Annotated in this window: 41 protein-coding genes (1 of these 41 running past the window's edge); 8 read left to right on the top strand and 33 right to left on the bottom strand. The window is 61.5% G+C overall.

The window, feature by feature from the left end; all coding sequences use genetic code 11:
• The 23 genes from PLL20_05165 to PLL20_05055 form a co-directional block, all read right to left on the bottom strand.
• On the bottom strand, positions 1-259 hold the 5' end (the start) of the coding sequence (locus tag PLL20_05165; GenBank protein ID HPD29362.1) for a prepilin-type N-terminal cleavage/methylation domain-containing protein. Its footprint begins 764 nt before the window's first position; only the first 259 of its 1,023 coding nucleotides appear in the window; it begins with the start codon at positions 257-259; the stop codon falls past the left edge of the window.
• A gap of 196 nt (positions 260-455) precedes the next feature.
• Positions 456-1,214: an MBL fold metallo-hydrolase gene (locus PLL20_05160; protein HPD29361.1), complete on the bottom strand. Its 759-nt coding sequence runs from the start codon at positions 1,212-1,214 to the stop codon at positions 456-458.
• Between the two features lie 24 nt (positions 1,215-1,238).
• Entirely contained in the window at positions 1,239-2,114 is an 876-nt protein-coding gene (locus tag PLL20_05155; protein HPD29360.1) for an alpha/beta fold hydrolase, read from the bottom strand.
• A gap of 110 nt (positions 2,115-2,224) precedes the next feature.
• On the bottom strand, positions 2,225-3,361 hold the full coding sequence (gene mraY / locus PLL20_05150) for a phospho-N-acetylmuramoyl-pentapeptide-transferase (GenBank protein ID HPD29359.1): 1,137 nt from the start codon (positions 3,359-3,361) through the stop codon (positions 2,225-2,227).
• 78 nt (positions 3,362-3,439) lie between these two features.
• Positions 3,440-4,978, bottom strand: coding sequence for a UDP-N-acetylmuramoyl-tripeptide--D-alanyl-D-alanine ligase (gene murF / locus PLL20_05145; GenBank protein ID HPD29358.1), 1,539 nt, complete (start codon positions 4,976-4,978; stop codon positions 3,440-3,442).
• Between the two features lie 86 nt (positions 4,979-5,064).
• The gene (locus tag PLL20_05140; protein HPD29357.1) at positions 5,065-6,633 is read right to left on the bottom strand and encodes a UDP-N-acetylmuramoyl-L-alanyl-D-glutamate--2,6-diaminopimelate ligase; all 1,569 of its coding nucleotides are present in this window, start codon (positions 6,631-6,633) and stop codon (positions 5,065-5,067) included.
• A gap of 384 nt (positions 6,634-7,017) precedes the next feature.
• Positions 7,018-8,778: a penicillin-binding protein 2 gene (locus PLL20_05135; protein ID HPD29356.1), complete on the bottom strand. Its 1,761-nt coding sequence runs from the start codon at positions 8,776-8,778 to the stop codon at positions 7,018-7,020.
• 21 nt (positions 8,779-8,799) lie between these two features.
• Positions 8,800-9,087 carry a hypothetical protein gene (locus PLL20_05130; protein HPD29355.1) on the bottom strand — a complete coding sequence of 96 codons (288 nt, stop codon included), beginning with the start codon at positions 9,085-9,087 and terminating at the stop codon, positions 8,800-8,802.
• Positions 9,084-10,559 (bottom strand): LysM domain-containing protein, encoded by a 1,476-nt coding sequence (locus tag PLL20_05125; GenBank protein HPD29354.1) that lies wholly within the window; start codon positions 10,557-10,559, stop codon positions 9,084-9,086. The genes PLL20_05130 and PLL20_05125 overlap by 4 nt, the downstream gene beginning before the upstream one ends.
• Before the next feature lie 24 nt (positions 10,560-10,583).
• Positions 10,584-11,525 (bottom strand): 16S rRNA (cytosine(1402)-N(4))-methyltransferase RsmH, encoded by a 942-nt coding sequence (gene rsmH, locus PLL20_05120; GenBank protein ID HPD29353.1) that lies wholly within the window; start codon positions 11,523-11,525, stop codon positions 10,584-10,586.
• Between the two features lie 585 nt (positions 11,526-12,110).
• Positions 12,111-12,614 (bottom strand): hypothetical protein, encoded by a 504-nt coding sequence (locus PLL20_05115; protein ID HPD29352.1) that lies wholly within the window; start codon positions 12,612-12,614, stop codon positions 12,111-12,113.
• Positions 12,615-13,424: 810 nt separating this feature from the next.
• Positions 13,425-13,859, bottom strand: coding sequence for a hypothetical protein (locus PLL20_05110; GenBank protein ID HPD29351.1), 435 nt, complete (start codon positions 13,857-13,859; stop codon positions 13,425-13,427).
• A 47-nt stretch (positions 13,860-13,906) separates the two neighbouring features.
• On the bottom strand, positions 13,907-14,875 hold the full coding sequence (locus PLL20_05105) for a cation diffusion facilitator family transporter (protein ID HPD29350.1): 969 nt from the start codon (positions 14,873-14,875) through the stop codon (positions 13,907-13,909).
• Between the two features lie 431 nt (positions 14,876-15,306).
• Positions 15,307-16,851 (bottom strand): alkaline phosphatase, encoded by a 1,545-nt coding sequence (locus PLL20_05100; GenBank protein ID HPD29349.1) that lies wholly within the window; start codon positions 16,849-16,851, stop codon positions 15,307-15,309.
• 411 nt (positions 16,852-17,262) lie between these two features.
• On the bottom strand, positions 17,263-17,925 hold the full coding sequence (locus PLL20_05095) for a class I SAM-dependent methyltransferase (protein HPD29348.1): 663 nt from the start codon (positions 17,923-17,925) through the stop codon (positions 17,263-17,265).
• A 113-nt stretch (positions 17,926-18,038) separates the two neighbouring features.
• Positions 18,039-19,550: a protoporphyrinogen oxidase gene (hemG, locus tag PLL20_05090; GenBank protein ID HPD29347.1), complete on the bottom strand. Its 1,512-nt coding sequence runs from the start codon at positions 19,548-19,550 to the stop codon at positions 18,039-18,041.
• Positions 19,551-19,697: 147 nt separating this feature from the next.
• The gene (locus PLL20_05085) at positions 19,698-21,173 is read right to left on the bottom strand and encodes a VanZ family protein (protein ID HPD29346.1); all 1,476 of its coding nucleotides are present in this window, start codon (positions 21,171-21,173) and stop codon (positions 19,698-19,700) included.
• A 263-nt stretch (positions 21,174-21,436) separates the two neighbouring features.
• A complete protein-coding gene (locus PLL20_05080) occupies positions 21,437-23,029 on the bottom strand; it encodes a DoxX family membrane protein (GenBank protein HPD29345.1) in 1,593 nt (530 codons plus the stop codon).
• Positions 23,030-23,323: 294 nt separating this feature from the next.
• Positions 23,324-25,222, bottom strand: a complete 1,899-nt coding sequence (argS, locus tag PLL20_05075; GenBank protein HPD29344.1) for an arginine--tRNA ligase — start codon at positions 25,220-25,222, stop codon at positions 23,324-23,326.
• A gap of 464 nt (positions 25,223-25,686) precedes the next feature.
• Entirely contained in the window at positions 25,687-26,223 is a 537-nt protein-coding gene (folK, locus tag PLL20_05070) for a 2-amino-4-hydroxy-6-hydroxymethyldihydropteridine diphosphokinase (GenBank protein HPD29343.1), read from the bottom strand.
• The gene (gene folB, locus PLL20_05065; GenBank protein HPD29342.1) at positions 26,216-26,599 is read right to left on the bottom strand and encodes a dihydroneopterin aldolase; all 384 of its coding nucleotides are present in this window, start codon (positions 26,597-26,599) and stop codon (positions 26,216-26,218) included. The genes folK and folB overlap by 8 nt, the downstream gene beginning before the upstream one ends.
• Positions 26,589-27,329, bottom strand: a complete 741-nt coding sequence (locus PLL20_05060; protein HPD29341.1) for an SDR family oxidoreductase — start codon at positions 27,327-27,329, stop codon at positions 26,589-26,591. The genes folB and PLL20_05060 overlap by 11 nt, the downstream gene beginning before the upstream one ends.
• 103 nt (positions 27,330-27,432) lie before the next feature.
• Entirely contained in the window at positions 27,433-28,305 is an 873-nt protein-coding gene (locus tag PLL20_05055) for a B12-binding domain-containing protein (GenBank protein HPD29340.1), read from the bottom strand.
• A gap of 240 nt (positions 28,306-28,545) precedes the next feature.
• Here PLL20_05055 and folE point away from each other — a divergent pair, with 240 nt between their 5' ends.
• Positions 28,546-29,184, top strand: a complete 639-nt coding sequence (gene folE, locus PLL20_05050) for a GTP cyclohydrolase I FolE (protein ID HPD29339.1) — start codon at positions 28,546-28,548, stop codon at positions 29,182-29,184.
• Positions 29,185-29,370: 186 nt separating this feature from the next.
• Entirely contained in the window at positions 29,371-30,402 is a 1,032-nt protein-coding gene (locus PLL20_05045; GenBank protein ID HPD29338.1) for an alpha/beta hydrolase, read from the top strand.
• Between the two features lie 300 nt (positions 30,403-30,702).
• Here PLL20_05045 and PLL20_05040 read toward each other — a convergent pair whose 3' ends face one another.
• The 5 genes from PLL20_05040 to PLL20_05020 all read right to left on the bottom strand — a co-directional run bounded on the left by PLL20_05040 (position 30,703) and on the right by PLL20_05020 (position 41,125).
• Positions 30,703-33,042, bottom strand: a complete 2,340-nt coding sequence (locus tag PLL20_05040) for a hypothetical protein (protein HPD29337.1) — start codon at positions 33,040-33,042, stop codon at positions 30,703-30,705.
• Between the two features lie 213 nt (positions 33,043-33,255).
• A complete protein-coding gene (locus PLL20_05035; protein ID HPD29336.1) occupies positions 33,256-34,188 on the bottom strand; it encodes a prepilin-type N-terminal cleavage/methylation domain-containing protein in 933 nt (310 codons plus the stop codon).
• 399 nt (positions 34,189-34,587) lie between these two features.
• Positions 34,588-36,681, bottom strand: coding sequence for a DUF362 domain-containing protein (locus PLL20_05030; protein ID HPD29335.1), 2,094 nt, complete (start codon positions 36,679-36,681; stop codon positions 34,588-34,590).
• A gap of 259 nt (positions 36,682-36,940) precedes the next feature.
• Entirely contained in the window at positions 36,941-38,329 is a 1,389-nt protein-coding gene (locus PLL20_05025) for an SMP-30/gluconolactonase/LRE family protein (protein ID HPD29334.1), read from the bottom strand.
• Positions 38,330-38,629: 300 nt separating this feature from the next.
• Entirely contained in the window at positions 38,630-41,125 is a 2,496-nt protein-coding gene (locus PLL20_05020) for an Ig domain-containing protein (protein HPD29333.1), read from the bottom strand.
• Positions 41,126-42,002: 877 nt separating this feature from the next.
• On the opposite strand from PLL20_05020, the gene PLL20_05015 reads away from it, so the two are divergent.
• The 6 genes from PLL20_05015 to PLL20_04990 all read left to right on the top strand — a co-directional run bounded on the left by PLL20_05015 (position 42,003) and on the right by PLL20_04990 (position 50,083).
• Positions 42,003-43,658, top strand: coding sequence for a hypothetical protein (locus tag PLL20_05015; protein HPD29332.1), 1,656 nt, complete (start codon positions 42,003-42,005; stop codon positions 43,656-43,658).
• 315 nt (positions 43,659-43,973) lie between these two features.
• The gene (locus tag PLL20_05010) at positions 43,974-45,878 is read left to right on the top strand and encodes a hypothetical protein (protein ID HPD29331.1); all 1,905 of its coding nucleotides are present in this window, start codon (positions 43,974-43,976) and stop codon (positions 45,876-45,878) included.
• Positions 45,879-46,015: 137 nt separating this feature from the next.
• Positions 46,016-46,327: a type II toxin-antitoxin system HigB family toxin gene (locus PLL20_05005; GenBank protein ID HPD29330.1), complete on the top strand. Its 312-nt coding sequence runs from the start codon at positions 46,016-46,018 to the stop codon at positions 46,325-46,327.
• A gap of 20 nt (positions 46,328-46,347) precedes the next feature.
• Positions 46,348-46,773, top strand: a complete 426-nt coding sequence (locus PLL20_05000) for a transcriptional regulator (GenBank protein ID HPD29329.1) — start codon at positions 46,348-46,350, stop codon at positions 46,771-46,773.
• 377 nt (positions 46,774-47,150) lie between these two features.
• The gene (locus PLL20_04995) at positions 47,151-48,539 is read left to right on the top strand and encodes a sulfatase (GenBank protein HPD29328.1); all 1,389 of its coding nucleotides are present in this window, start codon (positions 47,151-47,153) and stop codon (positions 48,537-48,539) included.
• Between the two features lie 326 nt (positions 48,540-48,865).
• Positions 48,866-50,083: a lactonase family protein gene (locus PLL20_04990; GenBank protein ID HPD29327.1), complete on the top strand. Its 1,218-nt coding sequence runs from the start codon at positions 48,866-48,868 to the stop codon at positions 50,081-50,083.
• A gap of 15 nt (positions 50,084-50,098) precedes the next feature.
• Here PLL20_04990 and rpoN read toward each other — a convergent pair whose 3' ends face one another.
• The 5 genes from rpoN to PLL20_04965 form a co-directional block, all read right to left on the bottom strand.
• On the bottom strand, positions 50,099-51,574 hold the full coding sequence (gene rpoN / locus PLL20_04985; GenBank protein ID HPD29326.1) for an RNA polymerase factor sigma-54: 1,476 nt from the start codon (positions 51,572-51,574) through the stop codon (positions 50,099-50,101).
• A 349-nt stretch (positions 51,575-51,923) separates the two neighbouring features.
• Positions 51,924-53,207 carry a DUF1343 domain-containing protein gene (locus PLL20_04980; GenBank protein ID HPD29325.1) on the bottom strand — a complete coding sequence of 428 codons (1,284 nt, stop codon included), beginning with the start codon at positions 53,205-53,207 and terminating at the stop codon, positions 51,924-51,926.
• Between the two features lie 56 nt (positions 53,208-53,263).
• Positions 53,264-54,358 (bottom strand): uroporphyrinogen decarboxylase family protein, encoded by a 1,095-nt coding sequence (locus tag PLL20_04975; protein ID HPD29324.1) that lies wholly within the window; start codon positions 54,356-54,358, stop codon positions 53,264-53,266.
• Entirely contained in the window at positions 54,358-55,362 is a 1,005-nt protein-coding gene (locus PLL20_04970) for an N-acetylmuramoyl-L-alanine amidase (GenBank protein ID HPD29323.1), read from the bottom strand. The genes PLL20_04975 and PLL20_04970 overlap by 1 nt, the downstream gene beginning before the upstream one ends.
• A gap of 29 nt (positions 55,363-55,391) precedes the next feature.
• Positions 55,392-56,906, bottom strand: coding sequence for a transglutaminase domain-containing protein (locus PLL20_04965; protein ID HPD29322.1), 1,515 nt, complete (start codon positions 56,904-56,906; stop codon positions 55,392-55,394).
• Between the last annotated feature and the right edge of the window lie 765 nt (positions 56,907-57,671).

The raw sequence follows: 57,671 nt of genomic DNA, 5'->3' as shown, positions 1-57,671 counted from the left end.
AATACCGGTAGACAATCGCAGCCCACCCGTAGTTCGTGCTGATGCGTTCGGTCTCCCTGCGCGCGGTTATCTCCGCAAGGTTAATCTGGAGGGCCGTTAAGCACTGTTTCAGATTGTTGCCGCAAACACTGGCGCGGGCGGCGTCCTGAGCTGCCCGGATCGAGGGCATCAGGATGGCGATCAGCAGCGCGATGATCGCCACCACCACCAGTACTTCAATCAGTGTGAATGCGGCAACGGGTGCCTTGGCCCGCCGCATGCCACCTCGTGTTCGCTTTCTTCGCGGCATTTTGACGTCCTCGCTCGATGTGCCCCATGTCCAAGGGATCGTCCCCGCCCTCACATATCATTATGCCACGGAATCATGCGTCGGCTCAAGAGCCTTCCGTTTGCCTCATCCCAAACGGCCAGTCATTTGCGATTTCCAAGCGGCCAGATGAAGTGTAGCTTCACCTTCATAGACTCATCAACGGCCCGAGGTCGTAGCGGGAAGCAACATAGAGCGGAAACCGCGGCCCGACCTCGCGACGATGAGCCTCCAGGGCCAGCTCCGGCCGGTTGTTCTGCTCGCTCAGGTGGGAAAGAACCACCCATCGCAGACGCTTGGCCGACTCGCGGACAAGTGCCGCAGCCTCCTGGTTGGAGAGGTGTCCTCCGCTGCCTCGGATTCGAGCCTGCAGGGAGAGCGGGTACGGCCCCGTTGCCAGCAGATGCGGATCGTAGTTGCTTTCGAGGTACGCGGCATCCAGCGTCGGCAGCAGCCTGCGAAGGGCCGCGAAAGAGTGCCCGAGATCCGTGAGAATGCCAAGCCGGCGCCCGGCATGCTCAACCACAAACACTGCACCGTCGGCGGCATCGTGGGGGGTGGGGACGGTATAGACAACGACGCCGTTGAAACGAAGCGGCTGTCCGACTTCAAAGTACCGTACATCCTTCAGGTGGCCCAGATTCTCGCGATAGGCCCGATGCGTCCGCGCACTCATGTAGATCGGCAGGCCGAACTTTCGCTGGTAGATGCCCGCGCAACGCATGTGATCGGCATGGTCGTGCGAAATGATCAAGGCGGTCGCATCGCGTATCTCATGCCCGCGGACGCGCATTCGGCCCTCGGCCGTCTTGCCCGATACGCCCGCGTCAAACAACAAGCGAACGTCTCCCGCCTCGACATAGATGGCGTTGCCGTTCGAACCGCTTTGCAGTGAATACGTGATCACAGAACTCTTCCTCCGACGGCGCCATCAGGGGCCCGCCGCGAGAACTTCTCCACTCTTCACATCGGCTTGCGAGGACATCCAGGCAACCAGATCGTCAAGAAACGGGCGAGGATCAGGCTCGAACTCGATGGTGTGGTGAGCCTCGGGATACTCGACGACGCCCCTGGTTGGCCACGGGAGAGACCGGACGAATGCTTTCGTCTTCTCGTTGTCGATGATGCGGTCCCTGCCGGCCAGGAATACCTTCAGCGGGCACCCCGGCGAGTGCCTGGCCAGCCGCGCCACCCGGGCGTCCAGACGACGCGATGCAAGCATGAACGCCACGGTCGCCCGGGACAGCTTCAGCTTGTCAGACCTGATGAATGCCTGACGGGCGGGATTGGCGGTAAAGAGCTCCGGCTCATCCAGGGGAATGTCGACCAGTTTTCTCCTCGCGACGACAGACGCCAAGCCGATCCGAATCTTTTGCGTCAGGGGCACGTCCACTCGGGGAAACAATCCGGGGGCGACCAGCGTCAGGGTTGCGACCCGAGCCGGAGCATGATTCCAAAAGGCGGCGGCCAGTTTGCCACCCCAACTCACGCCCAACAGGTGAAATCGCGGCAACCCGGTCCGCACGTGCAGTTCGTCCAGCCCGTCAGCGACATCGCGGAGCAACAACCGGGCCGACGAGGCGTGCCCGCGTTCGACCTCGTTGCGGCCGCTGCCTCGACGATCGGGCAGCAGCACGGCAAACCCCGCCTCGGCCAGGTGCGCCGCGGAAGCCTCAAACCAAAGTCCGTGCGACTGGATACCATGCAGGTACAAGACTGCCCCGCGCGGCGATCGAGGCAGCCACAATCTCGCGAACGCCTCATAGTGGTCCGAATGCCGGATCCGAAGCATCTCACAGGGCAACATGATGATTCATGGTATGCGCGAGACGCGCCGGGTCAAAGGGAGACGTCAGGCTGCCCCCGGTCCCTCGGCCGATACCCTCGGTCGCCGGGCGCGACTCCAGAGTTCGCCCCCTACCGTATTTTCACTGTTGCCAGGGCGATTCCGGCAAAGACGATCGCCAGGAGCCAGAAACGCGTGACCGTCTGCGTCTCGGTCCAACCGCCGAGGTGGAAGTGGTGATGAATCGGGGCGACCCGGAAGATGCGTTTCCCGCCGCTCATCTTGAAATAACCCACCTGCATAATGACCGACACGGCCTCGATCACGAACACGCCTCCGACGATGAACAGCATCAGCTCCTGCCGGGTGCAGATTGCCACATAACCGATCATCCCGCCCAGCGGCAATGATCCGGTGTCTCCCATGAAGACCTTGGCGGGATAACAGTTGTGCCAGAGAAAACCCATGCATGCGCCCATCATCGCACCGCACAGCACCGCCAACTCCGCCGTGTGCGGGATGTGGGGGAAAAGGAGGCTGTTGGCCAGTTCGCGATCGCCGCCAATGTAGGCCAGAATCATGAACACGAAACTACAAAGCACCATGCATCCGGAAGCCAGGCCATCCATGCCATCGGTCAGGTTCACCGCATTGGACGTGCCCGTGACCACCAGGATGGTGATGATGAAGAACGCGACCTGGTTCAGCTCCCAGCCGGTCTTATAGAAAGGGACGTTCAGAATGCGAAATGTCTGGATCTGATCGCCGCTGATCGTGGTGGCGTTGTATTCGCCATGCCGGTAAATGTAAAAGCCCAGCAGCACAGCCAAGGCGATCTGAAACAGGAGCTTCTCGTGCATCTTCAGCCCGTCGCGGGTCCCCGTGCGACGCTTGATGGTCAGCTTGAGCCAGTCATCCACAGACCCCAAAGCCGTCAACCAGACCATGCAGAACAACCCCATGGTGATGTAGTAGTTGTTCAGATCGGCCAGCAACAGCACGTTACACAGGATCACCGCCATGATCAGCAGGCCGCCCATGGTCGGCGTGTTCCGCTTATCGGCGTTGTCAAGGTTAAGCTGGGCGTGGTCGAACTCCGCCTGGTCGCCAATGCTGTAGCGTCTGAGTTGCCGGATGAACCATGGCCCCAAGAACCAGACCAGAAAGAAGCCCAACAATAACGCACATGTTCCCCGAAAGAGCGGGTCCTTGTAGGCGTAAGGCCCGGCGGGGTGACCATATAGTGCGTCGAACAAATGGTAAAGCACGTCCAGACCCGTTTCATGCAGGCCCGGCCGGACCGGCCCCTTCGGGAGCCGACGACCGGGGCAGACCGTCTCTTGTTCTCACAATGCAGCCGACGAGCGCAGCTTCTTCCTGCTCCCTGCCCCGACGGGCGTCTTCCCCTCAGGCAAAACCGCCCATTCCCTGATCACCGGAACAAGCTTCTCCAGCGCCAGCAGCCTCGAGCCCTTCATCAGGATGGTGTCATTTTTGTTAAGATACGACACGAGCCGCCGCTTGGCCGAAACTGCTGACGAGTAAGCGTGCGTCTCCACTGCTCCGCCGGAGACCGCCTCGATGGTTCGACTGACCAGCCGGGATTTCTCTCCAATGGAAATGACCATGTTCACGCCGCTGCCGGCGATTTTCTCGGCCGCCTGACGGTGCAGTTCATCCGATGCCTGACCCAACTCCCGCATGTCACCGACAATCAGGACTTTTCGCCCCTCGGTGGGCAGGCTGACCAGAACATCCACGGCCGCTGCCAGTGAGGCGGGGTTCGCGTTATAGGCGTCGTTGATCAGGGTCAAGTCTCCGACGCGCTGATACTCGAGCCTCATGGGAGGCAACGAAAACGTCGCCAAGCGGGCGGCGATCTCCTCGTGATCGACGCCCAGACGTCGAGCCACGCCGATGGCGGCAAGAGCGTTCAGAACATTGTGCCGACCGGGAACCTGAAGCTCGTACTTGAACCGGTCATTCACCGTGAACTCCAGATGGACCGGCGGAAGCGTCTGACTCACCCTCCGGTCAGCTTTCTTGGCCATACTAACCTGAAGGCTGGTCATGCGGATGTCGGCGCCCTTCCACTCGCCGAACGTCACGCACTTGAGCCCCGCCAGTCGCCGATCCCGCTCCAAGGTCTTGCGAAGCACCTCGCAGTCGGCATTGACGACGGCCAAGCCTTCCGGCCGCAGGTAGTGCAGCAACGAAAGCTTCTCCTCTGCGATTTGACCGAGACTTCCCAAGCCTTCGAGGTGGGCCTCCGAAACACCTGTGACGACGGCGATTTCGGGCTCGACCAGCTTGGCCAACGCGGCGATCTCGCCCGGTGCATTCGTCCCGACCTCACAGACGACGAAGGCATCGGACGGCTCAACCGACAGCAGCGTCAGCGGGACTCCGATGGAATTGTTAAAGCTCTTGACGGAGGCCCGGCCCTGCCAGCGTCCGGAAAGCACATGGGCGATCATCGTCTTGGTCGTGGTCTTGCCGTTGCTGCCGGTGACTGCGATCACGTTCAGCGATCCGCCGACCACCGAGCGGCGATAATAACGGCCCAGGCGCCCAAGGGCCTTTACCGTATCGTCCACGCGGATCAGGAGAGCTTCCGGCTTCGGGTCGGTCACCCGGCTGGGGCCCACTCGTGAAGAGGGGAGCTTGAAATCGTTCCGAACGACCGCCGCCGTCGCCCCGCCGGCTATCGCCTGCTCCACGAAATCATGCCCGTCGAAGCGTTCTCCGGGAATCGCGATGAAAAGATCGCCGGGTTGGACCTCCCGCGAGTCGATGCAGACGCGCGAGAAGCTACCGGCTGATACCGGCCGATCGCAGGTTCCTTCCAGTGCTTCAATCCCCTCGGCAAACGTCAAAGGTCTCATGCCCTGATGCCCTTCTCTGGGTTCGGATCGCTCTCGCCCCCAGCCCCCGATTGATCGTTTCCACCCTCCCGGTGTTCATCGGCTGTTCACCTCAACCCCGACAGGACTTCTGCCGCAACGGCCGAGTCATCGAAAGGAAAACGCTCCCGGCCGATTTCCTGGTAAGTCTCGTGTCCCTTGCCGGCCAGCAGAACAATATCCCCCCTGTCCGCGAAGCCAATCGCCGCTTCGATAGCCTTCCGTCGATCGGCTTCCACGCAAACTCGGGAAACGTCGGACGGATCGAAACCCGTCATGATTTCCTCAATGATGCTCATCGGTTCCTCGGTCCGCGGATTGTCGCTGGTCACCACGATGCGGTCTGCCCACTCGGCAGCCACTCGTGCCATTCTCGGGCGCTTCGTGCGGTCGCGGTCGCCCCCGCATCCAAACATCACGATCAGCCTGCCACCACTGCGCTGCACCAGAGGCTTGAGGGCTGATAGCACGTTCTTCAGGGCATCATCGGTATGGGCGTAGTCGACCAACACGGTGAAACCCCGGTCTCCGCGAGCCCTTCCGGCGGGCGTTTCCACGCGCTGCAACCGACCCGGGATGCACTTGGCCGCCTCCAGCCCGGCGACCACGGTCACCAGCGGCACCCCCAGCGCGATCGCCGAACCCGCCGCCGCGAGGCTGTTCTGAACATTGTGATTGCCGATCAGCGGTGAGCACAATTCGCAGGATTCCTCGCGTCCCGAGGCGGTGACCGTCCCGCGGAGTACGAGAACAAACCTTGTCCCCGAGGCACTGATCTCTTTGATGATGGCACAAACATCCGGCACCCGGCCGTCAGGGCGACTGGCGTTCAACTGCACACCGTAACGGATCACGCGCCCGCGGCAATCCGCTGCGACGGCGTCGCCGTGAGGATCATCCATGTTGACCACCGCAGCCGCGCTGGAATCCAAACCGTCAAACAGTTTCTTCTTGGCCCGCAGGTATGACTCCATATCCCTGTGGTAATCCAAGTGGTCACCGGTCAGGTTGCTGAACGCCCCGACGGAAAACCGAATCCCCGCACACCGATCCTGGTCCAACGCGTGGCTTGACGCTTCCATGACCGCATGGGTCGCACCGGCCTCAAAAGCCTCCGCCAGGTAACTCATGATTGCCGTTGCCGGCGGGGTGGTCATCGAGGCCGTCACCTTGCGAGCCAGCAAATCGTATTCGATGGTACCCAATAGCGCGGTCGGGCATTGAGCCACCTGAAGAATGGACCGCATCATGAAACAGAAAGTGCTCTTACCGTTGGTGCCGGTGATCCCAATGACCCGGAGCCGGCCGTCCCGTTGAGCCTTGTCCAAACCATAGAGCGTCGCAGCCAGGCGGCCGGCCACTCCGCGGCTGCTGCCTACCACCAGACCCGCCACCCCAGGCGGTAAAGCGACTGGTCTCTCGCTGACCACCGCCACGGCGCCCTTTTCGACCGCCGCCTCCACAAACGCGTGACCATCGGCGCGCAGGCCGGTGGCCGCGACAAAACAGGCTCCAGGCGTCACCTGTCGGGAGTCTTCCAGGACCGACGTGACCACAGGGTCGCATGGACCGTCCCATCTTTCGATCAGGCCGGTCTCACCGATCAGTTGGCTCCATCTCAATCCATGATTGGGCATCTTCTTCCGTCAGTTCCTCGTTCCAGTATGTCCTAAGGCGGACCGCCTTTTTGCAGGCCGCAACCCAAGCGCTCTGCGATCCAGAAACATGCGCGCAAGCCGCACAGATGTCTGGCCGTAAGGTTCTATTCCAGTTGACGGACAGCCTCCGTGCAAAGGACGGATCCCTTACTCGCCGAACGTGACCCGCGCGGCAGGCATGCGAACCGGGGGCAACCGCCGGCGATCGCGAAACCAGGGCCAAATAAACCTTGGCACCGACGGGAATGGGCTCTGACCGTACCGCGCAAATCGTCTTATCCCTTGCCCGCTGTATGAGGCGGCCGTGGTCTGTACCCCGGACAACGCGCTTCACGAGTCCGGACAAACGCCTGACATCACAAATCAATTGTATTTCGTTTGGGAATCCCTCGCCAGATTAGCGTGTTTCTGGGGCTCCTCCTTGTCAGGCGGGACGTTTAAATAGGGCAAAACACCCTCCATGATCGTCTTGACCGCCGGCAACGCCACCGTCGCGCCGTAGTAGCCTATGCTCCTCTTGGGCTTGCGGATCATGACCAGGACCGCAACCCTTGGGTCGCTGGCCGGGGCCGCCGCGACGAAGGAACCGAGATAGGCATCCGGTTCGTAATGGCCGCCTCCGATTTTCGGTATCTGTGCCGTCCCGGTCTTACCCAGCAACTGCCATTTGGGGATATTGGCCGGTTTCCCGGTCCCCTCGGTGACGACTCCGATCAACAGCTTGCGTATGGTCTCGGCGGCCGTCGGGTTGATTCTCTGACCCTTGTCGATTACACGGCTGTTGTCCCGCACCAGCTTTCCGTCGCGGTCGATCACAGCCAGAACCACGCGCGGCTGAATCAGACGGCCTCCGTTGACCAAGGCGCAGAATGCCGTCAAGATCTGCATGGGTGTCACCGCGATTTCCTGCCCCATGGGAACCGAGGTCGTCGTGAACTTGTCCCATTTCCGCAAGGGCATGAGCAGGCCGGGGTCCTCACCCGGCAGGTCGATACCCGTCGGGTGGCCGAAGCCCAGCGCATAGAGCGCCTCGTACATCCTTTGGTTGCCCAGACGTTCCCCCAGTTTCGCCATGCCGATGTTGCTGGACTTGGCCAGAACCTCTGCCGTGGTCAGAAAGCCGTAAGGATGATGGTCGTGCAAGCGGCGAGCCCCGACGGCATACAAGCCGTTTTCACAGAAGATGGACTCGGTTGGCGTCGTCACGCCTTCGGCCAGAGCGGTCACCATCACGAAGGGCTTGAAGATACTACCCGGCTCCACCGGATCGGTGAGTACGCGGTTTCTTCGCCGTTCCGGCGGGACCTCCGAACCTTCGGAAGGCGCATAGGTCGGCTGGTTGGTCATAGCGAGCACCTCGCCGGTCTTTGGATCCATGACCACGCCCAGGCCGCACTCGGCCTGAAAACGTGCGACCTGCTCCGCAACCGCCTTCTCAACCATTTCCTGAATAGCGACGTCGATGGAGAGCACGACGTTGTCACCGTCCCGCGGGGCAACGGAAGAATCAGGCACGGGAAGCACCGCCCGCCGTCGCACGTCGCGGTAGACGTCCCGCTTGCCGGGCGTCGCGTGGAGATAGGCCTCAAAATACTTCTCGACGCCCTCCAGCCCATTGCCGTCCTTTCCGACAAAGCCGACGACGTGAGAAGCCAGCGAACCCATGGGGTAGGTGCGAAAAGGCTCATTGTGGACGCCGATGCCGACGATCTTGGCTTTTTTGATCTCCTCCACCACCCTGGCATCCACCGACCGCTTGAGAACGACGTAGCCGGGTGCAGTGGGCTCGTCCAGAAGTGCCCGAATCTCACGGGCCGGCATGTTCAGGATACCGCTGAGGGCTTGAGCCGCCTCCCCTCTGTCCTCCATGGGTCGTGGATCGGCAAAGACCGTTGGAAGCTCCTGGCTTCCGGCCAGCACGCGAAATCGCCGGTCGAAAACGAAACCCCGTCGGGCAGGCATGGGAATGGTGCTGATCTGCCGTTCCTGAGCATATCGCTGCCAGAAAGGCGCTTCCTTGGCCCGCAGATGAACCAGACGCCCGACCAGCAGCGCCAATGCCCCGCAGATCAGATAGATGATCCACTGTGCGACCCGCATTCGTTGTGCGGCTGCCGATCCCACGGAGCAACCTCCTACGTTCCGTCAGCGTCGGCCCGGTGTTCCCGGCATCATGCCGGAGTTTTTCTGTCCGCTCTTCTGAGCTTCTTCGAGCAAACCAAGTTCTGCCGCCCGCTGGCGGATCATCTCGGGCGATTTCAGCCTGGCCAGATCCATTTCCTGCTGAGAAATACGTTCGTTGACCCGGGCCTGCTCGATTTGCAGCTCCTGAAGACGTCGATCGTGCCGGGCTCGCTCGACCCGTGCACTCACCACCGCCAGACCGATCATGGTCAGGCCGATCAGAAGACCGATCATCCGGGGAATGGTCATGTCGACGACCGTTTCGACGAATCCGAGGTCGGCTTGCGCTCAGGCAGGCGAATCCTGTCGCCGACTTTCAGCTTCGCCGGATTGATGTTCTTGTTGAGTTTGACGATTTCTTCCCAGTTTGCCGATCCGCCCAGTTCCTTGCTGGCAATCAGGGCCAGGGTATCTCTCGGCCGAATGGTGTACCAGCGATAACTGCGATCATCCGACTTCTCCGAGGAAATCGACCGTTTCTCCCCCGAGGAGGCTTTGGGCTCGTTGCCCTGCTCGGATTTGGCCTTGTTGCCCGTTGCAGATGCCAGAGAATCGTGGTCACCGGTGTTGCGAGCGTCCTTCGGCTTGTCCACGGCATCCGGCACCGTGCGTGCCTTCGCCATCACCTCCGCGTTGCCCTTCCTCTGGTAGGCGTCAAGCAGCTTCTCCGGCGGGGGAACAACCCGTTCGGCGTGAAGCAGCCGAAGCCCCGTGCTGCCCTCCGAATCGGGTGATGATGAGCCCGGGTCCTCAGGGCGAACCGGACTGCGACCGACCGTTACATCGCTGTCCATGGAGCCGTTCCTGAGGTTCACGGGTAGCACGGGAATCAGGAGGGTTTGGCCTGTCTGCACGACGTGCCGGTCGCGGATCCTGTCGCGGTTCGATTTCAAAAGAAAGTCCACAACCTCGGTGGACTGGCTGTTGTAGTGCTTCCTGGCAATCCTCATGAGGTTGTCGCCCTTTTGTACCACGTAGGTGGCAGGCACGGTCAACTCACTCGTGACAGGCAAACGGTCAACCGGAAGCGAAGGCGATGTTTGAGATCGTTGCACCTCGGGAGGCGTTTTGGGCGGGTCCGGCTCGGGCGATGGTTTCGGCCCGTCCGGTCGGGACAAAGGTGTCACGTCATTCGTCGGAGCGACGCGAACCGGCGCGACCGTCGGGGCATCCGGCCCGACCCGCGGTTGGGGCATTAGAGCCTCGGTCAGCTCAGAGCTGCCGGGCCCCAGCTCACGATAGTCCGGCTTGGCGTTAAAGACCGCGGGGTTCGGCAGCCCCCTATTCCACGGTTCCGTTGCCCGAGTCAGTGACTCCGCAACATGCTCCCCCGTAGACACAGCCGGGCTCGTGGCCGTGCTTCGCGGAATGATCGGTTCGGGCAGCCGAGCAAGCGTCTCAGGCCGACTGGCGGCCGAGTTGCCGTGCCGCGACAACATCATCTGGAGATCGCCGCTCGGTGGATGATTGCCGGTCTGCAACAGCAACACCGCAAAGACCACGATGAAGCCCAGACCCATCAGCAGCCCGATTTTCGTCTCGCGAGTCATCGAAACCTCCGTGTCAAACGTGAAGAACCCGTCCTTGAACAACGGATTGCGAGGCGCCGGCAACGGTCGCAAACCGCTCACGCTTCGTCGTTGCGGCACGGCCAACGCATGCAGGCCGGCCACGATACAGACAGCGATATCCCAGGCGTCATTCCCCCACGCCGACCTCAAGCCGCCCGCGCCGGCGACGTTCAGTCAGGCCACGTTCTGCACATCTGCGGTACGCACGGCGACGCGAAGTTTCGCGCTGCGCGACCGGGGGTTGAAGTTTACCTCTTCGTCCGAAGGACGGATCGGCTTCTTCGTTCTTACTTCATACACGCCAAGTCGCTGCCGTGCAAGAAAGTCTCTCTTGACCAGCCGGTCTTCGCCGCTGTGAAAACTGATCACGGCGATTCTTCCGCCGGGCGACAGCCGCGTCGGCGCCAGCTTCAACAAGGTTGTGAGATTCTCGGTCTCCCGATTCACCGCCATCCGTAACGCCATGAAGGTTCGCGTTGCCGGGTGCAGCCTTCCGGGGCGCGAGTGCACCGACACGCCCAGCGCCGAGCAGACGATTCTCACAAGCTCGGCGGTGGTCCGAATCGGTCCGTCGCGACGCGCCTGACAGATTCGCCTTGCTATTCGTCGGCTACGACGTTCCTGGCTGTGACTATAGATTAGATCGGCCAATTCGCGCTCGCTCAACGAGTTAATCAGGTCGGCTGCGGTGATGGTCAGCCGATCATCCAGCCGCATGTCCAACGGTTCCGACTCCGCGAAGGTCAGGCCGCGCCCCCCGCCGAGCAGTTGATCAGTACTGACACCGAGGTCGACAACGATGACATCCACTCTATCGACGCCAAGCCGATCCAGCACATCACCCAGGTTTGCGAAGTTGTCGCGGATCAGATCGATATGGGGGCCGCCCCCGGCCAAACCCGCGCGTTCGAGCCTGGCCTTGGCCCTGCCCAAGTTGTAGGCGTCAACGTCCAGTGCGATCAGCCGGCCGGCCGGACCGATCGCCCGCGCCAGCAGGCAAGCATGGCCGCCATGGCCCACGGTGGCGTCCACAACGATCTCGCCGGGTCTGGGGGCCGTCCATGCCATCAGGGGCCCACATAACACGGGTTCATGCTCGATCTGATCGCGATTCACGACCAGCCCGCACCCCGACGCCGGATATGGGTTGATTCCTCCCAATCTTGCATCAAGAGGGCACGGTCACACCTCCCTGGCGACCCGTACCCGTACTCCCTGATCGCTGACGGTATTGGCCGCGTCTTCCGAGGGTTGCGCGAGCACAGGTTTCTCGCATCTCTGGGCCACCGCCGACCCGTCCGCGTCCTCGGGTCCGGTCTTGGATGGCCCCGCGAAAAACAATGCCCGCCCCCTGACGCTAGCCGCAACTGCCAGTGGAAACCGATCCGACAATCAGGGAGTGTGCTCAGCCCGGCGACTCCGTTCGCTTCCGCTGCTGAATCCCTCAGGCTCAAGCGCGACCCACATCTCACACGACGACTGATCGCGCCCCCACTAACCATCCAGCCGCTTGTTCCACTCGCTGCGACTCCCACAGAGACCTCGTTCAGGAAATCCCGACGTCCCCGTCTTTAATGATTATGGGCTGGTCGGGAAGAGGATCCGATCCGCGCCTGTCGAACCCCCTTCCCTGACCGTTCCCTCGCTCTCGCCAATGACCCGGCCTTCATTCGACCGGCCTACTTTCAAGGTTCGCAATCCTCAACGCGCACCGTTGAGCTTGCTTACCTCTGTTTTCAGTCTTGCCTGTCGCAGCAGATCGGGGTAGCGACTCCAGTTCTCTTCAATAAAGCGTCCAAACTGCTCCCGATTCCAGATCACCAAGTGATCCCGCTGACCGGCCAGCGTGACTTTCCTCCCAAGGCCCGTGTATTCCAGAGCCCTTTGGGGCAAGACCACCCGACCTTGCCTGTCGATGTCTAGCAGGGTGGCCATTGCGTAGAAGACCTGCTCGAAATCCTCCTTCTCATCGTTGGCCGTCAATGAAGCGTGGTAGGTCTCGGCATACTGCTCAAAGTAGCGATCAGCGTATAAGGCCAACGTTCCTCGGCGACTGCCAGGCACCAGATAGAAACGCGTTCCGTCCTTCTCGGGGTCCATTTGGGATCGAATACTGGCAGGGATCGACAGACGGTTTTTCGGATCAACCACAAGCTCGTAGGTCCCGGTGAAAATCATGAAACCCGCGATGTACTCGTCACCCACATCAATCCATTTCGATGCTCAATGATGGGAATACATAACACATGGACCCACTCGATTGCAAGTCCTTTTTGGAGAATAATCGCGCGTTTTTTTTCTTTTTTTCTTTCGGGATTTGTTCGCCCCACAGATGGGGCTCGGCGATCTTGGTCAGCAAATGAATCGTGCCTGCAGAAACCCCATGCGCAAAAAGTGCGCCGTGTTCAGGCTCAGCCGCATTGGTTCAAATGCCATGAACACAATGCCATGAACGCGCCCGCGACCGGAGATGGCGATCAGAGAGCGGTTGTGCGCGGCCTGGGGTGATCGAGACGTCGGGAGTAAACCCCTGAACGTGGTAGAAAGTGGGGGCGCGCGCGGGAACAATCTGCCACGCCCGCGAATGGGTGGAAACCCGGATGTCGTCTCACGGAGCGATTTGATCTTCGGCTGGATCGGCCGAGATCGCGACTTCTTCCGCGCCCAACACGTCGCGGAGTCGGTCGCATTGGACTCGGGCTTGAGCTGTCCAAGTCTGGCCTGCGGAGACTATTGAGCCATCAAACCGAAAGGCAGGTTCCCAGCGTCTGTACAAAAACCGAACTTGCTTGAGTGCCAAGGCGACGCATTACCGTCTTGGGGAGTTCTTTGCGCCCTGGCATTTGCATCAGCCCGTTGCAGCATCGAATGCCTCTAAGTTTTGTTCAAAACGGATGATGCGCCTACCACCGTCGACGGTTTAATCCACGGATCCGCCTACGAATCGATCGCCGAAACGGATGGCGGACTCCGCAAGTTGACCTGATTTCGCTCGGCGCAATGAGGCACGCATGGTCAGATTGGCGGCTCGGAAGGGGGCGGTCCTCCCTGCAACACCAACAGCCGCCGTTCCATCAGCAGTTCGTTGTTGGCAAAGAGCTGAAAGCGATAGGCGCCGGGCTGGGGAAACGTCACGTTGCTCAACTGGAAATTCAGCTCGGCCACCACCCGCGGGTCGGCAAAGTGAATCACGCCTTCGCCGGCGAACAACGGCGGATGGGTCTCGTTGTCCCCCACCAGGGCGAGCTTGATCCGCACATTGCCTCGACCGTCGGTCAGGACGACATGCACGGCCAACTGGGGATGTACCACCGGAAAGCGGCGAGCCGTAATGGTCGAGAAAGTGCCGAGCAACGTGCACTTCTTGGTCGCAGGATCCTGATAAATAGCATCACAGACAATCATGGCCAGCGCTACCGGCGCCGGCGCGCCAAGCTTTTCCTCAGGCATTGCCGCGTCCTCCACAGCCGACATGCTACGGTCCGGCGGGGAGTCTGTCACTCCCCATCCTGCAACGGACGAATCGTCCCGGGCAAGGGTTCTTTTTCGTCGTTTTCGTCGGTCGGCCTGGGCTCGGGGTGTACGGTCACATCGGCACCGGGAACGACTTCACCAATTCGTTTCTCGATTGCCTCGGTGAGGTCATGAGCACTGGCCAACGTCGTGCTGCCGTCCACATAGACGTGGATGTCGACAAAGAGACCGGGACCGGATGGTCGCACGCGAACGCGGTGACAGCCGCTGGCTCCGGGAACGCCGTCCACCGCCGTGCGTATCTGCTCCGACAGACCGGCCGGGGCCGTGTCGAGCAGGGCCTGCAGGGTACGTTTGCCGAGTCGAAGGCTGACCCAAATGACAATCAGCGACACCCCAAGGGCCGCAACCGAGTCCGCCCTTGAAAGCCAGGCGCCGTGCCGGGGATAAACGTCTCCAAGTCGAACTCCAATCAGGCCGAGGATCACCACCGAAGAGCTCCAGACATCCGTGCTGAAATGCAGGGCGTCGGCTTCAAGAGCCTGACTTCCGTATTTGCGAGCGGTCCTGTGCAGGACCCTGCTCCGCGACACGTCCACCAAGATGGAAACGGCCATGACGCCGAATGCCCAGATCGAGGCATCCACGTGCACGTGCTTGGCGATCAGTCGATGCACGGCTTCGTAGGCAATCCATCCGCAGGTCAGCAGCAACAGAATGGTCTCGAAGAGAGCAGATACGTTCTCGATCTTCCCGTGGCCGTAGAGATGCTCTTGATCGGCCGGCTTGTCGGAAGCCCGAACGGCGAACAGCGTCACCAGGGCGGTGACCAGATCGAGCGCCGAGTGAGCCGCCTCGGCCAGAATGCCCAGACTGCCGGTCATCAGGCCTACGACAACTTTAAGTAGGGTAAGCGCAATCGCAGCCAGGACAGAACTGCCGGCCGCCCATTGCTTCTCTCGCTGCGCGGTCGTGTTGTCCAGAGCAGGCACGCCTTAGCTCTCCTCAGCCTCGCGATACTCATTTCGCCAGACCGATCATCAGGCCTTCAAAAGTCAACGCGGCTTCGGCTTCCTCGTCGGACCGGACGCAACGATTGGGGCCGCTCTTATCGAGCGGCCCGCTCACCGATCAGTCTACTATCTCAGCGTCCGATGGTTCGGTCAAGCACGCTTTCCGGGCCGGCCTTGTCGAGGGCTTGTGGCTCTCTGGACGGCTCTTTCAGAACCTCCGAGCGCACAATGGGCCGGACCGCAACGCGGGCACACGACAATCGGGGTGCTCACCTGCGGTCGCGGTTGTAAAAGAACCTCTCAACACCATCGCAGCGTTTGTCCGGCGAGTTTCTTAAGATGCCAAACCGGCAGTCCGGCCGACAAAGGATTCGGAGCCGGTCGGGTGACAGAACGGTAAGCGGGCGCATTCAGTCTGCGCAATAGGGGTCCGGCTGGACGTCGGGTCCGCTCAGGCAGGCTCGGAAGACGACAATATCCGATGCGTCGACACGACCGTCTGAGGTGAGATCCGCGTTCCGGCACTCGGGCGGGAGGGAAGCGCCGACGGGCGTCAAACATCCCTGAAGATAGCCGAAGTCCTCCTGATCAACATCGTTGTCCCTGTTGAAATCGCCTGGTGCCGGCCGGACGGTCAGGGTGACCGTGAGTATCTGGGGTGCGTTGATTGCCTCATCACTTCGGATCTCCAGGTGGGCGACATAGTCACCGGGCAGCAGCAAACCGACATCGTAGACCAGCCAGATGGTGTCCGTCTCGGTCGAGCAGTCTCCGGATGCAGGATCGGCCCAGACCCAGCTCGCGTCGCTGGTTATCGTGTAGTTGTAGGTTCCCAGGCGGGCGTTGCTCAGCGTAAACGAATCGGTCTGGGGCGGCGGGTTGTGAGCCCAGGCGACGCTTCTCGAAATATCCTTCGGCGAGAGCAACATAACCGGTTCGGGACCCGCGATGATCTCAAAGAACGCGGTGTTGTTCAGCGTGCCGGTAACGTACTGGGCATTCACGCCCCAGGCCCACGCCCCAACCTGAGCGGCGGTATGACCTGTCGAGGACCAGGAAACGGTGGGGAGGTTGCCCTGACCATTGTTCTGCGTGACGGTCAGCCCGCCGGTTTCGTGGTCGGCGGTGACGAGAATCAGCGTATCAGTCCGGCCCGCGGCCCAGTTGAGAGCAATCTGGACGGTGTTGTGGAACTCAACGACCTCGTATACGACGCGTGCGATATGGTTCGCGTGCGCAGCATGGTCTATGTTTCCCCCTTCGACCATGAGCAAGAAGCCATTCGGCTCATTGTCGAGGATATCCAAGGCCGTGACGATCATCTGGGAAAGGTGCGGCAGGTTGCCGAGACCGTCGTACTCGTACGGCATGTACTCAGCGGTGCCAAACTGGCCCGAGAGGAAGCTGATGAGATTGGTGTCAACAGCCTGCATGCCGGCGCGATCCGTTACGACGGTGTAACCGGCCGCGGAGGCCGCCGAGGTCGTGATGCCGTTGCCACCTCCGCCGAGCAAGACGTTGGGCCGGGTCTGGTTAAGGTAATCACCGGCAATCTGTGCTCTGTTGTCCCGGTTGTACTCGTGGGCCCCGAAAGCGGCGGGTGTTGCACCGGTCATCGCATCCGAGGTAACCAAACCGGTGCGTGTTCCACGGGCCTTGTAGAGTTCGAGGAGCGTCTGCAGCTCTCTTCCATCACCCGGGTAGGCCATGGAAACCACGCCATTGTTGACCTTGTGGCCGGTGGCCATGGCGGTGCCGGCTGCGGCGGAGTCCGTAACTGAGTTGTCGGCCGAGTAGGTCGTAACCTGGGCCCGATAAGGCAGCGACTCGAAGCAAAGAGTTCCGGGCTGGCCATTGAGATACATGCCGCCGGCCTTCACATGCTCGAAACCCATCCCGTCACCGATCATGAAAATGACGTTCTTCGGGGAAGCCGCCCCGGCAGGGCTGATCATGCAAACAAGCACAAGACCGGTCAGGATTCGACTCAGAGCGTGTGCGAGGAGAGTAGGGCATGGCCGGAGCCGCCGACGGCGGCGGTGACCTTCCGCTCGGCCTGGGGCCGGCAGATACGGCAGGTCTCGGTCGCCGTGGCGATCTCGACGCTGCCCTACCGCCCGGCCGGCCCCGCTGCTTCTGACACGCGCTCTCAGGCTATGTCTGGACATGCGTCACCGCCCGGAATCTTTTTGGAGTCGCTGCCTCGTCGCGGTTCCTCCCCAGAGACCACGCCGACGACGGATAGGACGACGAGGCTCATTTTAGTCAGACAGCCGCCACAGAAAAAGCCTGAATCTCAAAGAATCTGTCGCCTGAGCGGGTCTGGCATCCGCCCAGCCGGACAGGCAACGTCGTCATTGCCGGTCTTACAGTTCCCCTGACTTAGGCGCCGGCTTGGTGAGCGCCAGGCAGCACAAGGCTCCGACAAACCGCACCTGTTCGGTCCTGAACGGCGTGGCCTCGGCCAGTGACGCCAGATCACCGACAGTGTGAAACGGCTCTTCAAGGGAGTGAAGTTGAAGAAGGCGCACGCGGAACCGACCATGGGCTTTTGTCAGTCCTTGGAGGATTTTTGGCGGCGTGTCTTTCACGAGATCATACATGAGCGCCCAACCGCCTGTTCGTAAGACCCGGTACACTTCGTTGAGTCCGGCCGTCGCATTCTTCCAGTGATGAAGCGCGCCGCTGCTGACGACGACATCAAATGATTGATCGGCGAACGGCAAACGCTGCGCCGGCGCGGCAAGAATCTGAATCACATTGGACAGTCCTGCACGGCGCACGTTCTCCTGCGCCTGGCGCGCCATTGCCGTGCTCACGTCGACTCCTATTAAGCGGCGGTCCGGACGGAGTTCGTGAAGACTCAACAGCAACCGGCCTGGGCCGGTACCGATGTCCAGTATGCTTCCTTGCCGGCAATGGGCGGCGATATCCTCGGCCAACAGACGATAGTGCTCCTGGAAGATGCGGCTGCGACTCAATGCGTCGTATAACACTGTCCCGGGCCAGGGAATGCCTTCCGGATGCATTCGCTTGAGAAGGTCGCTCCACATTACGCACATCCTTTTGCGGACTCGCTTGCGCCTCTGTCGGGAGTCAAAGACAGCGGGGTTTTCGGTCCGGTTGCCTCTGGGCGCGGCCGTCAGGACGCTGCCGACTTGCCGGGCCATGCGGCCGAATTCGAATCCGGCACACCCGCCACGTGCGTTACGACGGCCTCGGCGGCCGTTTCTCCCGAGTGGACGCAGTCGGGAATGCCCACGCCGCCGAAGGCACTTCCGCCGATAGCCAGGCCGGGCCACGACGCCAGCTTTCTGTGAATCGCTGCCACCGCGTGAAGATGTCCCACCGGGTACTGCGGCATCGACCTGGGCCAGCGGTACAGCTCGACGAACCGCGGAGGGGCTTCGATACCGAGAAGATCCCGGAGGTCTCGCAGGACGGCGTCGCGCAGTCTCGCATCGTCCATCTCATAGACTTCAGGCTGCATTGCCCCGCCAAGAAACGCCCGCATCAGCACCCAGCCATCGGGAGCACGGCCGGCGAACTTCACGCTGTTGAAGGTCACCGCGATCAAAGTTCTATTCTCCACGAAGGGCACGACGAACCCGAAACCATCAAGCGGGCCGGGCACGTCTTCACGTCGATACGCCAGCGACATGGTCGCCGACGAGGCATAATCAATTGAGGCGAGATCATCGGCCAGACTCGTATCGAGAGTCCGGACCAGTTCCGCCGAATGATAGGCCGCGCATGTAAGGATCACGCCATCGGCGATCTCGCCGGTGCCGTCGGCGAGTGAAACCTGCCACCGATTCCGGACCGGTGCGATGCGGGTCACGGGTGCGTTCGTCCGGATCGCATCGGCAGGCAGACGCGATCGCAGCACTTCGATCAGCCGCGACATACCGGAAGCCAGGGAAACGAACATGCTATATCGTGCACCGCTGTCGACGCTTTGGGCGGTGTTGCGTTGTTTGGACGCCCGGGCCATGGCCTTGGCCGCGCGCCGCATGCCGAGTATCAGACTTCGATGCTCGGCCTCCATTTCAAGAAAGCGGGGCATCGTGGCTCGCAGGCCGAGCATCTCGGGATCAGCGGTATAGATGCCCCCGACGAGCGGCTGGGCGACGCGTTCCAGGGCTTCGCGGCCGAAACGACGGCGGACGAATGAGGCCAGGCTTTCATCGCCGTCGTGGCCGTGGTCTTTTGCGGGTAAGATCAGATCTAGGCCCATGCGGAGCTTGCCCGGCCACGAGAACAGCCGGCTGGTCACAAAGGGCATGATCCGCGACGGTGCCAGGAGCAGAAAGCCTTCGGGGATCGGATGCAGGCGGCCCTTACGGACAACGAAGGTCCGTCGGAAGGCTGGATTGGTAGGGATGATCTCGTCGGTGAGTCCGAGCCGCTTGCACAGTGCCAGGGCCCAGGGTTTCTGGGTGATGAACGAGTCGGGGCCGGCCTCGACGAGGAAGCCGTCGTGCCGGTTGGTCACCAGCGAGCCGCCGAGCTGATCTCTGGCCTCCAGGACGCGGACGTCGATCGGCGTGCCCCTTGCGGCGGCCAGCTCAGCCACCCGGTAAGCGGCCGCCATGCCCGATACGCCCCCACCGACAACGATGATTCGTTTGTGATCCGATCGCGTATCCGCCATCACAGAACCCAGGCAACCACCATGGCTCTGGACCCCTGAGCGCGCAGGTGATCCCTCTGGTCATCATAGTGACGTCGGAGAAGAATGACAGGGGGCAAACGGCCGACCCCGCGCACCGTCGGCGCTGCCTGGAGGTTTCAGGGCAGGTCAGGATCGACGCGATTCCGGAGAAGGGAGAGCAGCAGTATCCGGCACAAGCGGAGTTGTCGGCGTGATGTCACCGGCCGAGTTCGAGCTGAGCACCCTCTGCCTGCCGAAGATGGCCCGGTCGAAGCGGACGGCAATGATGCCGCCGACGACCCCCAGGATCAGTTGGGCGGTGTCGATGTTGTAGCCTCGAAATGCGGTCACGCTTATGGAGGTAACCGCGATGATCCAGGTGGAGGTCACCACAAGGGCCATGCTGGGACGATGTCGGGTTGCCCGGCTCCACAGCACGATCAGCCCGGCCACCAGAATGTATTGCAGCAGGCCGCTGGTGTAGTCGCCGAGCAAACTGCTCCACGAGCGGTTGAAATTGCCGACTGCAGGCCACCAGGTCGTGTGCATCGGGGCCTGTGCCGGGGTGCTCAGTATGATGGAGCCGACGGCCCAGGCCAGCACCACGCCGCTGATCACCGCGACCAGGCCGCGAAGCAAGGTCATCGGCGACTGGTGAATATCCGGAGAAGTGCCCACGACGGTCCAGCCGACGACACAGCCCAGCAGGCAACAGAGCCACGCCGTGAACAGGTCGCGAGGATCGGCCACGTGCGAGATGGTGAACAACTGGATGGCTTCGACCACCACGGCCAGCGCCAGGGAACGGGTGAGGGCGTACCAGACGGAGCGCATCCTGGAGCGTCCGGCCTCCCTCGCCGAAAGTAGCAGCACAAAAGCCAGCAGGCCGTAGGCACCGGCCGATATCACCTTGTCCATGACCGCCATCGGGCTGAGCGATGCATCACCCGGCAGCCACAGCCATTGCTGCGGCAACGCCCGCAGATGTGCAATACCCTTGGCCAGATGCGTCGGCGTGGGCTTTACGTCCATCGGGGCCAGGGCGTAAGTACACACGCAAATCATGACCGTCATCGCGGCCATAGCCATCGGGTGTACTCGCAGCTCGCGATAGAGCCACGCGTGGGCGTTACGCAGGATGCGCTGAAGGGATGGGGCGAAGGCAATGCCGATCGCCGTTCCGGTGAAATTGCAGATGGTATCGATCCAGCTTGGAACCCGGGCCACCACGACGGTCTGGGCCACCTCGGTCAGGTAGCTGATCGCGCCGGCGATGATCAGACTCACGCCCCACTCGATCACGCGGGGCGAACCGCGGCGGCGCAGCATCAGCCGCAGGAAGGCGCCGATCGGAATGTAGATGAGCACGTTGGCGACCGCATCACCCGGCATCGACATGGTCCACTGCAGGTTCCATGAGATCGCTTTGGAGTGGTCGATCTGGAAGGGCATCAGCGTGCCGTAGAGGATGGCCGCAATTCCCAGCACAGCAATCAGGCAGGTTGTTCGGCGGCGAAGTATGGGCGGCTTGCCGGAAGGCAGGTTCAGACCGAGACCCGGGCCGGCGCGGTCGTCGCCGCGACGAGCATCGTCGAACAGCACTCTGAGGAAGCTGCCCAGCATGGAAGCCCTTTCCCGTCACCTGGGGCGGGTACGTAATCCCGGATACAAACGTAGAATTCAGCGGGGCGGGAAGCAAGCGGAGCAACGGAAAGAGAGGCGCCGTCCCATAATAGCGGGATTGAGCACTCACGGCAGGTTTCCGCCCTGCCTGGTCCATGGTACTTCGCAGGGCTTCGACCGTGGCATAGCTTGGGGAGTAACACCTTTTCCTGCCCACAATCTGCGGCGGGGGCTTTCGTCGACATGGCCTTGTTCCGGGGCGCTCATGCCCGCCATGGCCGGGTGCGTCTGCTCATATCGGCCAGGACATCGAGGGAGATGTTCACATCGTCGACGATCTGGAAGTCAAACATGCCCACGCAGATGAAATCGGCACCGTTTTCGAACGCGAACCTGAAGCCGTCCTCAGGCGGGATGGCGCCGCCGGCCAGTACCTTGAACGCGACAAACGGCTTGTCGACGCCGGCCATGAACTCGGCCGTCTGCTCTGGGAACAGGTCGAAGATGTTGTCGTGGAACATATCGTGATCGAGATGCCGCTCGCGATCGACCGAGAACTCCTGCCGCCGTTCGCGCGGGATGGCCGACCAGTAGCGGTCGTGGTGGAACGTCTTGACGTAGTAGTCTGATTCGATGCCCGCCTCCTCGCACGCGATGGGCACGCGTATGGAGTGGGCACCGATGCCGACGAGATAGCCCTGTCGCCGGCCGTATGCAACCGCGTCGGCGAGTTCCTCGAGCCGCTTTTCCTCCACGCACTTATCTCCCACCGCCCCCTGGATGTACATGGTGGTGGCGCCGGCATCGATGGCCATGTCGATTTCGGTCTTCATGTCGCCTTGCACGGTCCGGATCTGGCACATGGTCTGCATGGCGCCGCCGGTTTGGCGGCGGTACTTGTCGATGAGAGCCAGTTGCGGATTGACGCAGTTGATCATGTTGATGCCCGCCTTCTCTGCCAGGGCGAGGGTGTGCATGATCCTCCACTCGGTGTTGTAGGCTTTGAACAGCGAGGACACGTAGATCAGATCGCGTGAGTGGGCCCACCCGCCGATCAGGTTGCTGCCGAGCATCAACCGGCTGATCTTCAAGCTGCCGATTTGCCCCATCGGCGGCTTGCCCTTGAGCTTGCTCAGGTCGGCGGTGGGGACCTTGATGGTCGCGCCGGTGATTGCCTGTACCACGGCGCGGTCCCGGCGGCGTCTTTGATAGAGCCCCGCGCAGAACAAGCCTACCAGCGGAAGCGAAGCCAAGCTCCCGAGGATTTCCCTTCGATGCAAAGAAGACCTGGACTGCGACTCGACGGTTTCATCGCCGGAAGGCCCCATGCCGCCGGAGCCGACCCTTCCTGGGTGTCGAGGCCGAATGAACCCGGCCACCAGCCGATCGAGTCGAAACATTGAACCGGACGGCATCGCGGCCAGCGTCAGGAGCGCGATGGCCTCGATCAAGACCTTGCTGACGCCAAAATAGTCGGACTCGGCGCCAAACACGCCCGGCCCGTACAGCGGCGAGATGGCCGCATAGTACAACAGCAGCAACACCGCTCCGCCCAGACTCGCCAGCCGTGGCATTACGCCGAGCAGCAGCGCCAGGCCGATGAGGATAAGGCCCCAGATGTTCAGGGCGTCGATCACGCGCAGTCGACCCGGGTCGGCAGCCATCCAGCGGAAGAGGGGAGCGAGGATCCAATTCGAGTGCGACAAGTAACCCTCGGCCGACCAGCCGGGGGCCATGAGTTTGCCGGCTCCTTCGTACAGCAGATGCCATCCCACGGCCAAGCGGAGAAGGATGAGCATGGACATTTGCAGTGAGGACAACCGGGCCGGGCTTTGGGCCTTTAAGTGTTCGCTCATGATTCAGACACTCCTCGCACGGGGATGAATGAACGGCGACCAGCATACCATAGAGTAAGGCCGTGTAGCGAGCGGCGTCCGGCACGCGCGGCGGGTCTGAGTCCTGCTCCGACCGTGCCGTGCCTTTGGGCCACCTCCGTTCTCATTCGCGGGCAGCACCCATGGCAGGTCTCGCCGCGTTTGGCGGCTTCGACCGTGCCGTGCCTTGTGGTGGCAATCGTTACACCCGCTCCGGCGCGCAGACGCCGGACAACCTGGTGCAGCGACGGGGGCGTCGGCCCCACTTGGGAGCCGTCACATTCGTTCGACGACGCGGATGCCGAGCAGGTCGAGGCCGATGCGGAGGGCCCGGGCGGTGAGGTCGCAGAGCCTCAGGCGCGAGGCGCGAAGGGCGTCGGAGCCGGCCTTGAGGACCGGGCAGGCCTCGTAGAAGCTCATGAAGGCTCCTGCCAGATTATACAGGTATTCGGTGATGATGTTGAGCCGCAGGCCGACGGCGGCGCCTTCGAGGGTTTCCGGCAGGCGGAGCACCTGGCGGGCAAGGACCCGCTCGGCCGGTTCGACAAGCTGAACACGGCCGGCCGCTAGATCACGGCTCTCTTCGGCGCCCTTGCGATAGATCGAGCGGATGCGGGCGTAGGCGTACATCATGTACGGGGCGGTGTTGCCCTCCATGGCCAGCATTTTGTCCCAACTGAACACGTAATCGCTCTGGCGGTTCTGCGAGAGGTCGGCGTACTTGACCGCCCCGATGCCGACGGCCTCGGCGATGTCGCGGATTTCGTCCTGGGTGAAGCCGCGGCGTTTGGCAGGGTCGGCTTCGTTGGAGCGGATCAGTTTCTCGGCCCGGTTGACGGCCTCGTCAAGCAGATCGGCGAGTCTGACGTTCTCGCCGCTGCGGGTTTTGAGCGGCTTGCGGTCGTCACCGAGGATCGATCCGAAGGTCACGTGGTCGAGTTGCACGGGCGTCGTGCGGCCGCCGTGGAGCGTCCAAGCGGCGGCCCGGGCGGTGGCGAAGACCATCTCGAAGTGCTGGGCCTGACGGGCGTCGGTGACGTAGACGATGCGGTCGGCGCCCAGTTCGCGAATGCGGAATTGCACGGCTGCCAGGTCCGTAGTGGCGTAGAGGTAGGCGCCGTCGGACTTGCGAATGATCATCGGCACGGGCTTGCCGTCGGGGTTTTTGAACATCGGCTCGCCGGACGGGGTTTCGTGAAAGACGCAGAGGGCGCCGTCGGAGACTTCAACGCGAATACGTGGAAGATCGGACCGCGGGGATGAACCCCGCGGCTCGTCAAGAGGCCGGGATGGAGCACCTTGGCCGAAGTCGCGTTCGAGTTCGGCGACGACGCCGGCAAGTCTGTCGGCGTAGAAGCTTTCGCCGCGTTCGTCTTCCTGACGCAGGCTGACACCCAGCCGCCGGTAGATGGGCATGTAGTGGTTGCGCGACTCGTTCACGATGTACCGCCAGGCCTTCAGGGTACTCTGGTCGCGGTTGTGCAGAGCAACGACCTCGGCCCGAGCCCGCTCGTGAAAAGCGGCATCTTCCTGATCAAGGGCGTTGGCCTGTTTATAGAAGCTCTCCAGGTCAGCGAGGTGAACGTCCGCCGGGTTGCTCAGGGCGTCCGGCATCTTCTCTTTGAGATAGGCGCAGAGCATGCCGAATTGCGTCCCCCAATCGCCGATGTGGTTCTGGCGGATGACCTTGTGACCTTCGAACTCGAGGATACGGGCGATGGAGTCGCCGATGATGGTGCTGCGGAGGTGGCCGACGTGCATTTGCTTGGCGATGTTCGGGCTGGAGTAGTCGACGACGACAGTTTGTGGGTTCTCGGCCGTGTCGATGCCGAGGCGGTCGCGGTCGCCGGCGGCGGGGACGGCATTGAGAACGTCGGCCATCCACTCAGGCCGCAGGTGAATGTTGATAAAGCCCGGCCCGGCGATCTCGAAGGGCTCGCACATGGCGGTAGCCTGCGGTTCAGCGGCCAAGGCGTCCACGATTCTCTGGGCCACCTCGCGGGGCTTGGACCCGAGCCGCTTGGCCAGACCCATGGCCACGTTGCTCTGGTAGTCTCCGAACCTTTCATCGGCGGCGGGGCGAATCATCGGATCGGCCCTGCGGCCGGGGTCGCCGAAGGCCCGTTCGATGGCCTTGGAGAACAGCGAATTCAGTTGTCCGGCGATCGACCTCATGACGTTCTCCATGCTGTTGCGGCGTCGCAAAGGGCGGGATTCTAGCACAACCGGGCATCGAATCGAACCTGGTCAGGCCCCAGGCAGGCGCCCTCCGCAACGGGCTGTTTTTCACATAAAGTCTTTTATAGTAAAGACTTAGGTGGAAACGGCGTTGGGTTCGTTTGGCGCGGCGAGCTTTTTGGTGCTGCCGGACAAACGCCCTTTCGGCCAGGCGACAGCCGTCTGTTCGTGGGCAGAGTATCTCCCTGCCGCTTGCCTCACGAGGATAACACACGGGGTGCTCCGGAAGGAAAGCGAATAGGCGATTTTGGGGTGTCTGGGCCGGGCAAAACGGGATCGCGCCGCCAAGCCGTTGGCCATAGACAGGCACCGGCGAGCGAGGTTACCAGACAATCGTTGTTTCGGGTTGAGGTAGCCGCAGGGCTGGGGGCCAGTTCGAAGGCTGAGTGCGTCGGGTACCGTTATGCGTGCCGGGTTCTGATCGCTTGCCGGAGGCGCTTGGTCACCGCCTCGGCGGGTTCAAGATGCATGGCTGTCTGCCGGTCGGCCAACGCTGCGATGGGTTCGCCCGTGTCCGGCATGGTCAGGTCGGGGGCCAGCTCCAGGAGCGGCACCGCTATGAAAGGGCGCCGACGAATATCGGGGTCGGGGATCAACAGGTCGGGCTCGTTCAGCATGAGTCGGCCGTAAAGAACGATGTCAAGATCGATTGGCCTTGGGGCGTACTTGTCCTTGGTGCGGGCACGGCCCAGTTTTGACTCGATGCCACGGAGGACGTCGAACTTCAGCGATCGGGGTAAGAGGCTTGTCCGGATGCGCCAGACGCCGTTGAGAAAACGGGGCTGATCGGTCCGGTCCAGGGGGGACGTCCAGTAGAACGTGGATGAGGCCAAGACGCGAACCTGCTGCTGGAGCAGCTCGAGGGCGTCGGTCACGTTTTGCTGCGGCCTGATGTTCGAGCCTACGGCGATGAAGGCATCCACGGGTTGGTCAGACACGGCTTTCTCGATCGCGGGTAATCTCCACGGCCACGCTGCGGGCGAAACGCAGCGCCGCCGGCTTGTCGACGCAGACCGTGACGCGCACCACGCGCGGCTCCGCCAAGCAGGTCTGGGCGACGCCCTCGGCCAGGTGCTCGATCAGTCGGCAGGATGACTGCTCGACCAAGGCGATGATCTTCTTCTTAAGCACCTTGTAATCGATGGTATCCGCGACATCGTCGGTTCGGCACGGCTTGTGCAGATCAGCATAAAGCGTGATGTTGATGATGACGTCCTGCTTTTCCCGCCGTTCTTCCTCGTAGATGCCGATGACGCAGCGCAGGGCCAGGTCGCGGATGTGGATGTGATCGAGACGGTCACCATCAGAGGCCATACACGCTTCCCTTCATGTGAAAACCGCCGTCGACAAAGATCACCTGGCCGGTGATGAAATCGCTTCGCAGCAGAAAGAGGACGGCTGCGGTGATTTCCTCGACGCTGCCCATTCGCCGGAGGGGAACGCCGGCGGCCATCTTCTGGAGATAGGACTCGTCTTCGCCCGGGGGCGGGAGAATGAGTCCGGGAGCCACGGCGTTGACCCGGATCGACGGAGCGAACTCCAGGGCCATCATTCGAGTGAGCGTCAGCAGCATCCGTTTGCTCAGGTGATAGGCGGCATGGACGCGGTCGTAATGGACGACTCGGGTGTCGAGGAGATTGATGATCGCGCCGGGGCGTCCCTGGGCGGCGAGCGACCGAGAAAGGAGAAAGGGCGCCATCGCGTTGACTTGGACGTTTTCCGCGACGTCCGGCACCGTCATATCGAGCAGGGTGTTCCGCGGGAAGATCGATGCGTTGTTGACGAGGATGTCGATCGATCCGGCCTGTTTCCCGGCCCGGTCGAACAGCTTTTCGCAGACCGCCGTGTCGCCCAGGTCGGCGTGAATGGTCCAAGCGTTGACACCGAGGCGTCGGGCAGCGTCGGCGCACTGTTCGGCGGCCTGGGTGGAAGTCTGATAGTGCACGACCACGGATACTCCCTGGGATGCGAGGGCGAGCGCCGTCGCCCGCCCGAGCCGCTTACCGCCGCCGGTAATCAGTGCCGTCTTGCCGGAGAGATCCATGGCTGAACGTGCCTCCAGAAAACCTGCGATACACCTTATGGTGTCAGGCAGGCTTTGGCAAACGGAACGATGGTCAGCCGGGCCAGGTTAACCAAGTATTGCATCAACCGCCTCCTCTCGGTCGCAAGGCCATGGCAAGACCCCACAAGTGAGCGAGGGTGTCGCAGAACGCCGAGTAGCCGATCTGGCATCTGATCTCGGGGACCAGTGCTCGACCGCCGATGACAAAAGCACTTCCGCAGCTCAGGGCCGTCTCATACAACAAGCGACACTCTTGAATGAAAACGGGGATCTCTCGGATAACGGACGCACTCAGCCAGAACAAGCTCGGCCGCACATCCTCGATGGCCGCCGCCAAGGTAGCCGCCGGATGACCACAGCCATAGGACCTCGCCGCCCAACCCGCTTCCAGCAAGGTTACCTCGACCATGCTCGTCGCGAGCCCGTAAGGATCGCCCTGCAATGTGGCGCCGATCGCGGTCATTGCCGCCTCGGGAGGCGGGGGAAGAATCAGCCGCAGTTCGTGAAGCAGTCGCGACACGATCTCGACGCCACGGCGTTCCTGGTAGATCTCGATCTCGCCATGCTGCCACCGGTCGCCGATTTCGTGGAAGGAAGGGGCGATGATGGAATCGCAGATCTCATGAGCCTTGCGCCCGTTGACGAACATGCTCATCACGATTCGTCGAGCCTGATCCTCATCGCCAGACTCGAGGGCATCTCTGAACAGGGTCTTGAGGCTCTCGATGGCGGCGGCGGTTTGCCGGGTGATCGGCGGGAGGCCGAGGATTTCGGGCCGAGCCACGTGCTGACCCGTCTGCCGGATGAAATGGATGACGCCGTTGATCGGCAATCGCCGGTGGCCGCCTGCGGTCCGGATCGCGGGTATCAATCCTTTATCGCACCAGCGTTTCAAAGACGCTTCGCTTACGCCCAGTGCCAGCGCGACCTGCTTTGGACTGACCAGCTCTTTCATGGCATCACCCCTGATGAACGTTTTGAACGATTCTAGGCCATTTTCGAGATTTGGGTAGTTACTCGGCTACCACGAACTGACTGAGTTGATCGGCGATTGCGATCTAAGTTATTTTATGAAAATGGTTTAATAAGCGCACAACCCAAATGAACGATTTGAACGATTTTCTGCTGGTCATCCGTGATTTGGTAGCCTATTCTCTGGCGTTGGCCGCAAGGTAGCGGCCTGGGAGGATGTCAGATGATCGCTCAGAAGAACGTGGTTGAATCGCTGGTCAGGTTTCCGAGCCTCTCTGCAAGGCACGGTTCTACTCAGCGGCACTCGGACCGGAAGGTGGAGAAAGCAGTGCGTCAACTGCTAGAGGCTCTTGGTGAAGATCCGGATCGCGAAGGTCTGGCCGATACGCCCCGGCGGGTGGCGCGGATGTACGGGGAGTTGTTCGCGGGTTTGCGAACGGATCCGGCCGTGCACCTGCAGCGTGTGTTCAACGAGAATTACGACGAGATTGTGCTACTGCGCAACATCAACTTTTTCAGCCTCTGCGAGCACCATCTTCTGCCCTTTCATGGTGTGGCCCATGTGGCGTATCTGCCGAACGGCAAGGTGGTCGGCCTTTCGAAGCTGGCAAGGACGGTTGACGCGTTCGCCCGTCGGCCACAGGTACAGGAACGTATGACGGCGCAGATCGCCGACGCGCTGATGGAGCATCTTGCCCCCAAGGGGGCGGTGGTGGTTGTTGAGGCCGAACACTTATGCATGAAAATGCGGGGGGTTCAGAAACCGAACGGGACAATGGTCACCTCGGCGGTGCGGGGGACGTTCCGGGACCATGCGGCCGCCCGTGCCGAGGTGATGGGGTTAATCAACGGGGGTCCTTGAGTTTCGTTTGCTTGCTCAACGTTACGTTTGAGGAGTCAGGGGGGAATATGACGGCCTGCAACGGCGGGCGATTCTGTGAAGTATCTCCATTGGGGCCCGAGTCAGCCGCCAATAGGAGCAACGCGCTGCGCCATTGTCTCATCATGAGACTTGACGTCCGCGATCGAAGCAACTACAGATGGCGGCATGTTTCAACGGTCAGGACCAGCTCTGGTTCTGCTGGCTGCGCTGGTCGCGTCGTCAGCAGGTTGTGCTTTGCCGATGGTTCTTCCGGTGGCCGTGCCCCGCGGCGAAATCGAAACCAAGACGGGCATCACCTTCGCCGAAGCGGGCGGCGAGACATTGAAGCTTGATGTGGCGCGGCCGACAACCGGTAAAGGTCCGTGGCCGGCGGTGGTATGTATCCACGGCGGAGGATGGGTTTCCGGCTGCCGCATGAGCATGCGGCCGTGGATCGAGTATCTCGCGGTCTACGGCTACGTCGCCGTCGCTCCCACATACCGTCTGGCACCGAGACACCCTTTCCCGGCGGCCGTGGCCGACGTTCGCAACTGTGTCCGATGGCTGCGGCGGCATGCAAAGGAGTACAACATCGACCCCGACCATATCGGGGCCATGGGTCTGAGCGCCGGCGGGCACTTGTCGTTGATGCTCGGTCTGGCGTCCGACGACGACCGGTTCGGCCCGGAGGACGAGGCCGAAACCGGCGAATCGGCACGGGTGCAGGCGGTCGTCAACTACTTCGGACCGGGAAACCTGGTACCAAGAAGCTGGTCTGAGTTTGCCGTCCGGCAATACCTCGTACCGTTTCTTGGGCCTGATGCGAAACAGCGGGAAGAGAAAGCTCGGCGAGCCTCTCCTTTGAGTTACATCAGCAACGATGATCCTCCTGTACTCACATTTCACGGGGATGCTGATTCATTAGTTCCGCCGCCCCAGGCTTACGAGCTTCACAGTCGGCTGAGTCAAGCCGGGCTGAGCAACGAGCTGCAGATCTTGCACCGCCAGGATCACGGCTGGGGCGAACCTCATCTGAGCCGCACCCGCCTGGACATGATTCGCTTCTTCGATCGTCACCTGAAAGGGCCTAAGGCGGGCCGCCTTTTGCGGGCCGCAACCCAAGCGCACTGCGATCCAGAAACATGCGCGCAAGCCGCACCGATATCCGGCCGCAAGGTTCTCATCACCTGTCCGGCCACGGCGACCGCTCCTGAATAGGAGACAGCCCAGGATCATTCTCCATTTTTCGTGCTGTTCTCGCGGACGACGAGAAGGTTGCGTTGTCGATTCTGGGACCCAACCCTTCGGGAATGGGTACCTGCGCCTCGCGTTGTCGATTTGGCCGCCCAGCCGTTCGGGCCAGGCGACTCGGCCCATTGGAGTGGGGCACCGGCCACCGGCGCGAGCAACAAAAACGGGCAAGGCCCATCCTCCGCTGAGGGACGGGCCTTGCCGACTCACATCGACGTCCGGACGCCCCGTGCGCCGGACGCAGGGTCATGGCACACCTGCCGGCCATTACGGCGGCGACAGCGCGTTGTCGCAATTGACGTTGGCGAGGACACCCGGGCCGGAGGCACACGCCTCAAAGGCGGCGACGTCCTCGGCGTCAATGTCCGAATCGCCGTCCGAATTCACGCAGCGGCAGGCCTCGGCATTGAAGATTTCATCCGGGTCATCAGCGCCCGTGTAACACGCCTGCAGGACGGCGAAGTCGGCCTGGTCGACATCTCCATCGTCGTCCGCATCGAAACGAACCGGGTTACAGGGCAGGATGAATGACAATTTCACGTTGTCCCACGCCGCAACCTCGGGAGCATAACCCTCCAAGGAGTCTTTGCCCGCATACTTCTGACGAGTCAGAAGTCGGACATCGATGTTGCCGGTTGTGGTTGTGAACGGCCGCTCAATGACCTTTCGCCACCATATGCCGTTCCACGGCTGCTCGGGTTCCGGGGTCCCATCGCTATCATTGTCCCCAGGCCAGCGGGCAACCTGGAATTGAGCGTTGTAAAAGATGTCAGGGTTATTCTGGTCGTACAAGTCGTCGGTAAAGACGTAGACCTTGTTGCCGAGCCACCAGGGATCCTGCCAGTCATGCGAATCGTTGGGCCGAACCATCTGTGTCCAGCCGGCAAGGCCGCTCTCGAAATCGTCGGAATACGTCCAAACGACGGCGTTACCCTGGTTCGGGTCGGTTACAGTGATGCTCAAGTTATCCCAAGCGACGGTCTGGGCTCCGCCTTCCTTGTCGTCGGCCAGGAGGCGAATCTCCAGATTTCCCGAGGCGGTGGCAAAGGCGGTGGCCCCGGTCCTGGAGATGACGACGTGGGCCCACTGCCCGTTCACGACCGTCTGGCCGGGAGCCTTGTTCCAATAGCTGACGCGGAAGCTGCCGCCGCTGTTCGCCGGCATGCTTCCGTCCGGATTCCAGGTCGGGTTGTTGTAGGCCGTATCGGTCAGCAAATAGAGGCGGTTGCCATGGGCGTAATCCCCGGTCTTGATGGAGTAGACGTAGAGGTCCATTTCCCAGGTCACGTCGTAGGTGCCCGCGGGAAGTGCTGACGGGAATTGCTTCTGAATCCAGGCGTACCGGATACCGTCCCTAATGAGGTTCGAGGCGTAGCCGACGGACACCGAGCCCGGGTAACCGGTATTCGGGCCGTAGATACCGGCGCCGTCGGGCGCAGGAAAGACCGTCGGGCTGTCATTGTCCACCCCATCGTTCTGCAGCCTGCGATAGACATACCAATCGAATTCGAGTCGCATGGTCCCGGAAGTGCCGGGGGGCAGGGCGTTGGGGAACAACCGCTTCATCCAAGCGTGCCCGGTCTTGTCTTTGAAATACTCGGCGGACGAATATCCTGCCGACTGTGATCCCGGATTATCGATGTTCTTGTAGAGCAGCGGATCGTTCGCGGCAAAGAGCTTGGGTTCATCGTTATTGGAGACCGGCTCGCGACAACTGATCACCTGGGTCCAGTCGGCGAGCGGATCGGGGCCATCGAAGTTGTCGTGGAACTCGAACACCACCTGCTCGCTTGCGTCCCTGATCACAAGGTCAACGTCGTCCCAGGCGACGGTCTCGAGGCCGCTGCACTTTTCGTGCTTGAGGAGACGCAGTTCGAGGTTTCCAGTGGTGGTGGTCACCGTGGCCTCCCAGGTCACGCGGCGCCACTTGCCGTTGTAGATCCAGGCGGTGGGCGTGGCCCCGGCATTCTGGCAGTCGGTGGTGACGGTGCAAGGCTGCTCGCCGCTTCCGCTGGCCGGGCCGACGCATCGGAGCTCGCCGCCCACGTCCTGACAGGTGGCGTAGTTCTCATAGCCGGGCCAGTAGTCGACTTTGAACCCGGGCGCCTCGAGGTTCTCGTGATTGTCGAAGTTGAAGCAGGGGTAGTCGAAGTCTTCGTCCGTCAGCAGATAGACTCGATTGCCCACTTCCCAGCGACCGCCGCAGAGGGTTGCGGGGTCCGCGTACACATAGAAGTCATACTCCAATGTCACGCTGTACGTTCCCGGGGCTAAGGCTCCCGGCCACTGCTTCTGGATCCAGTGGTCCGAGGTTCCGTCCCATGTCTTGCTGGACTGACCCACGCACTGGCTGTTGCCCCAGACGCCCCAGTCGTCTGACATGGGGCCGAACATGTTCTGGTCCCTTGGATCGCTCGAAATAACCGCGCCGCTTCCGTCGAACACGTTCATTCGATCGGGGTAATCGTCGACATACGGGGTCCTTCCCGTCGTCCACGCATCCAGTCCGCTCTCGAAGTCCTCCGAGAGCACCTCGATCACTTCACCCGCTTGCGCGACCGCAGGGATCGCCAGCAGAGCCATTAACACAGGAAGCATTCTTCTCATTGGTCCAACCTCCTCTACCAAAATGTTGACAATCTGTCCGGCTCGGAGCCTGTCCCCGACGCGAAGACCGAGCCTCCCAAGCCTGTTTCTGTTCGGAACGTCCTTTACGCGATAGCAGCGCCTCATACGCAGGCAATGCGGTTTTTCGCACCGTTTTGTCCGGCTGTTATCCTCCTTCCCGCACTGTCACGAACTGCGCGAGGTCCGAAGGCCTCACTGCAAATCCGGGTCGAGCGCGGCGATCGTCGCCGCATTCTTCACGCCCAAGAGCCTGAGCCAATAGGCGTACTGTGCTATATGATCCGGCTGGCCCGTAGGCAGCGAGCGTTGGGCCAGCGGCACCCCCGCGGCGTGCCCGTCCATGAACACCGCGTTGGTGAACCGACCCAGATGCATGTTTCTGGCTGCCCGCCGCGGGCCCGGCGCGTCGGAAGTGTTGATGTTATTCTTGCCCTGCGGCACATGAAGTCCCCGCCATACATCCATCACACCCATCCACCACTCGGTGGCCTGGTTGGTACGATAATTCTGATGAGCCTGGGCGAGTGAGATCGCGCCCACGGACGCCGTGTTGCGATCCTCCCGCTCGGCATCCAACAGATACACGACCTCGCCCGGGCTGCGGTAGGTATTAGTCCGGCAGCGAGGTGCCGTTGATGCCTGGAAATGATATACTTGGTACCACTCTCCGGTTGGGTTGGGTGTGCCGGTTTCGCCTCCTGCTCGGGGGCCGTCGGGGTCCATGGAGCTGACGACGTAATCCAGGAACGGGTAATCCATCGACAACATCCGCTCCGGGCAATGCAGCAACTCGATTTCCGCGACCCTGAGCTGATTGACGGTAAAGCCTGCGGGAATTCGCTTGATAGCTCCGATTGACCTGGCCGCGACCACGGCCCAGTTGGTCGGATCGAAATCATTGCATGCCCGCGGGACGATGTCGGCGTTCTGGACGGCATACTGCTGCACGGCCATACCGATCTGTCTGAGGTTGTTCAGGCAGGCAACGCTGCGGGCCTGTGCTCTCGCCCGGCTCAGGGACGGTAACAGTATTGCCACCAACAAAGCAATGATCGCGACGACGACGAGGACTTCGATCAGGGTGAAGCCACAAACTGGCGGCGTTTTTTTGCATGTCCGTTGCATTGCGCACTTCCTCCACCACGATGGGCGACGGTCGCTCTTACAGGTGCATTGCGCCTACTCCGACAGGCTCTCACACATATCTCAATGTATCACAGCCCTAGTGATGAATCAAGGCCGACATAGAAAAAATCGCATGAGTTGTCAGAGTCCCGCTCATGCGGACATGGGTGAACAGCAGAGGTTGGTTAAGAGGAGGGCGAAGACCCGATGCGGAATAGGTCGGGTTTATGTTTCTGAAAAATCGCTGGAACACGCCCAGGCTGAGTGGTCAACGAGGCGGCGCTCCACGATCGGTTACCTGTTTCCCCAGGCAGCCGATTGTTCTTATGGCAGACACAACCCGGGGAAGGAGCAAGCGGTTGTCTTTGCTCTGGATCTGCCGGGAGCGACCGATGTGTCTTAATCGGCACAATCCCGCTCGGCCGGCACGTCAGCTCCGCTCAGACAGCCGCGGAAGATCTCGATGTCAACGGCATCGACATCGCCGTCGTGGTCCAGATCCGCACGGACGCAGATGCCGGAGACATTCGTTCCATTTCCACTGAGACAACCCTGTTCGGTGCCGAAGTCCGCCTGGTCGACGTCGTAGTCGGCGTCGAAGTCGCCCGGTTGGTACTCAACGGAGATCCGGAGGCTGCTGGTCTCGCGCTCGCCGTCGTTATCGATGACCGTCAACGACGCGAGATGGTCGCCAACGCTGGTGTATGTATGAGTGGCACTCGGTCCGGTTGCATCGACGGTTCCGTCAGTCTCGAAATCCCAATGATACTCGACGATGAAACCCGCCGGGTCGGTGTCATAGGATGCGGAGCCGTCGAAGTTCACGGTGAGCGGTGCTTTTCCGGACGTGGGATCGGCAGCGATCACCGCGACGGGGCAGCCGCCTTTGACCAGTTCGATGCCGTTGCCGGTGCCCAGGTTCCGGCTGTATTGGCGGTCCCGAGGGTTGTTCCAATGCTCATGGACGCCGAGACTGGCCATTCGCACGGTGGGGGTGGGATGATCGGGGTCGTAGAAGGTGCCTGAAAGTGGATTGTCGGCCAAGGCTCCTTCATGCAGGTAATCATCGGCCCCGGACATATGGGGGTAGTCGGTCCACTCGGCCCAAAGGAAGTCAAAGCAAACCGAATCGATGGCGATGGGATCCTGGGAGATGAACAGGCTGGAGGTCCAATCACCGTTGAAGGGATCGGTGTACCATTTGCGCGGGGCAACCTCGATCGGGTGCACACCCGCATAGAGGCCGTCGATGAGGTAGAGAAGGGCCTTGCCGCCGGTATGGGCGTGGCCCATGAGGTCGACCATGCATCTGTAGCGTCCCATGCCTGTGACATACTCGGGCAAGCTATCGTGCAAGTTGTAATAACCGCCTTCGGTCGGCAGTCGCAGGAAGCCGTAGTAGTTTTTTCCGCACAGTGTGACCCCTGCGGAAGTATGGCTTTTCAAGTTCGCCAAGTTGATGAAGTAGGCAGCCTCGGCATAAGGGGCCAGAATCTTGTCCTGCGTCACCCCGCTCGGGCGAGAGCTGAAATAGAAATTGACGGTCGACGCCTGCGGCTTGGTTCGGCCAAACTTGCCCAGATGATCGAGATACCGCACATTGGGGAACTCGTCGTGCAAGAGGTTGTAGTATTCGTTCGCGAACAGGCAGACCGGATCTCCTATCGAGATGTCCGCCTGGTTGACGCCGACGACATTCACGAGTTGGCGGAGCAGTGCCAGCATCATCTGCGGAGACGTGTTCATGTAATCCTGTTTGCTGACGAGATTGTAGGTATTGGGATCGACGCCGCCCCATCCGCCCATGTCGATAAAGCCGACAAAATTGACCTTGATGGCCACTTTCTCGCCCGGGGTGTATCCGACGTTGCCGCGACCGTGGGTCACGTTGAAATGACGGATCAGGGCGTCCCAAGCGGCCGTGTCGGAGGTCTGGCCGGTCAGGGAACGAATGGCTCGCGACATCATGGCGTCAACGACGGTCTGATTGGTGTGAGCTGGTTCCCACCAGTGGCCATAGCCCGGCCCCACCCAATCGGTCGCATCAGGATCATGGACCCAGACGACCCGACCGGGGAAGATGCCTTTGGCTTCGCCGATGGGAGCATTGGGCTCTGGATTGGCCGCCTCCGCAAACCGATCCGGCGTGTAATAAACCGCAATGACGCCTGCGACCGCAGCCACCGCGAAACAAGCGAGCGCGAGCTTAAGTTGTGCTCGCCCGAGCAGTGCGCGGGCCTTGCGATAAGCAAGTGCCGAGGTAATGGCGCCGACGATCCACAGAACGAAGCCCCCCGCCATCGGTGCGGCGATGCGCTGGCACGGATAGGTCGCCCGTAACGGCTTGGGCACGACGCGAGCGAGGAACCAGATCAAGGAGAGCAAGCCGGCGACCGGGAACAACCACTGCCAGCGAAGGTGTCTGGGACCTGCGGGCCGATGCGCGTTTGGGGGACAGGGAGATGCGGGCGGGCAGGCTCTCGGATCAGTCATGTGTCATTCCCTCGTGAGCTGGGTGTCGGTCCAAGCGTTCTGTGCGATCCGCGACGAATGAGCAAAGTATAGTAGAGTATTCTACCATGATTGCAGCCGGCCGCACTAGTGGGGTCGTACTTGCGTCATTTCGTCCGGCGCCTTGCGTCTCGAAGACCATGTGCCGCCTGCCGCGCGTGCCGTCCTGAAAAGCGGCACTTGATTTTGCACGGCGCCCCGACTCCGAGGCACTGTGGGAAGCGTCGAGACCGGTCTCAGATCATCCGGCGCAGTGGGGGTCTGAGTAGGCACCTGGTCCGCTGATGCAGCGTTGGAGGAGGCCGAAATCGGTCTGATCAACGTCCTGATCGGCGTCGATGTCGGCCAACTCGCAAGCTGTTATCGGCGGGCCGTTACCGCTGCCGGTCACGCACTCACGGAACAAGGCAACATCGTCCTGGTCGACACTCGTGTCGTCGTCAAGATCCCCGACCCGCAGTACTCTGACCGTAACCTGGTCAATAGCGGATCGGATCCCGTCGTAGGCCATCAACTGCAACACATATGTGCCGACGGTCGAGAACGTCGCCAGAGTGCGGGCTGCCGTGGGGGCCGACCAATCCACATCCCCCGGGCCGCTGACTTTCGACCATGCCACCGTGAGTGCTCCGGGGGGGTCGGGCAATCCATCATCGGTGACGCTGCCGTCGAGCCATGCGGTGGGGAATCGCGAGGTGGTTCGCAAATCGGGTCCCGCGTTGACGGCAGGCGGCTGATTATCTTCGGGCACGTTGTGCCAGCGTCCGCCGCGGACCTCCATGGCCAGACTGTACAGCTTGCCGTCGCAGGTGATATACAACGTGCGGCCGTCGGTGCCGCCGAAAGTCAGGTTGGTGACGAACTCGGGCACAGCGACCATATCGAGCTGCTGACCGTCGGGCGAGACGATCCAGAAACCGCCCCGGCCGGCAAAGTAGAGGTTGCCGAACTCGTCAATGGTCATACCGTCGGGGTCGTTCTGGTTGGGCGTCGAGGGGTTGAAAAACAACGAGCCGGCACCGACGCTGCCATCGGGATTGACGGGGTACGACCGCCACCACTTCCTGGAGCTGTCGGAAACGTAGAGGATGCTCCCGTCAAGCGAACCGATGATACCATTGCACAAGGGCATATCGGTAATCACGGCGGTTGTGGCGCCCGTGGAGGTGAGACGATAGACCTTGCTGGTCGTCTGAGCACCGAAGTCCGGAGTGGTGAAGTAGATGTCGCCTGCGGGCGTCTGGCACAAGTCGTTCGGGGCATTCCATACGGGGTTCTCGGCCAGGATGATGGGGTCTTCCGGGCCGTTGGGTCCGATTCGGAGGCTGAGAATGCGCCTGGCGCTGCCCTGGGCGCAGAGAAGGCGTCCATCGTTGGCGAGGTAGGTTCCGTTAATCCCACGAGTGTCACTCATCCAGAGCGCGCTCGTGTCCGGCGGAGTCAGGCGGAACAGCTCATTCGTGGACAACGCCGAGAAGTAAAGCTTTTCCGTGAACGTGTCCCAGGAGGGGCCTTCATAGAAGCGTGAATCACTGCGAACGGGAACCAGGGTGGCCCCCGGCGCGATCAGGCCGCCGGAGGCCGGGGTCCGGCCGACCGTGCCCAGCAGAACGACAAGGACTGCGAGCACAGCCGGCGGCTTTCCAGACCACCCGCCCAAGGACCGGCTTGGATGCATCGACAAACAACCTCAGAAAAAGCCTGACGGTGTCGGGGAGAACCACATGTTGCGCGGCTCCTGCACCCCGGACCTGCGATACTGATTATACCATCCGGCGACGTATTCTCCCGATTGTTTCGTCCACGAGCCCGTGTCAAGTCCGTGTCGGCTCACAAGGGTACCGGCAGGCGCTCGCCTGCTTGAGTCCCGCAGGCGTATGGTGGCCGCGTGGTCAGACCGGGTGCCGTGCCGCGGGCGACCGGCGGACGTCTACGGGCAACTGGTCGTCTCGCAGGTCGTCCCGACGCCCTGGGGAACCCCATCCAGGTTCCTGCATGTCCCCGGAAGGATCTCGACACACTTTCCCTCCGTCAGGCAGCACGCTTCCATCGAACACTGCGGATTCGCCGGGACTCCCGGGCCGCTGGCGCACTGCTCGAATACGAGCAGGTCGGCTTGATCGATGTCCACGCCATCGGCGTCGAGATCGGCGCACGTGCAGTCCGGATCATCGGGGGGCATCGGTATACCACCGTCCGAATCGGTGTAACAGAGCTGCATGAGGGCAAAGTCCCTCTGATCCACATCGGCGTCGCGGTCCAAGTCTCCGCGGACCGGACCGCAACAATTGCCGTTCACCGTGATCTCAAAGGTCTTGGTGGCGGTGGCGGACGCGCCGTCTTCCAGTTGCACAGTAAAGGCAAAGGTTCCCGCCGTATTCGGCTGACCGGAGATCAGCCCGTTGGGCGACAGCTTCAGGCCCGGAGGCAGATTCCCGGAAGCGACGGAGAACCTCAGCGGCTCAACGTAGCAGCCGATAAGCTGAAGGTTGTAGAGGCTGTCGCAAACCGCTGCCGGCAAGGGCGACTGGGTGACGATTCGCACGTCGGTCGGAACGACAGCCTCGGCGTAGAAGTCGACCATGTCATAAAAGTGGCTGAAGGGCAGCGTGGCAGTGGAGGACAGGGTGCTGTTGCGCAAGAGAATGTACTGCGGACAAGAGGCGGCCCCATTGAGATCCGTGGGCGAGAATTCGCCCGTCCGCTCGATCTCGACAAAGCCCTTGGTGGCACAGACGTCGCCGATGAGCGCGGTGCTGAAATCGATGATCTTCATCCAGGGCACCTGATACGACTGCAACAAGTCGAAGTTGAGCGCATCGGTGGGTTGTTCGAGGATGGAACGAGTAGCCGGGTTGGGGTTTCCGGCCTGCTTGGCCCAAGCCGTGTCCCCCCAGCACAACTCCATGATCTGGCTGCCGGCGTTGTCTTTCATCAGCGTCAGGTACCGCAATTTGAACCTCAACCCGGTGGCGCACGGCGACCAGTTGCGGATAGGTACAACGTGCCCCCAATACCCTTGTACACCCGTGCCGTTTTCGCCCCCAGGGTTAGCCCGGCCCCAGAAGTGAGTCCCGGAAGGAGTGAAGGCCCCGAGCGGGTCGGTGCCATGGGGAAGCGGCGGAGGTTCTGTGCCGGGATTGGTGTATCCCTCAACGGGGCCCCGCGTGGCGCCGTCCCGGCCCCAGTCGCGCAGATAATTCCTGTATCCCTCGGGCGGCGGAGGCGGGCGATCGCCCCAGCCACTGGGCGGGTCGTATCGAATACCCGTTTTGTCCCCGTGGTGTTGGGTGTTATACGGGGGGTCTTCGAAGTCGCTGTTGGGAATATCCCCCTCGAATTTGCCCATGAGGCTGCCCGTCGATGCCGTGGCCGAGAAAACCACTCCGTCAAAGAGGTTGTGCAGGTTGGTCAACCTGGAATCAGTTTTGAGTCTGATCTCCAGCACCACCACCTTGGGGTTTCCCGGGACACTGCCGCTGAGCTTGATCTTCCGCCAGTTGGTGAAGCATTGGTTCACTTCGTTTGCATCGTTGCGTGTCACGAAAAACGTAGTCTTCAGTTGCGTCAGCACCACGCGTTTCATGGGGACGTTCTCGTCGTACTGTTTGTCCTGGTTGGTTTCATACTGCGGCGTCCCCGGAAGGGTGGAGAAGTTGGTCACCTCGATGACATTGCCGGCATCATTCAGATTGGTGTTGGTGGCGCCGTTGGCATAGGTCTCTTTCCAAAGCAGGACCACCACTTTGCTGCCGACCGACGCGGTGCAGGGAGCCGAGGCATCGTCGTTAATGGCCATGGCCAGCTTGGTCTTGGCGTTGGCGACACCTGCGCCGCCACCTGCCGCGCTCACGTCGACCAGAACGTTGGCAGGGTCGCGGAGAACGCCGTCGGTGGAGAACTCATAGACACGGTTGACGCCGCCGGTGTCGATTTCGATGGTATCACCATCGGCCACGGTGTTCCCGATTCGCACGAATGCCGTGTCGTGGGGCATTTCTCCATCCAAGGCCCACCAGAGGATGTGCTCCTGCCTCGTCTCGTAGCCGGTGTACTGTGCCGAGTGGGCCACCTGAGCCCAAAGCTCGAGATCGTAGTTCACCCTGTCTGCCTCGGGATGCCAGTTCTTCACCTCGAGGGGCTGGCGGTAGAGCACGTGCCCTTGAAAGTCGGGCGTGGTACCCTTCAGGTAGGAAATGCCCCCGAAATAGCGGCCGTCGGGAGCTGTCAGCCCATGCCCGCACACGTCGGTTTCCGCCGGCGGGTCGTGATACCAGGTTTGGCCGGTGCCCCAGGTTTGGGCCCAGATGATCCAGCCGTTGTTTGTGCCGTCCTCGAAGCTGCCGTTGACCAGAGATTCCCCTGCCATGGATACCGCGGGCAACGCCAATAGCAGACCAGCCAGCGAGATAGGAATGGATCGCATCAGCATACCCTCCAGTGAGAGGTGATTGAGACAGGTCATGCGGCCCGGCCAGACGGCGTTACCGCAACGATTCAAGTCCGTGCCAGGATGAGAATCTGACTCACCACGAACAATGGGGTTCTGCGGCCGTGAACGAGCGCGCCCAACGTCGGTGCCCTACACAGCCGTTCATCCCGGCAGACATGCTGCCGTCAGGTTATTGCATTCTTGGGGAAAAAATCAAGCCTGGCATCCGAAAAACACTGCCGAGTTGACAGAAAACTGCTGGTGTTTTTGCCGGCAGATATCGAGGTTCGGGCGCTGGGGAGGTGAACACCCCATCCTGGCCGGACCTGACCGGAAATGATGAGCTATTCTGATCGCTACAGGGCAAGCGTCGTAACCTCTCCCGGCTACAACAACGACGGGTCTGCCAAGCTGCTGTCCCGCGCCGAGCCGCTGCCCGCGATGAGCACAACATGCGCTGCCTGGAAGAAGGACCGCGAGAAGCTTGACCACTCTTTGTCAACTCGATGGACCTTTTGCTCGTCATGCATCGGTCGACGCTATCGATGAGCCATCCGATCATGCGTCAAGCGAGGCTTGGAAACCATCACCTTTCGACTCCCGGATCTTCAGGGGGCACCGATGGGGAAAAGGCCCTCGTGCTGCCCGTCTCCTGGGCATAAGACCGAGTCTGCGGACCGTGGCGGCAAGAGGTTCACCAAGTGGCGGGGCAAGCTATCGGGGAAAAGAGCAGTCTATGATAAGAACATCTTGACCCGGGTGTTTGCGGACCGGTAGAATGCGCGCGTCATATCGGAAGCACGGCCGTATCGAGCGGACGGCGGACGGGATTGGAGAGAAGGCTTCTTAGTTCATTTCAGGAGGACTATGGATGCGCAAATCAATTCTTGTGACTGTATTCCCTGTGGTGCTGGGCCTGGTCAGCCATTGGGCAGCCGGGCAATGCGAGTTCGTTGCGACAAGCGTGACGCCGAATATTGCGGGCCGACACCTTAACCCGCCCTATTTGTATGTTGTCTTCAAAGCAAGTGCGACGGATCCGAGCATTCACGTGAACGACGGGGATCTGATGACCTTTGATACCGGGGCTCAGTTTGGCGGGCCGTACGTCTTCGAGTTCGACACGGACAATTCGGTGGCCCCCGGCAACATAGCGGTTCCTCTGACGGCCACCGACAACTTCACCAGCTCCCGGGCGCTGGTCGAGGTCGTGAAAGCGCATCCCTCTCTTCCGTTCTCGGCGCTGGTGGCACCTGTAGGTCCGGACGATCAATACGTAAGTTTTGTCTTCAAGAAGAACGAAGGTTACGGCGCGGGGGTATCAAGGACTCTTGCCGTCCCGGGAGCCATTACGGGCAGCGCTACCAGTTTTGCATATCAGACCTCCGGCAACGTGTGGTTCCAGATTGCGGGCAGCAATCTGCATCCCGGCAGCCCGCACATCGTGGCCAAGTTCGTCAGCCAGGCCGATCCCACCAAGGTCATCACCACCACGTCAACCATCAGAACGGCGGAGGTGTTGACCGTCAGGGCATCCTTGGGGCTGGGTGCCACTCCTTTTCCGGCGGGGGTCTACGATCTGGTCCTTTCGCGAGCCACCACTCCTGCCTGCCCCGACTTCGTGCTCCCCGGGGCTCTGACGATCGTCGATAACCTGCTCAGTGACCCGACGTTCCAGACGAACATCCTGGGCAACGCCGGGACGCTGATGTGGAACGTTGAGTACAACACCGCTTGGCTCCCTCTGGTCTGGCACCACAATAACGTCAACATCACCAATTCCTTCGCAGACGGCGTTTTCTATGAAGCCGTGAAACGCGGCGACAAGTTCCACCCCATGCAGCAGGAGAAGCCAACCAGAAAGGAAGCACCGCGGCAGGCTCCATTCCCCACGGGTCCATTGGAGAGCACGGCCGGGGACAACGAGTGGGCGACGCTGCGGTGGGATCCGGCCAACGGCATCGGAATCGGGCGGCATCAGTTCTGGCAGTACATCGACATCAATCTGTCGGAGACGTCGTTCGTCACGTTGTCGGGTGTCTGGCTCGGCGGCACCACCAGCCCCTCGACGCTGACGTACGGCATCGAGATCCGCGACGGCGACGAGAACGGCACCATTCTGGCCCAGACGCCGCCGCAACAGACCATCGACAGTTTCTATTGGACCCCTTTCTCGTACGTCATGACGCTGCCAGCCGGCCAGCGACGGGTGGCCTGCGTGATTTACGGGGATAACTCGGATGACGTCGACGCGGGGCTGCATATTGATGACCTGCTGTTGCGAGTCGGCGCGGAGTTCTGGCCCGACGTCGACGGAGACGGGGATATTGACCAGGCGGACTTCAGCAGCTTCCAGGCCTGCTACACGGGTGCGGGCGCGGGCGTTGTCGCCGCGGGCTGCGAGCGATTCGACAGGGAAGCAGACATGGATGTCGATGCGGCGGATTTCGAGGCCTTTGAGAGATGCGCGACGGGTCCAGGGATTCGGCTGACGCCTGTTGCTGTGGCCGCCGGGTGTGAACCGTAGAGATTCACTTCGGGCGACCTGGCAAGGATCGCCCACAAATGAACGATCTACGCGCGGGAGAACGTACGGTTCCCAGGTCAAGCGGGGCCAGGGATGTTCCTTGTTGCGCCTGGAGGAGTACAAGGCGGCAGATCGGTTCCGCGGGTCCGTGAACGCGGCCCGTACAGCCACTCAACCCGGTTGGACCATCGGCAAGCCGGTCTGGTAGTCTATGGGGCCAGTCGGAAGAAGGAGGGGCGAGATCGCGATTGAATCAGCCGGTGGGCTGATCACCGTTCGTTCAGCGTGCGTTTGCTGCGATCAGGAGGGTTGCTGATGAGAAGCCGTCTTCTGCCGCTGATCACCCTGATTCTGGCGAATCACGCAGGCGCCGAGACGCTGACCCTGCCGCTGGAGCAACGACCTGCGTGGTTGGCCCGTGAGGGCATCGTGATGGCCGGCAGTTGGGAGCCCCTGCTATTCCGCGTGCGCCGTGACGGCAGTGACGGTTACACACCGACGCCGCAGCAGGTGGCCGACTACCGGCGAGAACACAGTCCGGAAATGGTGGCGCGACTCAAGTCGCTTGGCGTCAACTTCGTCATGATGCATTCGTACAAGGCATTCGGCCGTGAGGCGGAGCGCGAGAGCATGCAGGACGCGGTCCGATTTGCCAAGCTCTGCCGCGAGGCCGGCCTGCGGGTCGGAGTCTACAACAACAGCGGCACGCTGGGTTGGGAGTTGCTCTTCAAGGAACTCCCCGAGGCGAAGGACTGGGCGGTTCTCGACGCCGCAGGCAAGCCGGTCACCTATGGACGGGCGACCTATCGATATTACTGGGACCGTAATCATCCGGCCGCCCAGGCATTCCACAAGGAGATCATCCGCTTCTCGGTGGAGCAGATTCAAGCCGACCTGCTTCACTTCGACAACTACATCATCGGGCCGGGCCACAATGCCAACTCGGTGAGCCGTTTTCGCAGCTACTTGAAGAGCCGATTCAAGCCTCAACAGCTTGAGGAGATGGGCATCACAGACCCTGACCGTGCGATGCCCCCGACCGGACCCGACGCAAACGGATTGCTTGGCCGGGCCTGGCTCGACTTCTCTTGTGGGTCGATGGCGGAGTCCTACCACGACCTGAGCCGCTATGCGCGCACTCTGCGGTCTGACGTACTCGTCGAGTGTAACCCTGGCGGACCCGGCAATCGCATCTCACCGCCGATCGATCACGGGCGGTTGCTGGTTGGCGGGGAGGCCTTCTGGGATGAAGGCCGCGAGCCGGGATACCGCGACGGGCAGCTCAACACCCGGATCCGCACCTACAAGCTGGCCCGCCGCATGAATAACATCGCCTTTGCCTATACGACCTCGCCGCTGGAGGCCGCCGAGGCGATGGCCTTCAACCTCGACTGCTTCGGCTGCATCTGCTGGTTCGAATACGGCCGTCTGGCCGCCAAGCCGGGCGTCGAGACCCCCGTGTCCCTGGAGTTGGCCCCATATATTCGCTTCTTCCGCGACCGCCGCGATCTCCTGCGTAATGCGGAGGTCGTCGCAGATGTGGCAATCCTGCGGAGCTTCCCTTCGCAGGTCTACGCTGAAGCGACACAGGCCCAGCTCACCGCGCAGGCCGAGCAATTCCTCATCGAAAACCGGGTTCCCTTCCAGATCATCTACGACGATCATCTGAGCGAGTTGTCGCGATACCGCGCCTTGGTCCTGGCCGGCTGCGTGGCCATGTCGGACGCCCAGATCGAGCAGGTTCGCAGCTTCGCGGCCGGCGGTGGACGCGTGCTGCTGGTCGGGGATGCGGCGACCCATGATGAGTGGCTGATGCCCCGCAGGGCGCCCGGCCTCCAGGATCTGCCGGAAGCTCAATTGGTGCGGATCCAGAAGATCGCTGAAATGGGGGACGCGGTCAGTACGCTGTTGCAGGCATCACCCTCATTGGCCGTGGAGGGGCCTCACGGACTGTGTGCCGAGCTGACCGAGCGGCCCGGCCGTCGCCTGGTGCACCTGGTCAATTACCGCACCGACACACCGGCCCGCAACGTCACCGTGACCGTCCAGCTCCCGGAAGGCAAGCAGGTCAAGAACGTCCGCCTGGCCCGCCCTGAGCACGATAAAGACGCAGACCTGGAGATTCGACAACAAGGAAGGGTCATAACCTGTGTTGTTCCTGTCATCGACGTGTACGGGATCGTCGTCGTGACCCGGGATACACCGGGTGCACCACGATGAGTGCCCTCGACTGCAGCTCCCGCGGCTGTGCGGTCTGCGACTGCGCTTTCCTTTACTGGAGCCCGTCCCCAGGATGCCGATACACATTATGCACGCAATCGGGTTGACTTTTCCTGGCCAGGGTACATAATGTACTCATGAGACGCGTGATCAGCATTCGGCGACTGCGGGAGTTCTGGAAAGAGCACCCGGATGCCGAGACGCCGCTTCGGGAGTGGTACAAGATTGCTCGAAAGGCCCAATGGCACAGCCTCCAGGACGTCCGCAAGACCTACCCGAAAGCTGACGCCGTGACAGCGGGCAGCGGAGCAACGATGACGGTGTTCAACATCGGAGGCAACAAGTTCCGGCTGATCACGAGCATCTGGTATCCCGGTCAGCAGATCTATATCAAGATGGTGTTGACCCATGCCGAGCACAGCAAGGACAAGTGGAAGAAGCAACTGTGATCGCCGTGGAGGATGACGATATGCCTCGAACTACAATATCTCGATCTCCCCGCAAGCTGCCGGGCCGGTTTGAAGACCTGGTGGCGTTGCTGGCCCCTCGGGCCATCCGTGATGAGATCGATTACGAAAGCATGATTGAGATGCTCGACCGCCTTACCTCCCTGCCCCGCCTGACAAAGGGGCAGGAGCAGTATTTCGAGACGCTTTCCGTTTTGGTCGAAGCCTACGAGAATGACCATCACGCCATCGAGGTGGCTGACCTGCCCCCGATCCAGGTGCTCAAGCATCTGCTCGACAGCAGCGATATGAACGCCTCCCAGTTGGGCGAGCTGCTGGGGAATCGCTCACTCGGATCCAAGATTCTGCGCGGCCAAAGGGAACTCAGCAAGAACCACATTCGTTTGTTGGCCGAGCGGTTCAACGTTGACCCCGGTCTTTTCATCTGACTTGTCGGGTGCCCCACGTGCTTCATCCAGGCAGGAGAGCGATCATCGGTTCACCAAACAAACTGGCAGTCCGTTCTTCCGAACAGAAGACGACGGGTGGCCTATTCCCGCCGCGGCGGGGGCAAGGTCGCGATGATCGAATGCCGCACGGCCCGGCCCTCGGGTAAGTCGGACGGCTACGCCTCCAACAGCCATGCAGCTCGGTGAATACCGATGTCTGCTCAGGGTGCCGACCTGCCCCAAGCCTCCTTGACACGCCCGTGAGAGCGGACGACGATGACCGAGGGGCGGATATCTGGAGCGAATGTGTCAAGAGCCGAGAATTCGAGCCCGGTTTGGCCATCGAATCTTCGATTGGCCCGCACAGGAGACCGTCAATGACAACTGCCGACAGAGCATCGACCATCTGGCTGACCGCATTGAGTGTCGTCATGCCCGTTGCCGCAACTCAGGCTGCCCAAGCCGAGCCCGCCGGCAAGGCCGTGAAGCGGCCGAACATCGTGCTGATCGTCTCAGACGATCAGGGATACAACGATATCGGCATTCAGGGCTGCGAGGACATCCCGACTCCGAACATGGACGCTTTTGCTCGTGGGGGCGTCCGGTTCACGAACGGATACGTCTCGTGTCCGGTGTGCGCCCCGACGCGGGCCGGCCTGATGACCGGCCGTTACCAGCAGCGGTTCGGGTTCGAGTTCAACCCCGGACCTGAGGGCCAGGCGTCCGATCGTTTCGGTTTGCCGTTGTCTGAAAAGACGATTGCCGAGCGCCTCAAGCCCGCCGGCTATGTCACCGGGATGGTCGGCAAGTGGCACCTGGGCTTCAAGGACGACATGCAGCCGCCGCAGCGCGGTTTCGACGAGTTTTTCGGCTTCCTGGCCGGTGCTCATCAATACCTTTCCCGCGACGGAGGAGCTGCTGCTCCAATCTTACGTGGCCAGGAGCAGGTCGATGAGAAGGAATACCTCACCGATGCCTTCAAGCGGGAGGCGCTGGCGTTCATCGATCGGCACAAGAACGAGACCTTCTTCCTCTACGTGCCGTTCAACGCCGTTCACGCGCCGCTGCAGGCCACGGACAAGTATCTGAAGCGATTGGACGGCATCAGCGACGAGACTCGTCGGATTCACGCGGCGATGGTCTCGGCCTTGGACGACGCCGTCGGCGAAATCATGACCAAGCTGCGAGACAGCGGCGTCGAAGAGAATACCCTGGTATTCTACCTGAGCGACAACGGCGGCCCGACCCGACAGACCACATCCAGCAACAAACCGTTGCGGGGATTCAAGGGCGATGTCTTCGAGGGCGGCATACGCGTGCCGTTCATGGTGAGTTGGAAGGGCCGTCTGCCCGCGGGCAAAGTTTATGACCATCCGGTCATCTCGCTGGACATCCACCCGACCATTCTGGCCGCGGCCGGGGTGGAGCCTGCCGCCGACGCCAGGCTCGATGGCGTCAATCTGCTCCCCTACCTCAAGGGCGAAAAGACGGAGCGCCCGCACGAAACCCTCTTCTGGCGATTCGGCAATCAATGGGCGGTCCGCAGCGGCGACTGGAAACTGCTGAAGGCGGGCAAGGACCAGAGTCCGATGCTCTTCAATCTCAAGGATGACGTCAGCGAACAGAGTGACCTCGCCGCCAAGGAGCCAGAACGGGTCAGCACCCTCCGTGGCGTCTACGAGGAATGGAATAGGCAGTTGGCGTCGCCGAAATGGGAGAGCGGACGCAGACGCGCGGGAGCACAGAGCCGACCCAGAAACAGGTAATCTCGGAGAGCGCTGTGCGCACCTGAAATCAGTCCCTTCCGTCGCGACGGGTGTAGGTTTTTCGCGCATGTTGCGTGGTGAGAATCCACGGCAGACCGTCTTTTTACCGGCCGCAACCAAAGCGCACGGGAAGACAGAAACATACGCGCAACGTGCGTATTAGTTACGACGGAAAAGACCATCAAAAAAACGCTCTTGCCAATCCCACTGGGCGGCGTGAAACCCTTGCGGTGGCGAAACGTTCATTTGGAATGCCGCGTCGCTTTGCTGTTCCGTCCCATTCGGGATATTATCGCCCTCGCATCTTCCGAAATGTGAGGTCGATCATGTTAAGCACACGATCTGTATTGACGCAGCTCATTATCGTGCCCCTTCACGTGTTGTCTGCCATGGGCGAAACCGGCGGAGTTGCCTCAGCTACAACTGCACCGGAGAACAGCACAAACCTGCCCGACGCGAAAAGCTACTGGGTCTATGTCGGCACATACACCTCGCCCGCCACCGGCAGCAAGGGTATCTACCTGCTCGAACTCGACATGCGATCCGGTGAGATCAAGCCTATGGGCCTGGCCGCAGAGGTGGCCAGCCCGTCCTTCCTGGCGCTGCACCCAAACCGCCGCTTTCTGTATGCCGTCGGCGAGTTGAATGAGTTTCAGGGCAAGAAGGCCGGCGCAGTCAGCGCCTTTGCCATCGATGCCCGGACCGGCAAGCTGACATTGCTGAACCAGCAACCCTCCGGCGGCCAGGGACCCTGCCACGTCACCGTCGATCCCACCGGCAAGTGCGTGCTGACCGCCAACTATACCACCGGGACCGTGGCCTCGTTGCCGATCGACAACGAGGGCCGACTGGGTGAACCGACCTCAATCATCCAGCACATCGGATCCGGCCCCAACGCCAAGCGTCAACAAAGCCCTCACGCACATTCGATCAACCTGGACCGGGCCGGGCGGTTCGCATTCGCCGCTGATTTGGGGGCAGACAAGGTCTTCGTCTACCGGTTCACGGCAAATGAAGGATCGCTGGTCGCCAACGATCCGCCCTTTGCTCAAATCGCGCCGGGCTCCGGACCGCGACACTTTACGTTCCACCCGACAGGTCGCTTTGCCTATGTGATCAACGAATTGGCCTCGACGATCACCGCTTTCTCATATGACGCCGAGCGAGGGGTCCTCAAGGAGCTGCAGACGATCCCGACGCTGCCCGAAGGCTTCGCCGGCGAGAATTTCACGGCCGACATCCACGTCCATCCCAACGGCAGATTTCTCTATGGGTCGAATCGGGGTCATGACAGCATCGCTATCTTCGCAATCGACTCCGATAACGGCCGATTGTCCGCCGTAGGCCACGAACCCACGCACGGGAACTGGCCGCGCAACTTCGCCGTCGACTCTTCGGGCAGGTGGCTCCTGGCGGCCAACCAGAAATCGAACAACGTCGTCGAATTCGCGATCAATCCGCAGACGGGCTTGCTCGCGCCGACGGGTCGCGTGCTGGCAACACCGTCGCCGGTATGCCTCATGTGCGTCAGGGCGTTTCCATGATTGAAAGAGCCGCGATCAGAACTGTTTTCGCTGACGTGCCGTGGGAATACGGAGTTGCTGACGATACTTGGCGATGGTTCTGCGAGACACGGTGATTCCCTCCGCCTGAAGCTTGGCCGCGATGGCGTCGTCGCTAAGGGGCTGGTTCTTGTCTTCTTTGTCGACGATTTCTTTGACGCGGGCGCGCACGCTGTCCCAACTCGTCTCCTCACCGGTCTGTGTCTCGATGCCGCCGGTGAAGAAACACCTTAAGGGAAAGATGCCACGGGGCGTCTGCATGTATTTGTCGGCCACGGTGCGGCTGATGGTCGAAGGATCGCACCCGAGTTTCTCGGCCAGATCGCTCATCCGCATGACTTTGAGCCCCGCCGGCCCCATCTCGAAGAAATCCTTCTGGCGATCAACAATCTCCTCAGACACCTCCTGCAAGCGGTTTCGACGATACTGAATCGCATCGATCAAAGCCCCGGCCGATTCGAGGTTCTTGCGAATGAAATCCCGCGTGTCTTTGTCGTTGTTCTGGTCCGCCAGCATACGGCGGTAGGTCTCGGAGATTCGGAGTTTCGGACTGTTACCTCTGGCGAGCCGCACGCGGTAGCCGCCGGTTTCTTCGGAGTAGTCCACGATGACGTCGGGCGTGATGGGCGGAACGTCGCGATCGACGACGAGCGCGCCGGGCCGAGGGTAAAGCCGCCCAAGGTTTCGCACCGCCTGCTTGATATCTTCGATACTTCGGCCGGTGGCCTTGGCAACCTCCGGATATCTGTTCTTTTCGATGTCGGTCAGATGCCGTTCGACCAGGATGCGTTCGAGTTCGTGGTTGCCTTCCAGATTGTCCAGTTGCAGCAAGAGACACTCGCGCAGGTCCCTCGCCGCGATGCCCGGCGGATCGAGGGTCTGGACCCAGCTCAGGGCCTCGGCCATGTCGGCCGGTGAAAAAGGCGGCACATGCTGCTCGGCGATTTGCTCCAGCGGCGTTCTGAGATATCCGTCTTCGTCGATGTAGTTGATGATCAGTTCGCCCGCCTGCTTCAGGTGATCGCTGAGCTCGACGAAAGCCCATTGCTGGCGAAGGTACTCGTTGAGCGAGATACCCCGGCTGGCCGTATTGGCCATCGCATCCATTTTGGCGTCGCGTTCGCCATCGCCATGCCCGGCCCGGCGTCCGAACGGTCGGTCGCTGTCGTCGAAATCGTACTCCCGGGAAAGCCGCTCCAGATGCTCGAAGCCCTTCGCTTCGTGCCTCTGCTCAGCGTCAACTGGGGTGCTCCCCTCGCTGGACGGCTCGACGGGGGGTTGGCCGTCGAGGTCCCCTGGCGGAGCCAGATCGACCTCCTCCAGCGCGGGATTGCGCTCCATCTCTTCCTGGATCTTCGCCTCCAGCGCCAAGATCGGAAGCTGGAGGATGTTCATCGACTGGATGAGCTGGGGAGTAAGCCGCTGCTCCTGCCGAAGACCCAAAGACAGACTTTGCGACATAAACTGCGACATCGACAGATATTATACCCGATAGATGGCCGGGTCGCAGCATGCGACCGCACGGTCGATCCGACTGGCGGGCGACCGCCAGCACCCGGCTTGCGGCGGCGATGACGGCCGAGGCACGGCCAGAAGCATTGCTCAGACACGCGCCAGCGCGTTTTGGGCAGGTCCAGACGTACTGGGGCAAGCCATCAGTGGCAACCCGCCCCGGTGCAAGCCGGCGTTGGCAGTTGCGCTGAGACTCCTGGGGGCGTCGTGTGACGGTCGAGTGGGCGGTGCCTTGCGTGCCTGCAACGGCGCACCACGTAGCGAAAAGCAGGGGGCGCGACGGCAGGACCCTGGGCGAAACCGGAGGGCTTCATCTGTAGATTAAGTACTTCGCCCGCTGCTTCATGAATGAATCGCGGCCGGAGTTCCAGTACTTCACGATCTCATCAGCAGACTTGCCCTCCAGGAACATCTTGCGGATCCGGTCGGTTCCGCAGACTTTGTCGAACATGCCGTCCCGCTTGCCACCGAACAGTTGGACCTGCGGATAGAGCTTGCGGACCGCGTCCATGACATGGAACTGAATCGCTGTGAGGTCCACCGAGTCGCGGTCGGTGATGTAGATCTGGACGCCGCCGCAGGCCTTGCCCTTAACATGATCCATGTAGTACGGTGTGAAGTAGGTCGGCCGGAACTGCACACCAGGAAGCTTGCGGCGAGTCAACTCATCGGCAAAGGCCTCGGCATTCTCCACGAACGGTCCGCCGGCCAACTCAAACGGCAGCGTGTAACCGACGCCCTCGCTGACGACTTGCAACTCGCCCATAATGCCCGTCGCGGCATAGAACATCGACGTATCCGCGCGCGGAACGTGCGGCGAGGTGGGGACCCACAACAAACCCGTCTGGTCGAACCACATGTCGCGTCGCCAGCCTTTGAGCGGGACGACCGTCAGGTCGCACTTGATGCCTCCCGCCAGCCAGCCCTCGCCGTTGATCATTTTCGCCAGTTCACCGCAGGTCATGCCGTAGATGTATGGAATAGGGAAGTACCCCACGTGGGATTTGTACTTGAGATCGAGGGGGCGTCCTTCGATGCGATTGCCGGTCAGGGGATTAGGGCGATCGAGAACGACGAAGCCAACCCCGTTTTCGGCCGCTGCTTCCATTGCATCGGCCATGGAACTGACGTAGGTGTATGATCGACAACCGATATCCTGAACGTCATAGACAAGGGCGTCGATACCTTTGAGCATCTGCGTGGTCGGCTTTGGGGTTTTGCCGTAAAGCGAGTAGACGGGCAGACCGGTAGCGGGGTCGTTCGAGTCGTTGATCTTATCGCCCGCGTGGACGTTGCCGCGGACGCCGTGTTCAAGCCCAAACAGGGCAACCAACTTTACCTTGCCGGACTTATGCAGCACTTCGATGGTGCTGCGCAGGTCGCGGGTGACGCCGGTCGGATTGGTGATCAGCCCGACGCGTTTGCCGGCCAGGAGGGAAAAGTCGTCGGCAATCAGAACGTCGACGCCGTTTTGAACGGCCGCGTCTTTTGCGGCTGCAGGTGCGGCGGCGGCCCATGAGGGAACGAATCCGACGCACAGGAGAACGTCCAGAAACAATGTCGAGATTGGAAACACTCTCCGGTACTGATGCATGGCTGAACACTCCATAAGATCTCTACAGGCCTCAACCGACGACCCGGCGACCGTCATCACGACATCCGGCCGTTGAACCGATGAACCGTCTCGACCATGGCCAGGAAGTTGTCGGCAGGCACGTAGTTCGTGACGGAGTTGCCGGAACCGCAGGCGTATCCCCCTCCGGGCGAACATCGTTCGAGGATCTCGCCTGTACGCCGACAGACGACCTCGCGCGGAGCCCGACTCAACAGATCAACATCCAGGCCGCCCAGGACGGCCACTCGATCGCCCCACCGCCCCTTGAATTCCTCGACGGGCACAATCGCGTCCTCGAAACTGTGTTTGCCGTCGATGCCCACGTACTCGATCAGATCGGGCATGACCGACTCGACGTATCCGCAACTGTGGAGGAGGAAAAACCGGCCCGTTCGGTGGGCCAGTTCCGCGAAACGGCGGTGCCACGGCAGGATGTACTCTCGCAGGTGATCGGGACTGATCAATGTGGCGGTTTTGAAACCCATGTCGTCGCCCAGCCACAGAGCAAACACCTCGGGCATGGTGCAGAAACGCTCGAAAGCGGCCAGCAACAGCGATCCGACGCGATCGACCACCTCTTTCACCAAATCGGGCTCCTCATGGAGCATGATCATGAAATGCTCGAGTCCCATGAGGGTGCCGGCCCATTCGAGCACGCCGCCTGAGAAACCGATGGCCTCCATGCCTTCGGGCAGACAAGCGATGGCCGCCTCTGCCTGCTCGAAACCGAACGAATCGGGGCTCGGCCAGGGATATCTTTCGATGTCCCGGCGGGTCTGGATCAGGCCCTGCTGCTCGTTGACCCACTGTCTGCCGACCACCGCGGCGGGCGCCCCTTCAGACGCTTGTCCGTAATCGACCGTGAACGGGATGTTCACTCGCACCCTGTAGTAGTCATACCCGAGCCGCCACCATAATCGCACCCTCTGTTCGGCCCAGGCCCGCAATCGAGACTTTTCGCCGTCGGCAGGCGGCGGCAGGAGAGAACCGGCGTTCAACTCCGCAAGCACTTCCTCCGCGATGGCCAACTCAAACAGCGGGATCCGGTCGGGACAGCCTCGGCGCAGAACGGTCTTCAGTCGCTCCACATCGGGCTGGGGTTCGGGCAAATGAGCCAGCGGATCATCCATTACCAAGTCGTTCCTCTTTCGCGACGAGCCCCCTCGACCACCCGGTCCCAGTCGAACGCCGGACCGGGATCGATCTTTTCCTTGGTGACGTGCATGTGACCCAGCAGTCCCGACCACGCGGCAAGTTCCTGCTCGGAGAAGACCTCAGTTCGCACGCGGCCGTCATTGCCGCGAGGGTAATCGAGCCTCAGTCGCGGGAAGATGCGGTTCAGCGCCGCAGTCAGCTTGATCAGAGCGTCATACTGCTCGCAGGTGAAGTCGTATTGCATCAGGTCGCGGCCGTTGATGTTGCCGGTGACCACTTCCTTTCTGGCCGCTCGTCCCATGAACCAGGGCGTCCGGACCCGACGTTCTTTCACCCACTTGGGGGGTGACACGTACGGCCAGCCAAACAAGTCCTTGGCATACCACTCGTCGAGCGTCTTCATGTCGCCGTAGGCTCCGATATGAGCGATCTCGACACCGAGGGAGCGGTCGTTGGCCGTGCCGGCGTGCCAAGCCCGCTCCTTGAGATCCAGCGTCTGGTAGACGGTCCCGTCAATATCGAGCAAGAAATGGACGGACAGGCCGCGGAGGTCGTGCAGGACCTTGAAACAGCGAGCCGATGTCCCGCATGCGTCGTAGTGAATCACGAACTGATCGACCACCCGTCGGGCTTCATCGAGGCTCCATCCGCGGTCCTTTATACGCTCCTCGACGTCCTTGGGCAGGTTCCGCCGGGTTCCGTAGCGGTTGGGATCCAGCGGAGCGGCCGGCGTGTGCGGCATGATCAGTTCGGGTTCAAAATGGCGCCGGCAGCGGTAAGCATCGTATCCGCCCGGGTCCATCCAGAGGACAACAGGAGTACCGGTGTGAAAGAACCGGCCGGCGGCAACGATTTCGTCGCCGCACCGCATCAGCGGATCGCCGGGGCGCTGGCCGTATCTGGTCGGCGAACACCCGCACAACCCCGATAGGACAACGATCGCAAACGCGGCAAACAATGCTCGGAGGTTTCCTGTCATGATAGAGCCTCCCGCACAGCGCTCGTCACTCAGTCATCAACCGGCTGTAGATCGAAGCTGAAATCCCAGTCCCACTCATCATAATAGAGGTTGCGGCCGTCGATTTCGACTTCACCCCGCTGAAAATCGGCGGGCTCGCTTCGCAAGCTGTGCTTGGGCGGATCGAGCTGCCAGCCATAGTCCAGATTCACGATCATCCGGTAGGAATCCATATGGCCGAAGAAGAAGTCGCGTATCCTCGGGTCATCCGACTTCTTGAGGCCATAGGAAGCGTCGGCCGGGAGCCAGCCCCACGGCTCCACGTAGAACTCGGCCCAGTCGTGCATGTTCCATTCGAGCGGTTGCGTTTCCCAGCCGGACTGCCATCGAGCGGGTATGCCGACTGAGCGACACATGGCGATGAACAACATGGCGTGGATGCCGCAGTCGCCCCGCCAGGTGGCCAGCCCTTTACGCGTGCAACTGGGGATGATCGAGTACTCCTCCTCCGCGCAGTACTTCATCCTGGTGTTGATGTAGTAGAAGATCTTCCGAGCCTGTGCCAGGGGATTGGTCTCGTCGCCGACGGCCTGTTTCACGGCCTCGCGCAGCTCGGGTGTAAACACGACGTGCGGGGGCCGTTCTTCCAGACAAGCCTTACCCCAGTCGTCCGGCAGGGGTCGAGCGGCGGCATCGTCCAGCTTCGGGCAGAACGCATAGCAGACATACTCGAACTCTTCCTCGAAGACCACCGGCTGGGCCGGATCGCTGATCTTCTGTTCCAGGTACACGGTCCGCTGGGCAGCACCGGTGAGGATCTGATTACCCTCGGCATTGGGTGCAAGCTTGCACTCCGTCGGCGCGGTGCGGATCAGCCGCACCTGCTTCTGCTGGCGGTATTCCTGGGGGAACGGCAGCCAGCATCGCACCAGGGAGCCGGACCTGGCGCCAGGGCGATTGGGGGCGACGGTGAGCTTGTACCGGATGCGTTGCCGGATGGGTAGCACCTCGGTCTTGCCTGATGCGTCGGCCGCGGCCAGCGCCTTGCGGATGTGCTCGATCATCTGCTGCTCGGCCTGTGCCTTCTTGTCCGGTGCAGGAGCGGCCTGCGTTGCGGCATGCGCATCACGACGCTGCCTGGCTTCTTCGCAGAAACGGAAGATGTTCGACGGTTCGCGGATGAAATAGCACGGCCGGCCGTCTAAAACGCGGTATTGAACCTCGCCGGCCGCCCGCCACCGCTCGACGTCGGCCGCGGTTACATCGGGGATGGGCGAGCGGAGCCGCTCGACGAGCGCCGGCAATTCCAGGCGGTAGTCGCGTCGAATCCGGCGGATGATTTCCAGGGCGTCGGCGGCGGCTTGGCTGCGACGTGGATCATCGATCTTCTGTTCGGCCTGCAAGAGGTTCTCGGCCTCACGCAGACGACCGTCGGCGACCAACTGCCGCACGCGAACCATGATGGGCTCATCAGAGGTGAACAACTGTGCGGCCCCCGACAGAGGACCGGCATCCGTTTGTCCGGCGGCGGCCAGTGCACTCAATAGCATCGACATCCAGATCATTGTTGTTCCTCATCTACGACCGACGTTTCCCGTCAACCATTCCACTCAGAGTACATCCCAAGACAGTGGCTTCATCCTCAGACAATGAGCACATCCTAAGAGAGTGTGGGTTCCGCTTCCAGCCCGCCGCTCAGTCCGAAATCCGTTCCGGGGCCCGGGCCCGGAAAGGATTCCGGGCCGAGCGGCTGGTCCCAGATTCCTATCTGGGACCCTTCTGGTGACGATTCCCATCGTCATTCATATGTGAATGCGGAAGGGATTCCGCGAGGAGTGCGGCCCGGAAAGGATTCCGGGCCGAGCGGATTCATTTGGAGGCGCATGCCCACGCAAAGCCGTGGGCATGGCACCCGGCGGAAAGGATTTGGGGTCGAGCGGTTTGGAGGTGTGGTCGGACATGAGTCAAAACGGCGCGCAGAACACGCCCTACCGTGGTGCGGCAGGTCGGCGCCCTGCTTTGTCGATGCGACTTGGCGGGGCTCTGACCTGCCCTACCTGCTTGCCTGGGGGCAAGGATGGGCCGACGGGGGCGTCGGCCCTACCCCCCGCAGCCTACGCATGGCCGTGGGGATGGCGCCCGGCAACGTCGGCGATTTCAGGCGGTCGTTTTGAAAAGAAGATTCGCTGGTCCCAGATTCCTATCTGGGACCCTTCTGGTGACGATTCCCATCGTCATTCATATGTGAATGCGGAAGGGATTCCGCAAAGAGTTTGGCCCGGAAAGGATTCCGGGCCGAGCGGCTGGTCCCAGATTCCTATCTGGGACCC

The sequence above is a fragment of the Phycisphaerae bacterium genome (genome assembly GCA_035384605.1).
In the GTDB taxonomy this organism is placed as follows: domain Bacteria; phylum Planctomycetota; class Phycisphaerae; order UBA1845; family PWPN01; genus JAUCQB01.
Note: the sequence above shows the minus strand (reverse complement) of the source record. Positions and strands in the feature narration are given on the sequence as shown.

Excerpts from the sequence above, each read along its gene's own strand:
- PLL20_05155 (HPD29360.1), bottom strand. The coding sequence starts at position 2,114 with ATGTTGCCCTGTGAGATGCTTCGGATCCGGCATTCGGACCACTATGAG.
- murF (HPD29358.1), bottom strand. The coding sequence starts at position 4,978 with ATGAGACCTTTGACGTTTGCCGAGGGGATTGAAGCACTGGAAGGAACC.
- PLL20_05140 (HPD29357.1), bottom strand. The coding sequence starts at position 6,633 with ATGCCCAATCATGGATTGAGATGGAGCCAACTGATCGGTGAGACCGGC.
- PLL20_05130 (HPD29355.1), bottom strand. The coding sequence starts at position 9,087 with ATGACCATTCCCCGGATGATCGGTCTTCTGATCGGCCTGACCATGATC.
- PLL20_05110 (HPD29351.1), bottom strand. The coding sequence starts at position 13,859 with ATGCCTGAGGAAAAGCTTGGCGCGCCGGCGCCGGTAGCGCTGGCCATG.
- PLL20_05100 (HPD29349.1), bottom strand. The coding sequence starts at position 16,851 with ATGATCAGCCCTGCCGGGGCGGCTTCCCCGAAGAACGTCATTTTCATG.
- PLL20_05095 (HPD29348.1), bottom strand. The coding sequence starts at position 17,925 with ATGCATCCGGAAGGCATTCCCTGGCCCGGGACAGTGTTATACGACGCA.
- hemG (HPD29347.1), bottom strand. The coding sequence starts at position 19,550 with ATGGCGGATACGCGATCGGATCACAAACGAATCATCGTTGTCGGTGGG.
- PLL20_05085 (HPD29346.1), bottom strand. The coding sequence starts at position 21,173 with ATGCTGGGCAGCTTCCTCAGAGTGCTGTTCGACGATGCTCGTCGCGGC.
- PLL20_05080 (HPD29345.1), bottom strand. The coding sequence starts at position 23,029 with ATGAGCGAACACTTAAAGGCCCAAAGCCCGGCCCGGTTGTCCTCACTG.
- argS (HPD29344.1), bottom strand. The coding sequence starts at position 25,222 with ATGAGGTCGATCGCCGGACAACTGAATTCGCTGTTCTCCAAGGCCATC.
- folB (HPD29342.1), bottom strand. The coding sequence starts at position 26,599 with ATGGCCTCTGATGGTGACCGTCTCGATCACATCCACATCCGCGACCTG.
- PLL20_05060 (HPD29341.1), bottom strand. The coding sequence starts at position 27,329 with ATGGATCTCTCCGGCAAGACGGCACTGATTACCGGCGGCGGTAAGCGG.
- PLL20_05055 (HPD29340.1), bottom strand. The coding sequence starts at position 28,305 with ATGAAAGAGCTGGTCAGTCCAAAGCAGGTCGCGCTGGCACTGGGCGTA.
- folE (HPD29339.1), top strand. The coding sequence starts at position 28,546 with ATGATCGCTCAGAAGAACGTGGTTGAATCGCTGGTCAGGTTTCCGAGC.
- PLL20_05045 (HPD29338.1), top strand. The coding sequence starts at position 29,371 with ATGTTTCAACGGTCAGGACCAGCTCTGGTTCTGCTGGCTGCGCTGGTC.
- PLL20_05040 (HPD29337.1), bottom strand. The coding sequence starts at position 33,042 with ATGAGAAGAATGCTTCCTGTGTTAATGGCTCTGCTGGCGATCCCTGCG.
- PLL20_05035 (HPD29336.1), bottom strand. The coding sequence starts at position 34,188 with ATGCAACGGACATGCAAAAAAACGCCGCCAGTTTGTGGCTTCACCCTG.
- PLL20_05030 (HPD29335.1), bottom strand. The coding sequence starts at position 36,681 with ATGACTGATCCGAGAGCCTGCCCGCCCGCATCTCCCTGTCCCCCAAAC.
- PLL20_05020 (HPD29333.1), bottom strand. The coding sequence starts at position 41,125 with ATGCGATCCATTCCTATCTCGCTGGCTGGTCTGCTATTGGCGTTGCCC.
- PLL20_05015 (HPD29332.1), top strand. The coding sequence starts at position 42,003 with ATGCGCAAATCAATTCTTGTGACTGTATTCCCTGTGGTGCTGGGCCTG.
- PLL20_05010 (HPD29331.1), top strand. The coding sequence starts at position 43,974 with ATGAGAAGCCGTCTTCTGCCGCTGATCACCCTGATTCTGGCGAATCAC.
- PLL20_05005 (HPD29330.1), top strand. The coding sequence starts at position 46,016 with ATGAGACGCGTGATCAGCATTCGGCGACTGCGGGAGTTCTGGAAAGAG.
- PLL20_05000 (HPD29329.1), top strand. The coding sequence starts at position 46,348 with ATGCCTCGAACTACAATATCTCGATCTCCCCGCAAGCTGCCGGGCCGG.
- PLL20_04995 (HPD29328.1), top strand. The coding sequence starts at position 47,151 with ATGACAACTGCCGACAGAGCATCGACCATCTGGCTGACCGCATTGAGT.
- PLL20_04990 (HPD29327.1), top strand. The coding sequence starts at position 48,866 with ATGTTAAGCACACGATCTGTATTGACGCAGCTCATTATCGTGCCCCTT.
- rpoN (HPD29326.1), bottom strand. The coding sequence starts at position 51,574 with ATGTCGCAGTTTATGTCGCAAAGTCTGTCTTTGGGTCTTCGGCAGGAG.
- PLL20_04980 (HPD29325.1), bottom strand. The coding sequence starts at position 53,207 with ATGCATCAGTACCGGAGAGTGTTTCCAATCTCGACATTGTTTCTGGAC.
- PLL20_04975 (HPD29324.1), bottom strand. The coding sequence starts at position 54,358 with ATGGATGATCCGCTGGCTCATTTGCCCGAACCCCAGCCCGATGTGGAG.
- PLL20_04970 (HPD29323.1), bottom strand. The coding sequence starts at position 55,362 with ATGACAGGAAACCTCCGAGCATTGTTTGCCGCGTTTGCGATCGTTGTC.
- PLL20_04965 (HPD29322.1), bottom strand. The coding sequence starts at position 56,906 with ATGATCTGGATGTCGATGCTATTGAGTGCACTGGCCGCCGCCGGACAA.